The 57,671-nt window shown below is 39.7% G+C and carries 54 protein-coding genes, 1 tRNA gene, 4 pseudogenes, 1 riboswitch and 1 other annotated feature (1 of these 61 running past the window's edge); of the genes and pseudogenes, 50 read left to right on the top strand and 9 right to left on the bottom strand.

Annotation, left to right across the window (positions count from 1 at the left end; all coding sequences use genetic code 11):
• Both prsA and HT715_RS07120 read left to right on the top strand, forming a co-directional pair.
• On the top strand, positions 1–353 hold the end of the coding sequence (gene prsA / locus HT715_RS07125; protein ID WP_166731318.1) for a peptidylprolyl isomerase PrsA. 589 nt of this gene lie to the left of the window's left edge; 353 of the gene's 942 nt are visible here — the last part of the coding sequence; its start codon lies off the left edge, out of view; the stop codon is at positions 351–353.
• A gap of 306 nt (positions 354–659) precedes the next feature.
• A pseudogene (locus HT715_RS07120) lies at positions 660–755 on the top strand (IS630 family transposase); the annotation flags it as partial.
• A 357-nt stretch (positions 756–1,112) separates the two neighbouring features.
• Here the strand turns inward: HT715_RS07120 and HT715_RS07115 are convergent.
• From HT715_RS07115 to HT715_RS07100, 4 genes are all read right to left on the bottom strand, one after another.
• Entirely contained in the window at positions 1,113–1,733 is a 621-nt protein-coding gene (locus HT715_RS07115) for a histidine phosphatase family protein (protein WP_172922874.1), read from the bottom strand.
• A complete protein-coding gene (locus tag HT715_RS07110; protein WP_023938144.1) occupies positions 1,733–2,215 on the bottom strand; it encodes an aminoacyl-tRNA deacylase in 483 nt (160 codons plus the stop codon). Before HT715_RS07110 ends, HT715_RS07115 begins: the two co-directional genes overlap by 1 nt.
• Positions 2,215–3,057, bottom strand: coding sequence for a DUF368 domain-containing protein (locus HT715_RS07105; protein ID WP_023938142.1), 843 nt, complete (start codon positions 3,055–3,057; stop codon positions 2,215–2,217). Before HT715_RS07105 ends, HT715_RS07110 begins: the two co-directional genes overlap by 1 nt.
• Positions 3,058–3,151: 94 nt before the next feature.
• The gene (locus HT715_RS07100; protein WP_138707286.1) at positions 3,152–3,952 is read right to left on the bottom strand and encodes a glycoside hydrolase family 25 protein; all 801 of its coding nucleotides are present in this window, start codon (positions 3,950–3,952) and stop codon (positions 3,152–3,154) included.
• 144 nt (positions 3,953–4,096) lie between these two features.
• Here HT715_RS07100 and glmU point away from each other — a divergent pair, with 144 nt between their 5' ends.
• From glmU to HT715_RS11935, 18 genes and pseudogenes are all read left to right on the top strand, one after another.
• Positions 4,097–5,476 carry a bifunctional UDP-N-acetylglucosamine diphosphorylase/glucosamine-1-phosphate N-acetyltransferase GlmU gene (glmU, locus tag HT715_RS07095; protein ID WP_138705362.1) on the top strand — a complete coding sequence of 460 codons (1,380 nt, stop codon included), beginning with the start codon at positions 4,097–4,099 and terminating at the stop codon, positions 5,474–5,476.
• Positions 5,477–5,485: 9 nt separating this feature from the next.
• Positions 5,486–6,031, top strand: a complete 546-nt coding sequence (locus HT715_RS07090) for an NUDIX hydrolase (RefSeq protein WP_138707287.1) — start codon at positions 5,486–5,488, stop codon at positions 6,029–6,031.
• Positions 6,032–6,042: 11 nt separating this feature from the next.
• Positions 6,043–6,357, top strand: coding sequence for a cell wall synthase accessory phosphoprotein MacP (gene macP, locus HT715_RS07085; protein ID WP_000517865.1), 315 nt, complete (start codon positions 6,043–6,045; stop codon positions 6,355–6,357).
• Between the two features lie 16 nt (positions 6,358–6,373).
• Complete coding sequence (locus HT715_RS07080; protein WP_138707288.1) at positions 6,374–7,066, top strand: 5'-methylthioadenosine/adenosylhomocysteine nucleosidase; 693 nt, start codon at positions 6,374–6,376, stop codon at positions 7,064–7,066.
• A 76-nt stretch (positions 7,067–7,142) separates the two neighbouring features.
• Positions 7,143–7,634 carry a chromosome segregation protein RocS gene (gene rocS, locus HT715_RS07075; protein ID WP_000021242.1) on the top strand — a complete coding sequence of 164 codons (492 nt, stop codon included), beginning with the start codon at positions 7,143–7,145 and terminating at the stop codon, positions 7,632–7,634.
• An 84-nt stretch (positions 7,635–7,718) separates the two neighbouring features.
• A complete protein-coding gene (locus HT715_RS11945) occupies positions 7,719–7,922 on the top strand; it encodes a hypothetical protein (RefSeq protein ID WP_000693056.1) in 204 nt (67 codons plus the stop codon).
• Between the two features lie 12 nt (positions 7,923–7,934).
• Positions 7,935–8,525, top strand: coding sequence for a 3'-5' exonuclease (locus HT715_RS07065; RefSeq protein WP_000440243.1), 591 nt, complete (start codon positions 7,935–7,937; stop codon positions 8,523–8,525).
• 8 nt (positions 8,526–8,533) lie between these two features.
• The gene (locus HT715_RS07060; RefSeq protein WP_171043155.1) at positions 8,534–10,297 is read left to right on the top strand and encodes a glycerophosphodiester phosphodiesterase; all 1,764 of its coding nucleotides are present in this window, start codon (positions 8,534–8,536) and stop codon (positions 10,295–10,297) included.
• A 427-nt stretch (positions 10,298–10,724) separates the two neighbouring features.
• Entirely contained in the window at positions 10,725–11,015 is a 291-nt protein-coding gene (locus tag HT715_RS07055; protein WP_007284790.1) for a YSIRK-type signal peptide-containing protein, read from the top strand.
• 1,720 nt (positions 11,016–12,735) lie between these two features.
• Positions 12,736–12,933: pseudogene (locus HT715_RS07050) on the top strand (hypothetical protein); the annotation flags it as partial.
• 27 nt (positions 12,934–12,960) lie between these two features.
• Entirely contained in the window at positions 12,961–13,377 is a 417-nt protein-coding gene (locus HT715_RS07045; protein WP_025170644.1) for a transmembrane domain-containing protein, read from the top strand.
• A gap of 230 nt (positions 13,378–13,607) precedes the next feature.
• A complete protein-coding gene (gene ccdA2, locus HT715_RS07040; RefSeq protein ID WP_014017248.1) occupies positions 13,608–14,315 on the top strand; it encodes a thiol-disulfide oxidoreductase-associated membrane protein CcdA2 in 708 nt (235 codons plus the stop codon).
• An 11-nt stretch (positions 14,316–14,326) separates the two neighbouring features.
• Positions 14,327–14,884 (top strand): thiol-disulfide oxidoreductase-associated lipoprotein SdbB, encoded by a 558-nt coding sequence (gene sdbB, locus HT715_RS07035; RefSeq protein WP_000757366.1) that lies wholly within the window; start codon positions 14,327–14,329, stop codon positions 14,882–14,884.
• 124 nt (positions 14,885–15,008) lie between these two features.
• The gene (locus HT715_RS07030; RefSeq protein WP_001020307.1) at positions 15,009–16,400 is read left to right on the top strand and encodes an amino acid permease; all 1,392 of its coding nucleotides are present in this window, start codon (positions 15,009–15,011) and stop codon (positions 16,398–16,400) included.
• 142 nt (positions 16,401–16,542) lie between these two features.
• Positions 16,543–17,460 carry a zinc-binding lipoprotein AdcAII gene (gene adcAII, locus HT715_RS07025; protein ID WP_000744536.1) on the top strand — a complete coding sequence of 306 codons (918 nt, stop codon included), beginning with the start codon at positions 16,543–16,545 and terminating at the stop codon, positions 17,458–17,460.
• A gap of 7 nt (positions 17,461–17,467) precedes the next feature.
• Positions 17,468–20,557: a pneumococcal-type histidine triad protein gene (locus tag HT715_RS07020; protein ID WP_000700358.1), complete on the top strand. Its 3,090-nt coding sequence runs from the start codon at positions 17,468–17,470 to the stop codon at positions 20,555–20,557.
• Positions 20,558–20,876: 319 nt separating this feature from the next.
• A pseudogene (phtE, locus tag HT715_RS11940) lies at positions 20,877–22,264 on the top strand (pneumococcal histidine triad protein PhtE); the annotation flags it as partial.
• Between the two features lie 340 nt (positions 22,265–22,604).
• Entirely contained in the window at positions 22,605–23,756 is a 1,152-nt protein-coding gene (locus HT715_RS11935; RefSeq protein WP_007284789.1) for a hypothetical protein, read from the top strand.
• Positions 23,757–23,791: 35 nt separating this feature from the next.
• Here the strand turns inward: HT715_RS11935 and pepT are convergent, their stop codons facing one another.
• Entirely contained in the window at positions 23,792–25,015 is a 1,224-nt protein-coding gene (gene pepT, locus HT715_RS07010; RefSeq protein ID WP_000222060.1) for a peptidase T, read from the bottom strand.
• Positions 25,016–25,168: 153 nt separating this feature from the next.
• On the opposite strand from pepT, the gene hemH reads away from it, so the two are divergent.
• Positions 25,169–26,263, top strand: a complete 1,095-nt coding sequence (gene hemH / locus HT715_RS07005; protein ID WP_050222852.1) for a ferrochelatase — start codon at positions 25,169–25,171, stop codon at positions 26,261–26,263.
• Positions 26,264–26,303: 40 nt separating this feature from the next.
• Here hemH and mscL read toward each other — a convergent pair whose 3' ends face one another.
• Both mscL and HT715_RS06995 read right to left on the bottom strand, forming a co-directional pair.
• Positions 26,304–26,681 carry a large conductance mechanosensitive channel protein MscL gene (mscL, locus tag HT715_RS07000; protein ID WP_000916792.1) on the bottom strand — a complete coding sequence of 126 codons (378 nt, stop codon included), beginning with the start codon at positions 26,679–26,681 and terminating at the stop codon, positions 26,304–26,306.
• Between the two features lie 81 nt (positions 26,682–26,762).
• Entirely contained in the window at positions 26,763–27,194 is a 432-nt protein-coding gene (locus HT715_RS06995; RefSeq protein ID WP_000743002.1) for a GtrA family protein, read from the bottom strand.
• Positions 27,195–27,222: 28 nt separating this feature from the next.
• Positions 27,223–27,319: riboswitch (PreQ1 riboswitch) on the top strand.
• Here HT715_RS06995 and HT715_RS06990 point away from each other — a divergent pair.
• The 4 genes from HT715_RS06990 to dapA all read left to right on the top strand — a co-directional run bounded on the left by HT715_RS06990 (position 27,317) and on the right by dapA (position 30,409).
• On the top strand, positions 27,317–27,826 hold the full coding sequence (locus HT715_RS06990) for a QueT transporter family protein (RefSeq protein WP_000737071.1): 510 nt from the start codon (positions 27,317–27,319) through the stop codon (positions 27,824–27,826). Its footprint overlaps the riboswitch before it by 3 nt.
• A gap of 100 nt (positions 27,827–27,926) precedes the next feature.
• A tRNA-Thr gene (locus HT715_RS06985) sits at positions 27,927–27,999 on the top strand.
• A 342-nt stretch (positions 28,000–28,341) separates the two neighbouring features.
• Positions 28,342–29,418, top strand: a complete 1,077-nt coding sequence (locus HT715_RS06980) for an aspartate-semialdehyde dehydrogenase (RefSeq protein ID WP_000542464.1) — start codon at positions 28,342–28,344, stop codon at positions 29,416–29,418.
• Between the two features lie 55 nt (positions 29,419–29,473).
• Positions 29,474–30,409, top strand: a complete 936-nt coding sequence (gene dapA, locus HT715_RS06975) for a 4-hydroxy-tetrahydrodipicolinate synthase (protein ID WP_000121643.1) — start codon at positions 29,474–29,476, stop codon at positions 30,407–30,409.
• A gap of 45 nt (positions 30,410–30,454) precedes the next feature.
• Here the strand turns inward: dapA and mnmE are convergent, their stop codons facing one another.
• On the bottom strand, positions 30,455–31,828 hold the full coding sequence (gene mnmE, locus HT715_RS06970) for a tRNA uridine-5-carboxymethylaminomethyl(34) synthesis GTPase MnmE (RefSeq protein ID WP_000632769.1): 1,374 nt from the start codon (positions 31,826–31,828) through the stop codon (positions 30,455–30,457).
• A gap of 137 nt (positions 31,829–31,965) precedes the next feature.
• Complete coding sequence (locus HT715_RS06965) at positions 31,966–32,148, bottom strand: 4-oxalocrotonate tautomerase (RefSeq protein WP_001117401.1); 183 nt, start codon at positions 32,146–32,148, stop codon at positions 31,966–31,968.
• A gap of 122 nt (positions 32,149–32,270) precedes the next feature.
• Here HT715_RS06965 and HT715_RS06960 point away from each other — a divergent pair, with 122 nt between their 5' ends.
• The 25 genes and pseudogenes from HT715_RS06960 to HT715_RS06840 all read left to right on the top strand — a co-directional run bounded on the left by HT715_RS06960 (position 32,271) and on the right by HT715_RS06840 (position 56,852).
• Positions 32,271–32,861, top strand: a complete 591-nt coding sequence (locus HT715_RS06960) for a thymidine kinase (RefSeq protein WP_000068143.1) — start codon at positions 32,271–32,273, stop codon at positions 32,859–32,861.
• Positions 32,858–33,937, top strand: coding sequence for a peptide chain release factor 1 (gene prfA / locus HT715_RS06955; RefSeq protein ID WP_001028801.1), 1,080 nt, complete (start codon positions 32,858–32,860; stop codon positions 33,935–33,937). The genes HT715_RS06960 and prfA overlap by 4 nt, the downstream gene beginning before the upstream one ends.
• The gene (gene prmC, locus HT715_RS06950) at positions 33,937–34,773 is read left to right on the top strand and encodes a peptide chain release factor N(5)-glutamine methyltransferase (RefSeq protein ID WP_138701065.1); all 837 of its coding nucleotides are present in this window, start codon (positions 33,937–33,939) and stop codon (positions 34,771–34,773) included. The genes prfA and prmC overlap by 1 nt, the downstream gene beginning before the upstream one ends.
• Positions 34,757–35,359, top strand: coding sequence for an L-threonylcarbamoyladenylate synthase (locus tag HT715_RS06945; RefSeq protein ID WP_171039253.1), 603 nt, complete (start codon positions 34,757–34,759; stop codon positions 35,357–35,359). The genes prmC and HT715_RS06945 overlap by 17 nt, the downstream gene beginning before the upstream one ends.
• Before the next feature lies 1 nt (position 35,360).
• Positions 35,361–35,792 carry a GNAT family N-acetyltransferase gene (locus HT715_RS06940; protein ID WP_138701067.1) on the top strand — a complete coding sequence of 144 codons (432 nt, stop codon included), beginning with the start codon at positions 35,361–35,363 and terminating at the stop codon, positions 35,790–35,792.
• Between the two features lie 62 nt (positions 35,793–35,854).
• Positions 35,855–37,111, top strand: a complete 1,257-nt coding sequence (gene glyA, locus HT715_RS06935; protein WP_050261644.1) for a serine hydroxymethyltransferase — start codon at positions 35,855–35,857, stop codon at positions 37,109–37,111.
• Positions 37,112–37,118: 7 nt separating this feature from the next.
• On the top strand, positions 37,119–38,093 hold the full coding sequence (locus tag HT715_RS06930; RefSeq protein WP_171039252.1) for a nucleoid-associated protein: 975 nt from the start codon (positions 37,119–37,121) through the stop codon (positions 38,091–38,093).
• On the top strand, positions 38,093–38,707 hold the full coding sequence (gene pmp23 / locus HT715_RS06925) for a cell wall hydrolase Pmp23 (RefSeq protein WP_138704494.1): 615 nt from the start codon (positions 38,093–38,095) through the stop codon (positions 38,705–38,707). Before HT715_RS06930 ends, pmp23 begins: the two co-directional genes overlap by 1 nt.
• A gap of 73 nt (positions 38,708–38,780) precedes the next feature.
• Positions 38,781–39,755, top strand: a complete 975-nt coding sequence (locus tag HT715_RS06920; RefSeq protein WP_138704493.1) for a DUF1002 domain-containing protein — start codon at positions 38,781–38,783, stop codon at positions 39,753–39,755.
• A 73-nt stretch (positions 39,756–39,828) separates the two neighbouring features.
• Positions 39,829–41,187: a 23S rRNA (uracil(1939)-C(5))-methyltransferase RlmD gene (gene rlmD, locus HT715_RS06915; RefSeq protein WP_138707254.1), complete on the top strand. Its 1,359-nt coding sequence runs from the start codon at positions 39,829–39,831 to the stop codon at positions 41,185–41,187.
• A gap of 308 nt (positions 41,188–41,495) precedes the next feature.
• A pseudogene (locus tag HT715_RS06910) lies at positions 41,496–41,822 on the top strand (transposase family protein); the annotation flags it as partial.
• A gap of 153 nt (positions 41,823–41,975) precedes the next feature.
• Complete coding sequence (locus HT715_RS06905) at positions 41,976–43,199, top strand: FtsW/RodA/SpoVE family cell cycle protein (protein WP_054388329.1); 1,224 nt, start codon at positions 41,976–41,978, stop codon at positions 43,197–43,199.
• Between the two features lie 24 nt (positions 43,200–43,223).
• Positions 43,224–45,920 carry a phosphoenolpyruvate carboxylase gene (gene ppc / locus HT715_RS06900; protein WP_054388331.1) on the top strand — a complete coding sequence of 899 codons (2,697 nt, stop codon included), beginning with the start codon at positions 43,224–43,226 and terminating at the stop codon, positions 45,918–45,920.
• 69 nt (positions 45,921–45,989) lie between these two features.
• Positions 45,990–46,207: a binding site (T-box leader), on the top strand.
• 205 nt (positions 46,208–46,412) lie between these two features.
• Entirely contained in the window at positions 46,413–47,417 is a 1,005-nt protein-coding gene (gene trpX / locus HT715_RS06895) for a tryptophan ABC transporter substrate-binding protein (RefSeq protein WP_054388335.1), read from the top strand.
• A 68-nt stretch (positions 47,418–47,485) separates the two neighbouring features.
• Complete coding sequence (locus HT715_RS06890; protein ID WP_000637229.1) at positions 47,486–48,352, top strand: ABC transporter permease; 867 nt, start codon at positions 47,486–47,488, stop codon at positions 48,350–48,352.
• On the top strand, positions 48,349–49,107 hold the full coding sequence (locus tag HT715_RS06885) for an ABC transporter ATP-binding protein (RefSeq protein WP_138707255.1): 759 nt from the start codon (positions 48,349–48,351) through the stop codon (positions 49,105–49,107). Before HT715_RS06890 ends, HT715_RS06885 begins: the two co-directional genes overlap by 4 nt.
• Positions 49,108–49,196: 89 nt before the next feature.
• A complete protein-coding gene (gene dnaG, locus HT715_RS06880; protein WP_054388339.1) occupies positions 49,197–50,957 on the top strand; it encodes a DNA primase in 1,761 nt (586 codons plus the stop codon).
• Between the two features lie 2 nt (positions 50,958–50,959).
• Positions 50,960–52,069, top strand: coding sequence for an RNA polymerase sigma factor RpoD (gene rpoD / locus HT715_RS06875; RefSeq protein ID WP_000201906.1), 1,110 nt, complete (start codon positions 50,960–50,962; stop codon positions 52,067–52,069).
• A gap of 13 nt (positions 52,070–52,082) precedes the next feature.
• The gene (locus tag HT715_RS06870) at positions 52,083–52,412 is read left to right on the top strand and encodes a metal-sulfur cluster assembly factor (protein WP_000331925.1); all 330 of its coding nucleotides are present in this window, start codon (positions 52,083–52,085) and stop codon (positions 52,410–52,412) included.
• A gap of 115 nt (positions 52,413–52,527) precedes the next feature.
• Positions 52,528–53,571 (top strand): alpha-galactosylglucosyldiacylglycerol synthase, encoded by a 1,044-nt coding sequence (gene cpoA, locus HT715_RS06865; RefSeq protein ID WP_054388347.1) that lies wholly within the window; start codon positions 52,528–52,530, stop codon positions 53,569–53,571.
• A gap of 15 nt (positions 53,572–53,586) precedes the next feature.
• Positions 53,587–54,912 carry a glycosyltransferase family 4 protein gene (locus HT715_RS06860; RefSeq protein ID WP_172922872.1) on the top strand — a complete coding sequence of 442 codons (1,326 nt, stop codon included), beginning with the start codon at positions 53,587–53,589 and terminating at the stop codon, positions 54,910–54,912.
• 29 nt (positions 54,913–54,941) lie between these two features.
• Positions 54,942–55,118, top strand: a complete 177-nt coding sequence (locus tag HT715_RS06855) for a PspC domain-containing protein (RefSeq protein WP_031233512.1) — start codon at positions 54,942–54,944, stop codon at positions 55,116–55,118.
• Positions 55,119–55,176: 58 nt separating this feature from the next.
• On the top strand, positions 55,177–55,311 hold the full coding sequence (locus HT715_RS06850; protein ID WP_000863852.1) for a DUF4044 domain-containing protein: 135 nt from the start codon (positions 55,177–55,179) through the stop codon (positions 55,309–55,311).
• A gap of 62 nt (positions 55,312–55,373) precedes the next feature.
• Positions 55,374–56,684 carry a GTPase ObgE gene (gene obgE, locus HT715_RS06845; protein ID WP_054388343.1) on the top strand — a complete coding sequence of 437 codons (1,311 nt, stop codon included), beginning with the start codon at positions 55,374–55,376 and terminating at the stop codon, positions 56,682–56,684.
• Positions 56,685–56,693: 9 nt separating this feature from the next.
• Positions 56,694–56,852, top strand: coding sequence for a hypothetical protein (locus HT715_RS06840; RefSeq protein ID WP_007284777.1), 159 nt, complete (start codon positions 56,694–56,696; stop codon positions 56,850–56,852).
• Positions 56,853–57,671: the final 819 nt, after the last annotated feature.

The following is a 57,671-nucleotide window of genomic DNA, read 5'->3' as shown; positions in this document are numbered from 1 at the left end:
CTGCTTCAACGGAAGTACCTGAGCAAGTCAAGAAAGCCGCTTTCGCTTTAGATGTAAATGGCATTTCTGATGTGATTACAGCAACTGGCACACAAGCCTACAGTAGCCAATATTACATTGTAAAACTCATTAAGAAAACAGAAAAATCATCTAATATTGATGACTACAAAGAAAAATTAAAAACTGTTATCTTGACTCAAAAACAAAATGATTCAACATTTGTTCAAAGCATTATCGGAAAAGAATTGCAAGCAGCCAATATCAAGGTTAAGGACCAAGCCTTCCAAAATATCTTTACCCAATATATCGGTGGTGGAGATTCAAGCTCAAGCAGTAGTACATCAAACGAATAGTCCAAATCAATAAGTCAGGGAAAAAACTCGACTTCAGGAAAAAATGAAGTAAATCTTCCCACAATAAAACGCATAGTACAAGGTTTTCAATACCTGATATTATGCGTTTTTTGATTTTAAAGACTTTTTGACCAGCCTCATTTTTTAACTTGCTACTCAGTGAAAAGCAAAGATTAAACTAGAAAGCTAGCTGTAGGCTGCTCAAAGAACAGCTTTGAGGTTACAGATAAGACTTATGAGGTCACCAACATATATAATGTGACGCTGACATGGTTTGAATAGATTTTAGAAGAGTATTAGTTGGAAGTTTTAATGGATAATGCAAGATTCCATAGAATGGGTAAGCTAGAGTTCTTATGTGAAGAGTTTGGACATAAACTTTTACTTCTTCCTCCCTACTCATCTTATACTCAATGAAAATCAAAGAGCAAACTAGGAAACTAGCCGCAGGTTGTACTTGAGTACGGCAAGGTGACGTTGACGCGGTTTGAAGAGATTTTCGAATAGTATTAGTATAGAAAAGTGAATCTGAACTAGTACATCACTGCTTCTAAAACACTCTTATAAATTGATTTAAATTCTCAAATTACATTATTCAGTTCTTATTTCATTTTGCTCTACAATCCTGTTGAGAAGACACGTGTTCATATCAAAAAGGTATTGGCAAGTTGCAATACCTTTTTACGAGGCTCTTTTGTCTTATTTTTGTTTCAACTGACTATATCTCCTATGGTTCTAATTCAGAAGGCTAGGCTATAATTATGATTGATAAGAAGTATCATTCCAAGTATCAAGAGTGAATGTTTCAAAATCATGGGTTTCTAGAATGGTTAGGCTGGCATTTGCTAGACCGCCATCTTTACGAAGAAGTGGTTCTTTATATCCTAGAAGAGTACGAAGACTGGCAGTAAGATTAGCACCGTGACCGACAATTAGAATACGCTCAGCTGGACTATCTTTTAATGATTTGATAAATTGGATGGTCCGTTGCGTGGTGCTATAGAGGGATTCGGCTCCAAACATTTGAGTGTCAAATTGAGCAAGATTAGATCGGAAAGCTTTGATTTGTTGCGGGTAAATAGCTTCCAAGGTTGCAATTTTCAAACCTTCCAACTTCCCAAGTTTCCATTCACGGAGATTAGGGACACTTTCTAAAGAACAGGGCGTCTTGAGTTGACTTTGGATAATCTCGGCAGATCTGACCGCTCGAGGTAAATCACTTGAATAAATTTGATCAAAAGGAATTTCCTTGAGATATTGGCCAAGTCGTTTTAGGGTTTCAATGGATTCAGGAAGAAGAGGAGAATCACCGCTAGCACCTTGAAAACGACCTTCTTGGTTCCAGACCGTACGACCGTGGCGGACAAAGTAGAGTTTCATTACTTGCTGTCCTCCAAAATATCTACAAAGTCAGCCTTTACAAAGCTAGCCAAGTCTTGTGGCGCGACGATAATGCTATGACCAACTTCCCCAGCAGAAACAATCATTTGATTCAAGTCGAGAGCGATTTTATCGATAAAAATGGGGTAATTATGTTTTTGACGAATACCAACAGGATTATTGGCTCCATGAATATAACCTGTTGTTTTTTCCAAGTCCTTTTGTGGAATCATGTTCACTTTTTTATTGCCAGAAATTTTGGCTAGTTTCTTTTCCGACAGGTGTTGAGTGATAGGGACAATTCCAATAATCGGTCCTGTCTTGTCTCCTAAAAGAGCCAAGGTTTTGAAAATCTGATCTCGTTCATAACCTTGAGGCAGCTCTCCTTCCAGGGCATTGATTTGAATCCCCTGATGTGGGATGCCTGCTTTCGACAGGATTTGTTCCACCAATGTTTTTTTGATTTTTACTTTTTTTGCCATTATTTATACTTATCCTCCAATTGGCTCATCCAAATACCAAGCCAGATTCCCAGCGCAAAGAAGAAGGCGATGATGACATACCCAACAAGAGAAAGGCCAGTGTATTGGATACTTTCAGCGTTTCCTGCATTTGGAATTAAGATCAAAAGGGTACTTGATAGGACGATACCGATGATGAAATGATAGACGCGTGAGTGGTAGTTGTTTAAGGCATAATCCATCAATTTTGAAAAAACGATGAGAGTTGCACCTGCACCAATTCCAATCGGAAAGAAGGTTCCCAAGAGATCAAAAGTTTTAAAACCAGTCAACATAGGAGCATAGAGTCCCAAAATCAAAAGTAAATTTGATGGGCTGAGGCCAGGAACCAAGACGCCAAGGGCCAATAGTGCGCCTGCTAGGACGAAGTTAAGAAAGCTGGCGCTTAAGGTTCCAACGACAAAATTTAAGGCATAGAGTCCTAAACCAGAAATGATAAAGGTTGTCCAGAACCAAGCTAAATCAATCTTGTCTCGGTCAGATTCTCGAGTTGATTCCTTGAGTAGGCTAGGAACAGTACCAATGATAGCCCCCGCAAAGCTCCATAAGACAAAGACCTGATAATTTTCAAGCAGGTATTCAATCGGGTAGGAAAATAAGCCGATTCCCAGAAGCATACCGATTGCAACTGGAATAAAGTACAAAACATTTTCTTTAAAGTCTTTAAAGGGATGGGCCAGAAAACCAATCATTCGTTCATAGATTCCTAAGATTGCTGCTAGAACCCCTCCGGAAATTCCCGGTAAGATAAATCCAAGAGCAATCACAATCCCTTTAATAAGGCGTGCTAACCATGAGAGCATATAGTTCCTCCAACTATTTCTATTTCAAAAAATCCTTACTATATTGTATCACAATCAAACACAAAAAGAAAAAGCAAATGCTAAACAAATGCTTTTAAGGTTTTAAAAAGAGTTTTCTAAAGGTTTCTTCTTTGTTTTTTAAGGGAGAGATGACGTTGATATCCAAATTGTGGTCAAAGCCGGCAATTTTCCCTTTAGATGTGTATTGGTGGATGTCATAATCTAAATCAGTTTTAGGACTGCTCTCAAAAAATCCTGAGTCTGAGCCGTAGGACGGAATCCAAACAGAGGTAAACTTGCCTGTATCAATACTATGTTCTTCCATGAAGTAGACACCAACGTAGATTCCGATGTTTTTAGCACCTAGTGATGCTAGTTTTGCTCGAAAGGCTTCAACACCCTCGTTCATATTGGACATGGTTTTGTCTTCTACGTCTAGCCAATAGTAACTAGGGCTGTAAGGAGAGGCAGCATTGTAGAAAACTTCGGCAGCCTTTTCCATTTCTTGGACACTTTTTCCAGCGACATAAGCGTAGACAGCAACTGGGACATTCCGCTTTTGAAGTTCAGTGATATGACTCTTATAGGCCTTATCTATTCCATTGATAAAGGAAGCATCATTTTCTTTTGTCGTTTGAGCACCACTGTGAACACGAACAATAGTGCCTGAAATATTTTGTGAGAGGGCATCGTAGTTGATTTCCTCAGGACGCTGCCAGCCAGAGAGGTCAATAATCGGTTTGTCTAAGTGTTTCAAAGCCTGTGCTTCAATCTGTGCTATATTGGATTTTGTTTTAAACGATTGGTTGTCATTAAGTGGGCGATTGATGATTAAAATGAAAATTATAATCCCAAAAAAACCAAATAAAATAAGTGGATGAATTTGTTTTCTCATATCTCATAATTTTACCTTAAAAATGAAAAAAAATCAAAAAAAATGGGTTAAGGAAAGGACTTTGGAGCATTTTTTCATTCAAGGGCGCGGAATGATTTGAAATATGGTATAATAAAAGGGAATTTCTACAGAAAAGAGAAGATTATGTCAAATTTTGCCATTATTTTAGCAGCGGGTAAAGGGACTCGCATGAAATCTGATTTGCCAAAAGTGTTGCACAAGGTTGCGGGTATTTCTATGCTGGAACATGTTTTCCGTAGTGTGGGAGCTATCCAACCTGAAAAGACAGTAACAGTTGTAGGACACAAGGCAGAATTGGTTGAGGAGGTCTTGGCTGGACAGACAGAATTTGTGACTCAATCTGAACAGTTAGGGACAGGCCATGCAGTTATGATGACAGAGCCAATCTTAGAAGGTTTGTCCGGTCACACCTTGGTCATTGCAGGAGATACTCCTTTAATCACAGGTGAAAGCTTGAAAAACTTGATTGATTTCCACATCAATCATAAAAATGTGGCCACTATCTTGACTGCTGAAACGGATAATCCTTTTGGCTATGGACGAATCGTTCGTAATGATAATGCTGAAGTTCTTCGTATTGTTGAGCAGAAGGATGCTACAGATTTTGAAAAGCAAATCAAGGAAATTAATACTGGAACCTATGTTTTTGACAACGAGCGTTTGTTTGAAGCTTTGAAAAATATCAATACCAACAATGCTCAAGGAGAATACTATATCACAGATGTCATTGGCATTTTCCGTGAAGCCGGTGAAAAAGTTGGTGCTTATACTTTGAAAGATTTTGATGAAAGTCTTGGTGTAAATGACCGTGTGGCTCTTGCGACTGCTGAGTCAGTCATGCGTCGTCGTATCAATCATAAACACATGGTCAACGGTGTTAGCTTTGTCAATCCAGAGGCAACTTATATTGATATTGATGTTGAGATTGCGCCTGAAGTTCAAATCGAAGCCAATGTTACCTTGAAGGGGCAAACGAAAATTGGTGCTGAGACTGTTTTGACAAATGGTACTTATGTAGTGAATAGCACTATCGGAGCAAGAGCGATTATTACCAATTCTATGATTGAGGAAAGTAGTGTTGCTGATGGCGTAACTGTCGGGCCTTATGCCCACATTCGTCCAGGTTCAAGTCTGGGTGCCCAAGTCCATATTGGAAACTTTGTTGAGGTGAAAGGTTCTTCTATCGGCGAGAATACTAAGGCTGGTCATTTGACTTATATCGGAAACTGTGAAGTGGGAAGCAACGTTAATTTTGGTGCAGGAACCATTACAGTCAACTATGACGGCAAAAACAAATACAAGACAGTCATCGGTAACAATGTCTTTGTTGGTTCAAATTCAACCATTATTGCGCCAGTTGAGTTAGGTGACAATTCCCTCGTTGGAGCTGGTTCAACTATTACCAAAGACGTTCCAGCGGATGCGATTGCCATTGGCCGCGGACGTCAGGTCAACAAAGACGAATATGCAACACGTCTTCCTCATCATCCTAATAATCAGTAGGAGCCTATCATGGAATTTGAAGAAAAAACGCTTAGCCGAAAAGAAATCTATCAAGGACCAATATTTAAACTGGTTCAAGATCAGGTTGAATTACCAGAAGGTAAAGGAACTGCTCAACGGGATTTGATTTTCCACAATGGAGCTGTCTGTGTTTTAGCAGTAACGGATGAACAAAAACTTATCTTGGTCAAGCAGTATCGCAAAGCCATCGAGGCTGTGTCTTACGAGATTCCAGCTGGAAAACTGGAAGTAGGAGAAAACACAGACCCTATAGCAGCAGCCCTTCGTGAATTAGAGGAAGAAACAGCCTACACAGGGAAATTAGAACTTTTGTATGACTTTTACTCAGCCATTGGATTTTGTAATGAAAAGTTAAAATTATACCTAGCAAGCGATTTGACGAAAGTGGAAAATCCACGTCCGCAGGATGAGGATGAAACCTTGGAAGTCCTTGAAGCGAGCTTAGAGGAAGCCAAGGAATTGATCCAATTAGGTCATATCTGTGATGCCAAGACAATTATGGCTGTACAGTATTGGGAATTGCACAAAAAATAGAGGAGGTCAATATGGGTAAACCTTTATTAACGGATGAAATGATTGAAAGGGCTAATAGAGGCGAAAAAATTTCAGGTCCTCCTTTGCTAGATGATAATGAGGAGACAAAAATTTTACCAACCTCTTCTTCCCGTTTTGGTTATGCCAATCCTAAGGATCATGGTTTTAGCCAGGAAACCTTGAAGATTCAGGTCGAACCGTCTATTCATAAAAGCCGTCGCATTGAAAACACCAAGAGAAATGTCTTCAATTCTAAACTGAATAAAATCTTATTTGCAGTCATCTTTCTCTTGATTTTGCTTGTCTTAGCAATGAAACTGTTGTAATAGAAAAGGAATTGAAATGAAAATAGGAATTATTGCAGCTATGCCAGAAGAACTGGCTTATTTAGTCCAGCATTTAGACAATGCCCAAGAGCAAGTTGTTTTGGGGAATACCTATCATACAGGAAGCATTGCCTCGCATGAAGTCGTTCTTGTAGAAAGTGGAATTGGTAAGGTCATGTCTGCTATGAGTGTGGCGATTTTGGCTGATCATTTTCAAGTGGATGCTTTGATTAACACGGGATCTGCTGGAGCAGTAGCAGAGGGTATCGCTGTTGGGGATGTCGTGATTGCTGACAAATTAGCCTATCATGATGTGGATGTCACAGCTTTTGGCTATGCTTATGGACAAATGGCGCAACAACCGCTTTATTTCGAATCAGATAAAACCTTTGTTGCCAAAATCCAAGAGAGTTTATCTCAATTGGACCAAAACTGGCATCTTGGTTTGATTGCTACAGGAGATAGTTTTGTTGCAGGAAATGACAAGATAGAAGCGATTAAGTCCCATTTCCCAGAAGTTTTAGCTGTTGAGATGGAGGGGGCAGCGATTGCTCAGGCGGCGCATGCCCTTAATCTTCCAGTTTTAGTCATCCGAGCTATGAGTGACAATGCCAACCATGAAGCAAATATCTCTTTTGATGAGTTTATTATCGAAGCTGGACGTCGCTCTGCCCAAGTCTTATTAGCCTTTTTGAAGGCCTTAAATTAAGCGAAAATTTGACAGTTTTTCTAGCTTATGATAAGATTTAAGTAAAGAAAAGCTAGAAAACGTTTCAGAGGATATTATGAGTATTGAAATGACCGTCAGTGAGATTGCAGAGGTCTTAGGATTATCTCGTCAAGCAATCAATAACCGTGTCAAAGAATTACCAGAAGAAGACACAGATAAAAACGACAAAGGGGTAACAGTCGTTACCAGAAGTGGCTTGATTAAGCTAGAAGAAATCTATAAAAAAACGATTTTTGAAGATGAGCCTGTCAGTGAAGATGTCAAGCAACGTGAACTGATGGAGATTCTGGTTGATGAGAAGAATGCAGAAATTCTTCGTCTCTATGAACAATTAAAAGCCAAGGATCGTCAGTTATCAGAAAAAGACGAGCAGATGCGTATCAAAGACCGTCAGATTGCTGAGAAAGACAAACAACTCGATCAGCAGCAACAATTGACCCTTCAAGCCATGAAGGATCAAGAAAATCTTAAGCTAGAGCTGGACCAAGCAAAAGAAGAAGTCCAATCCACTAAGAAAGGATTTTTTGCTCGTTTATTTGGAGGATAATCAAGGAGCTGTTTAGGTTACATGCTAACCTGATGGCTTCTTTTATTTCTAATCTAAATAGTATAGTTGCTCAAGTAATACTCAATGAAAATCAAAGAGCAAACTAGGAAGCTAGCCGCAGGCTGCTCAAAGCACTGCTTTGAGGTTGTAGATAAGACTGACGAAGTCAGCTCAAAACATGTTTTTGAGGTTGCGGATAAAACTGACGAAGTCAGTAACTATATCTACGGCAAGGCGAAGCTGACGCGGTTTGAAGAGATTTTCGAAGAGTATAAAATAACAGTATAGGAGAGGTAGAAAATGGAACGATTAGAAGATTACATTGCTTTTGACTTAGAATTTAATCAGCACGAAGGACAAACACACTTGATTCAAGTATCGGCAGTGCGTTTTAGAGATGGTCAGGAAATCGATGCCTATGATTCCTATGTCCATACTAGTGTGCCTCTAAAGAGTTTTATCAATGGTTTGACTGGGATTACAGCTGAGACATTAAAAGATGCCCCTCCAGTGGAGGAAGTCATACAAGAATTCCAAGAGTTTGTGGGTGCTTTGCTGATGATAGGCTACAATGCTGCTAAAAGTGATTTACCTATTTTAGCAGAGCATGGTTTAGACTATAGCCAACAGTACAAGGTGGATTTGTATGATGAAGCTTTTGAACGTCGGAGTTCAGATTTACATGGTATTGCCAATCTCAAATTGCAAACTGTTGCCTCATTTCTTGGATTTCAAGGTCAGTCTCATAATAGTTTAGAGGATGCTCGGATGACGGCGCGTGTTTACGAATCCTTCTTAGAGTCGGATCAAGCTAGGGAATTGTTAGAGACAGAAAGTAGCTTATCAAACAATCCTTTTGGTGGCTTGGACTTGTCTCAATTATTTGACTAGGAGTGCCTATGAAACCTGAAAAACCTAAAAAATTAGGTCTTAAACAGATTTACCTCAATCTTGATAAAATCCTCTTTCTCTTTTTCTTGATTTTTATGATAGTGGAGTATTTGTGGGTACCATTCAATTCATGGTTGGCTAGCTTCTTATTAGATCAGACAGGTTATCTTTTTATTTCCTATAACAATGTCTTAGCCATCCTTACTCATTCTCCATTGATTAGTCTAGCTTTTTTAGCCTTGATTGTAATTAACCTTCTGGTTGCTTATTTTCAAATAGGACTCCTCTTTATTGGTGCTCGTCATCTCCTCTATAATGAAAAGCGAAGGCTAATTGAGTATATCCGCAAGGTTTTCCATGAAAGTTTTGGATTTATGAAAAAGCTAACTTGCGCTAAAGCCTTGTTTATCTTTTTCTATATAGCTATGCTTTTTCCTTTTATACGGAAAATGCTGAAGATTTATTATCTTAATAAAATCGTCATTCCAGAGTTTATCCAAGCTTATTTAGAAGATAAATATTGGATGTGGTGGCTGAGCATCCTACTTCTATCTCTTATCTTTCTCTATGTCTCTGTCAGATTGATGTTTGCCCTTCCGAAGATTGTATATGATCAGCTGACTGTTCGAGAATCAGTGATGTTTAGCTTGGAGAAAACCAAGAAGAGAGTTGCTTTTTATGCTTGGAATTTATTTTACATCTTGCTCAAAGCACATTTATTATTTTATCTTCCTTTGATTCCTTTATTATTGGCTCAAACTTTGGTAGATGATATCACTCAGAGAGAGTCTCTGATTCTTGGTATTTTGAATTTTGTCATGATTAAAAATCTCTATTATATGGCTCTGACTTATTTTTTGGTTAAATTTGTTTCATTTTTGACAGGAAAGGAGCTGGATATGCTTCCTAGGAGAGAAAAAGATCACATCGTGCGATGGGGTGTCATGACTTGTGCCAGTCTTTTCTTTGCCTTAGAAGGTTATATTTATCTGGAGGCTCCCATGGTTCATCTACCTCAACTTATTTCTCACCGAGGGGTTTCCAATGCAAATGGGATTCAAAATACAGTAGAGTCCTTGGAAACTACAGCACAACTCAAACCAGACTTGGTGGAGACGGACGTGCAGGAAACAAAAGATGGGCAGTTTGTCATGATGCATGATGCTAACTTGAAAAATCTAGCAGGTATCAATAAAAGTCCTCAAGACTTAAACTTGGAGGAGCTTAAAGGGATTGATATTTTTGAAAATGGCTACCAGACTAAAATTTCAAGCTTTGAAGATTATCTCAGTCGAGCCAACGAACTTGGTCAAAAATTACTAATTGAAATTAAAACCAGTAAAAAAGATAGTCCAGACATGATGAACCACTTTTTAGCCCGTTATGCTGCAAAGCTCAAGATTTATGGACATCAAATCCAGTCTTTAGACTACCATGTTGTCGAAAAAGTAAGACAGTATGATGCCGAACTGCCAGTTTATTTCATCATGCCCTACAATTCTGTCTTTCCTAAAACAAGAGCGACAGGATATACTATGGAGTACTCAACCTTGGATGAATATTTTGTAAGCAAACTATGGACAACGGATCAGAAACTTTATGTCTGGACTGTCAATGATTCAGAAGCTATCAGCAAATCTCTTCACTTAGGAGTAGATGGAGTGATTACAGATGATTTGGAAAAAGTTCAGCGGGAAATAGAAGTAGCCCAAGAAGATCCAGAATATACGGATTTGCTCTTGAAAAAAGCATTGGAATTCTTTGAATTTTAGTAATAAAAAAGAGGAACGGTTGTTCCTCCCATGATAGGTAAGTATTTTTCGGAGAGCCTGTTTTTTTATTTGCTGAGTCTAGGATAGTTCTTGCTGGCGATAGATAGCAAGACGAACAGCTTCTTTTGAATGTCATATAAATTTAAAATTTCTGAAAATAACGAAAAATATACTAAATTTACAAATAAGGAGCCTCTAAATCCTTTAAAATAAGCAATATATATATATATAATCATCGATTTTCTAAAACAAAGTGAGGTTGAAGGAAGGGAACTAAGTTGATATAATGAAGTATTAGTAGACAATGGGCCTTTTTGTCATTTGTTTAAGATGAAAAAAGGTCATGTTTTCCTGTTTTTATTGCGAGTTGATGCCTGCATGAACATGGCTAGAGGAGCAAAGACAGGGTAGAAAGAAAGGAAAAACTATGAAACAGTTTAAAATGAATGAGCGTCAACGCTTTTCTATACGCAAGTTTTCAATTGGAGCAGTCTCAGTCTTGCTAGGGTCTGTCTTTTTTATAGCTAATCCAGCGACAGAAGTCCAGGCGGCGGAAGTAAATACAGAAGTGGTCAGTCAGGATGGAAATGGCAACACTGGGAATCCATCTGTCTTACCGCCATCAGATACAAGCAATCAAAATCTTAACGTAGAACAAGAAGGAGCTAAACCAAACACTCAAGAGACAGAGAAAAAAAGAGCCAGGAACTTCATCTAAAGATAGTGAAGGAAAAGCTAAGTCAACAGTAGAGAATAAAGGTGATGAAAAAGTTGATGGTGTAGTTAAACCTGTATCTGGTGAATTATCTACTGTGTCCGAGGTAGAAAAAGATAAAAAAGAAGTACAACCAGAGTTGGAAGAAAAATCCTCAATTATCAAAGAAGAAGCTAATAGAGAAGATAAGATAGATCAATCTCAAGAAGAAGATGGGGATCAGTTATATGATAAATTGATAGATGCATCTAAAAGATTGAAAGAATCCAATCCTGAGTCGGCAGCAGCTTTTAAAAACTTAGCAGATACTATCAACGAAAAGTTAGGACTTTCAGACGACGGAAAGATTTCTGGAGAACTTGTCGAAAAAGCTCACAAGTTACTAGATGGTAATCAAGTGATGATGTCAAAAAATGATAGTGAGGAAAATTCTGAGGAAAGAGGAGTTCATGTAAGAAAAAGACGGAATATAGCAGGATTAACAATTGGGAGATGGAATGCAGTACGTAAACAAATAGAAGTTTCTAATATACTAGTAGTACCAGGTGGAGATAGAGTATTTGGTAATATTTTGAAAATTAGTGCTAAATCAAATCATGAGAAAATTACTAGCATATCTGTAACTGGTCATGAAAACATGGGGTTAAAGGTCGAATCTTCTGTCAATGGGAGTGAAGCATCTTTGACTTTCGACGGAATTACTCCGCGCAGGGGTCAGTATTTATTGAATGTAACAGTAACTACTTCAAGCGGTAGTCAGACGACACAATTTGGATACTATCTCCCTTTTCAGAAGCCGACTATTAATACACCAAATGATAGTACAGATGCAAGTGTCCCGAGCTTAGCAGGTAAAGCTAATGAAAAACCTAATATTGATGTGACAATTCCTTATGTTCCTAAATTACCTAATGGCGCAAAGATGAAAGTATATTTGGTAACCGGAGGTTCGGATATTTCTAATTATGGAGGGAGTACGGATGGATTAGCTTATCCGGAAGGTTATAATATACTTGCCTCTAAAGATATATCTCCTAATAATGATGGGGATGGTTCTGCACGCCAAATTACTATTACCCAGTCTGATTATAAGTCTGGAGTTAATAAGATAGGAACAGATAAATTTAGAGCACTCACTGTTATCGAAGTAAATAATAACGTAAACGATGGTAATCCACGAGAACGTGGTTCCTGGTTTAGTGATGAAAGAAGAGCGACAGCACCAGTAGCTAAAGAAGCAACACCTGAAAAACCAACAGTTGCCTCTAGCGAAGCGAATGCCAATGTAACGGTAACACCAAGTGCGAATGCAGACCATGTAGAAATTAGCATTGGAAGCGACAAAGTTGTAGCTACGAAATCAGGGTCAAGCTGGAGCCTAACACCAACAAAATCAGGTGTCAGCATTGATGGAGTAAGTGGTGTTGTTACAATTTCCCATAATGCGGCTAGTGCAGGAACTCAAGTAAGTGCGACAGCTAAACATGGTAATAGTGAAGTTAGTGCTTCTTCAACACCAGTCAGCTTGCCATCAAAACGATATTATCCAATTCCCGATTCGTATAACGTAACATCGCAACCATCTACTCCTACTCAGCCAGACCAAGGAGCTACTGAGACTCCAACAGCTCCATCTGAGCCAGCTCCACAACCGTCTCAACCAACTGCTTCGGGTCAACCTGCAAGTCCTGCTCCAGCTCCGACTCAAGCACCTAGAGCGGCAGCAAGTCCTTCAGTTAGCTCAACGAGCACGCAAGCTCCAGCTCAAGAGCAAGTTGACAAGTCTGAACTTCGTGCCTTGACTCAAGAGTTAGACCAACGCTTGAAAGCTTTGGCAACAGTATCTAATCCGAAAATCGATGCAGCCAAGGCGGTCCTCCTAGATGCTCAAAAAGCTCTGGAAGATAGTGCCTTGACAGAGCAAGGTCTACGTACTGCAGTAGAGTCTGTGAAGGCTGCCTTGGACTCTCTCAAAGATGTGAAAGCAAATGCTAGCGACAGCAAGCCTGCACAGGACAAGAAAGATGCCAAACAAGGAACGGAAGATAGTAAGGATTCAGATAAGATGACTGAAACAAACTCAGTTCCAGCAGGAGTGATTGTAGTCGGTCTACTCGCCCTTCTAGGTGTGATTGCCTTCTGGTTGGTTCGCCGTAAGAAAGAGTCAGAAATCCAGCAATTAAGCACGGAATTGACAAAAGTTCTTGGACAGCTAGATGCAGAAAAAGTAGATAAAAAAGTCCTTGCTAAAGCCCAAAACCTTCTCCAAGAAACCCTTGATTTCGTGAAAGAGGAAAATGGCTCAGCAGAGACAGAAGCTAAACTAGTAGAGGAGCTTAAAGTAATCCTTGCCAAACTCAAGTAAAACTTGATTTATGAAATGTCAGATCTAAAAGACATTTTCGTTCACAAAAGCAGCGACGAGTAACCCTTGTCGTTGCTTTTTGGCTATTTTGGGGGATAAGATCCGCCTTGACTAGCAAAAGAAAAGATTGGTCCAGTAGTGCCCGATACGATTTTGCGTAGCAGAAAGCATACAAATGAAATTGAATATAGTAAAATAGGATTAGAAATCTTAAGAAAGTTGGTTCTTTATTGGAAACGATAGTATTTTCAATTTCCGTTTTTTTAGCAGGGGTCTTGTCCTTCTTTTCTCCCTGTATTTTTCCTCTTCTGCCAGTCTATGCTGGGATTTTATTGGATGATCAGGAAAGCGCAAAAAGCTTTTCTTTATTTGGGAGAAAGGTTCTCTGGTCAGGCTTGATTCGAACACTTTGCTTTATCGCAGGTATTTCACTCATTTTCTTTATTCTAGGCTTTGGTGCTGGTTACTTTGGTCATATTCTCTATGCAAATTGGTTTCGATATGTTATGGGAACAATTATTATCATTTTGGGACTTCACCAGATGGAAATTTTTCATTTTAAGAAATTAGAGGTTCAAAAAAGCTTTACTTTTAAGAAATCAGAAGCCAATCGTTATTGGTCAGCCTTTTTACTCGGTATTACCTTTAGCTTTGGTTGGACGCCTTGTATTGGTCCAGTTTTAAGTTCTGTTTTAGCGCTTGCGGCTTCTGGAGGCAATGGAGCTTGGCAAGGTGCTATCTATACTCTTATTTACACTCTGGGGATGGCTCTTCCTTTCTTGGTCTTGGCTCTAGCTTCAGGTCTAGTCATGCCTTATTTTAGTAAAATCAAACGTCATATGATGCTAATGAAGAAAATTGGTGGTTTCCTCATTATTTTAATGGGAATTTTGTTACTATTAGGACAAGTAAATGTTCTAGCTGGAATTTTTGAATAAAGGAGAAAATGATGAAAAAAGTAATGTTTGCTGGCTTAAGTCTCTTGTCATTAGTTGTATTGATAGCCTGTGGTGAGGAAGAAACTAAAAAAACTCAAGCCCCACAACAGCCAAAACAAGAAACGCCTGTACAGCAAATTGCTGTTGGGAAAGATGCTCCAGACTTCACCTTGCAATCCATGGATGGTAAAGAAGTCAAGTTATCTGATTTTAAGGGTAAAAAGGTTTACTTGAAGTTTTGGGCTTCCTGGTGTGGTCCATGTAAGAAAAGTATGCCTGAGTTGATGGAATTAGCTGCAAAACCAGATCGCGATTTTGAAATTCTTACTGTCATTGCACCAGGAATTCAAGGTGAAAAAACTGTTAATCAATTCCCACAATGGTTCCAAGAACAAGGATATAAAGATATCCCAGTTCTTTATGATACTAAAGCAACAACCTTCCAAGCTTATCAAATTCGAAGCATTCCTACAGAATACCTAATTGATAGTCAAGGAAAGATTGGAAAGATTCAATTTGGTGCTATCAGTAATGCGGATGCAGAAGCAGCATTTAAAGAAATGAACTAGAATCGATAAAAATCTGATTACAAGATGTAGTCAGATTTTTTTTTTAGAAAAATATTTTATAAATAGTCACAAATCTCCTATATTTATGGTAAAATAGAATCATCATTTTATTTGGAGAAGAAATATGAATATATTTAGAACAAAGAATGTAAGTTTGGATAAAACGGAGATGCACAGGCATTTGAAGTTATGGGATTTGATTTTGCTGGGTATCGGAGCCATGGTAGGGACAGGCATCTTTACAATTACAGGTACTGCAGCTGCCACACTTGCTGGTCCAGCCCTAGTGATTTCAATCGTCATTTCTGCCTTGTGTGTGGGATTATCAGCCCTCTTTTTTGCAGAATTTGCTTCACGAGTACCTGCTACAGGTGGTGCCTACAGTTATCTCTATGCTATTTTAGGAGAATTCCCAGCCTGGTTGGCTGGTTGGTTAACCATGATGGAGTTCATGACAGCCATATCAGGCGTAGCTTCGGGTTGGGCAGCTTATTTTAAAGGCTTGCTCTCTCAATACGGGATAGCCCTTCCTCAGCCTTTAAATGGTACCTTTAATCCTCAAGCAGGGACATTTGTTGATTTATTGCCTATTCTTGTCTTGGTCTTGGTGACCTCGCTTGTTTTACTCAATGCTAAAGCAGCCTTACGCTTTAATTCTATTCTAGTTATTTTGAAATTCTCGGCTTTAGCTCTCTTTGTTTTAGTAGGAATTTGGCATATCAAACTTGATAATTGGAGTAATTTTGCTCCTTATGGTTTTGGACAAATCTATGGTGCTAGTACTGGTATTATGGCTGGTGCCTCCTTGATGTTCTTCGGTTTTTTGGGATTTGAATCCATCTCTATGGCTGTAGATGAGGTCAAGACTCCTCAAAAAAATATTCCTAGAGGGATTGTCTTATCGCTTTCTATCGTAACCATTCTCTATGCCTTGGTGACGCTTGTTTTGACTGGTGTGGTTCACTATAGTCATTTAAATGTCAATGATGCCGTTGCCTTTGCCCTTCGTAGCGTTGGGATCAGTTGGGCAGCCAACTATGTGTCATTAGTGGCTATCTTGACCTTGATTACAGTTTGTATCTCGATGACCTATGCCCTATCGCGTATGATTTACAGTTTAGCGCGCGATGGCTTAATGCCTGCCGCCTTTAAAGAACTAACGAAGACTAGCAAGGTACCAAAGAATGCTACTATTTTAACAGGTCTAGCTTCAGCAGTAGCAGCAGGAATCTTCCCGCTAGCTAGTATTGCAGCCTTCTTAAACATTTGTACCTTGGCCTACTTAATCATGCTGGCTTACGGCCTGATTCGCTTACGGAAAGAAAAAGGGATGCCAAAAGCTGGGGAATTTAAAACACCCTTGGTACCCCTGTTACCGATTTTATCAATCATCATTTGTTTATCCTTTATGTTACAGTATAATATGGAAACTTGGATTGCTTTCCTAGTTGCCTTGTTAGTAGGAAGTATTATTTACTTCACTTATGGCTATAAGCATTCTACCATAGAAGAATAAAGTAAAAGTCTGTTGAGTTGTTGAAACTCAGCAGATTTTTATATGTGAAAGAAATTTCAAATTTTTTCTAAAAATATCTTGACAGATTAAGTTTTTAGGAGTAGAATGTTTACTAGTTAATTAAACAGTTAAGGAGTTGTTCATGAAGAAACAAAATTTATTTTTAGTCTTGTTAAGTGTCTTTCTTTTATTGCTAGGAGCCTGTAGTCAAAAGGAAAGTCAGACAGGAAAGGGGATGAAAATTGTGACCAGTTTTTATCCTATCTATGCTATGGTTAAGGAAGTATCTGGTGACTTGAATGATGTTCGGATGATTCAGTCAAGTAGTGGGATTCACTCCTTTGAACCTTCGGCAAATGATATCGCAGCCATCTATGATGCAGATGTCTTTGTTTACCATTCACATACGCTCGAATCTTGGGCAGGAAGTTTAGATCCCAATCTAAAAAAATCCAAAGTGAAGGTTTTAGAGGCTTCAGAGGGAATGACTTTAGACCGCGTCCCAGGGCTAGAAGATGTAGAAGCAGGGGATGGAGTTGATGAAAAAACGCTCTATGACCCTCACACTTGGCTAGATCCTGAAAAAGCTGGCGAAGAAGCTCAGATTATCGCTGATAAGCTTTCGGAGGCGGATAGTGAGCATAAAGAAACTTACCAAAAAAATGCGCAAGCCTTTATCAAAAAAGCTCAAGAATTGACTAAGAAATTCCAGCCTAAATTTGAAAAAGCGACTCAGAAAACATTTGTAACACAACATACAGCCTTTTCTTATTTAGCTAAGCGATTTGGACTCAATCAACTTGGTATTGCAGGTATCTCTCCGGAACAAGAACCAAGTCCAAGACAACTAACAGAAATTCAGGAATTTGTTAAAACCTATAAGGTTAAAACGATTTTTACAGAAAGTAACGCTTCTTCAAAAGTAGCTGAAACTCTTGTCAAATCAACAGGTGTAGGTCTTAAAACTCTGAATCCTTTAGAGGCAGACCCACAAAATGACAAGACCTATTTAGAAAATCTTGAAGAAAATATAAGTGTTCTAGCAGAAGAATTAAAGTGAGGAAAAAATGAAAATCAATAAAAAATATCTAGCAGGTTCAGTGGCAGTTCTTGCCCTAAGTGTTTGTTCCTATGAACTTGGTCGTTACCAAGCTGGTCAGGCTAAGAAAGAGTCTAATCGAGTTGCTTATATAGATGGTAATCAGGCTGGTCAAAAGGCAGAGAACTTAACACCAGATGAAGTCAGTAAGAGAGAGGGAATCAATGCTGAACAAATTGTTATCAAGATTACGGATCAAGGTTATGTGACTTCTCATGGAGACCATTATCATTACTATAATGGCAAGGTTCCTTATGATGCCATCATCAGTGAAGAGCTCCTCATGAAAGATTCGAATTATCAGTTGAAGGATTCAGACATTGTCAATGAAATCAAGGGTGGTTATGTCATTAAGGTAAACGGTAAATACTATGTTTACCTTAAAGATGCGGCCCATGCGGATAATATTCGGACAAAAGAAGAGATTAAACGTCAGAAGCAGGAACATAGTAGTAATCACGGTGGCGGTTCAAACAATCAGGCGGTAGTTGCAGCCAGAGCCCAAGGACGTTATACAACGGATGATGGTTATATCTTTAATGCCTCTGATATCATTGAAGATACAGGCGATGCCTATATTGTTCCTCATGGCAATCACTTCCACTATATTCCTAAGAGTGATTTGTCTGCCAGTGAATTAGCTGCTGCCCAAGCCTTCTTATCTGGAAAAGGCGGTCAATTAAGTACGGTTGAATATCGTTCTAGCAGGGGAGAAACAAGATCTAGTGTGAGAACGAGTCCATCTGAAACTCCTCAAAATCTTACAACAACTCCTGAGAGTCAAAATGAGGATTTAGCTAGTCTCCTTCAAGAATTGTACGCTTTGCCACTTAGCCAACGTCATGTGGAGTCTGATGGATTAGTATTTGACCCAGCACAGATTACAAAACGTACTGCAAATGGTGTGGCAGTACCTCACGGAGATCATTTCCATTTCATTCCTTATTCGCAAATGTCTGCCTTGGAAGAAAAATTGGCTCGAAATCTACCAATTGGAGGTCAGCCAGTTCAAAAGCATTCTGATAATACGAAACCAAGCAGTCCTGCGAAACCAAGTTCAGCCATTAAAGCAAACTTTAATCTCAATACGCAGGCACCGAATAGAGCAACTGGAGGAGCCTATACAACGGATGATGGGTATGTCTTTAGTCCAACAGATGTGATTGAAGATACAGGTGACGCTTTTGTTGTACCGCATGGAAATCATTTTCACTATATTCCTAAGAGTGATTTGTCTGCAGGAGAATTGGCTGCAGCCCAAGCCTATTGGAATGGGAAGCAGGGGTCTCGTCCTTCTTCAAGTTCTAGTCATAATGCAAATCCAGCTCAACCAAGCTTGTCAGAGAACCACAATTTGACTGTCACTCCAACTTATCATCAAAATCAAGGGGAAGACATTCCAAGCCTTTTACGTGAATTGTATGCTAAACCCTTATCAGAACGCCATGTAGAATCGGATGGACTAGTATTTGACCCGGCACAAATAACAAATCGTACAGCTAATGGTGTTGCTGTACCGCACGGAGACCATTATCACTTTATCCCTTATTCACAAATGTCACCTTTGGAAGAAAAATTGGCTCGTATGATAGCTATTAAGGGACAAAATGGTGCAGTCTTGCCGGGAATGAATTATTTGAAACCAGCACCAAAACCGCAAGCTCAACCATCAACTGAGAAAAAACAAACTGATTTTACAGTAGAACAGGTTGTTAGAAAAGTTGGGGAAGGATATGTTGTGGAAATTGCTGGTGTCAGTCACTATGTTTTTGCTAAAGACTTGGCTAAGGATAAGATTGATGCTATTGAAAATCTCTTGTCTAAGAAAACTCAAGAGACACATGCTCTAGTTGCTAAAAAAGAAAATGTCGCTTCTCGTGACCAAGAATTTTATGATAAAGCCTACAATCTGTTAACCCAGGCTCATAAAGCCTTGTCTGAAAATAAAGGTCGCGTTTCTGATTTCCAAACTTTAGACAAATTAGCAGAGCGCTTGAATGATGAATCTTCTAATAAAGTAAAATTGGTAGATGATTTATTGGCATTCCTAGCACCAATTACCCATCCAGAGCGACTTGGCAAACCAAATGCTCAAATTGCCTATACAGACGATGAAATTAAATTAGCGAAATTAGCAGGTAAATATACAACAGAGGATGGCTATATCTTTGATGAGCATGATATTGAAAGTGATGAAGGAAATGCCTACGTCACTCCACACTTGAACCATAGCCACTGGATTAAAAAAGACAGCTTATCTGAAGCTGAAAGAGCAGCAGCTCAGGCTTATGCTAAAGAAAAAGGCTTACAAGCTCCAAATTCTACTGAAGCAACAGAAGCAAAACCAGAGGCAACAGGGACAGAAGCTATCTATAACCGCGTAAAAGCTGAGAAAAAGGTACCATTAGAAAAAATACCGAATCATTTACAGTATACTGTAGCTGTACAAAATGGTCACTTTATAATTCCTCACTTTGATCACTATCATAACCTTAAGTTTGCATGGTTTGATGAAGGACTTTACTCAGCTCCTGAAGGCTATACCTTAGAAGATTTATTTGCGACAGTGAAATACTACGTTGAACATCCTGACCAACGTCCTCATTCAGATAATGGTTGGGGTAATGCTAGCGACCATGTTCGTAAAAATAAGGCAGACCAAAACGGTAAACCTGATGAAGATAAGGAACATGATGAAGTAAGTGAGCCAACTCATTCTGAATCTGATGAAAAAGAGAATCACGCTGGTTTAAATCCTTCAGCAGATAATCTTTATAGACCAAGCACTGATGCGGAAGAGACAGAGGAAGAAGCTGAAGATACTACAGATGAGGATGAAGTTCCACAAGTAGAGCGTTCTGTTATTGACGTTAAGATAGCAGAGGCGGAGACCTTGCTAGAAAAAGTAACAGATTCTCGTACTCGCCAAAATGCTATGGAGACATTGTCTGGTCTAAACAGCAGTCTTCTTTTCGGAACGAAAGACAGTAACACTATTTCAGCAGAATTAGATAGGCTCTTGGCTTTGTTAAAAGAGAGTCAACCGACTCCTATATAGTAGTAAAAAGAATGAAGCATATTTTATGGAGAAGTAACCTTTCGTGTTGCTTCTCTTTTTTAGAAGAAAGTAACAGAAACTTGACAGAAGTATAATAGATTGAATCTAGAATAGTACACCTTGACTTCTAAAATATTGTTAGAAATTGATTTGACTGTCCTGATCAATTTGTCCTATTCTTATTTCATTTCTCTATAATTTTAAATAGTAAACTATTTACTGGTTAATTAAATGGTTAAATAAGCGGTTTAGAAAAATTGTTTAACCGAGAAAAAAGAAGTTAAGAAAAAGTTTCATCATTTATTGAAATGAGGGATTTATGAAATTCAGTAAAAAATATATAGCAGCTGGATCAGCTGTTATCGTATCCTTGAGTCTATGTGCCTATGGACAAAACCAGCATCGTTCGCAGGAAAATAAGGACAATAATCGTGTCTCTTATGTGGATGGCAGCCAGTCAAGTCAGAAAAGTGAAAACTTGACACCAGACCAGGTTAGCCAGAAAGAAGGAATTCAGGCTGAGCAAATTGTAATCAAAATTACAGGTCAGGGCTATGTAACGTCACACGGTGACCACTATCATTACTATAATGGGAAAGTTCCTTATGATGACCTCTTTAGTGAAGAACTCTTGATGAAGGATCCAAACTACCAACTTAAAGACGCTGATATTGTCAATGAAGTCAAGGGTGGTTGTATCATCAAGGTCGATGGAAAATATTATGTCTACCTGAAAGATGTAGCTCATGCTGATAATGTTCGAACCAAAGATGAAATCAATCGTCAAAAACAAGAACATGTCAAAGATAATGAGAAGGTTAACTCTAATGTTGCTGTAGCAAGGTCTCAGGGACGATATACGACAAATGATGGCTATGTCTTTAATCCAGCTGATATTATCGAAGATACGGGTAATGCTTATATCGTTCCTCATGGAGGTCACTATCACTACATTCCCAAAAGCGATTTATCTGCTAGTGAATTAGCAGCAGCTAAAGCACATCTGGCTGGAAAAAATATGAACCGAGTCAGTTAAGCTATTCTTCAACAGCTAGTGACAATAACACGCAATCTGTAGCAAAAGGATCAACTAGCAAGCCAGCAAATAAATCTGAAAATCTCCAGAGTCTTTTGAAGGAACTCTATGATTCACCTAGCGCCCAACGTTACAGTGAATCAGATGGCTTGGTCTTTGACCCTGCTAAGATTATCAGTCTTACACCAAATGGAGTTGCGATTCCGCATGGCGACCATTACCACTTTATTCCTTACAGCAAGCTTTCTGCCTTAGAAGAAAAGATTGCCAGAATGGTGTCTATCAGTGGAACTGGTTCTACAGTTTCTACAAATGAAGTAGTGTCTAGTCTAGGCAGTCTTTCAAGCAATCCTTCTTCTTTAACGACAAGTAAGGAGCTCTCTTCAGTATCTGATGGTTATATTTTTAATCCAAAAGATATCATTGAAGAAACGGCTATAGCTTATATTGTAAGACATGGTGATCATTTCCATTACATTCCAAAATCAAATCAAATTGGGCAACCGACTCTTCCAAACAATAGTCTAGCAACACCTTCTCCATCTCTTCCAATCAATCCAGGAACTTCACATGAGAAACATGAAGAAGATGGATACGGATTTGATGCTAATCGTATTATCGCTGAAGATGAATCAGGTTTTGTCATGAGTCATGGAGACCACAATCACTACATCAAGGTTCAAACTAAGGGCTATGAAGTAGCCTTGAAAAACAAAATTCCAGCCCTGAAATCCAACTATCAGCCTGGGGCCTTTGATGAGAAAACAGTTTTAGCAAAAGTAGATCAACTTCTTGCTGAAAGTCGAAACGTCTATAAAGACGATCCAATCAAACAAAGACAGATTGAGTTAGTTTTAGGTCAGTTTACTGAAAATATGAAGAAACTAGCAACTAACTAACTCTACAGCAGGTTATCTAAAAACACTTGACCTCTTTGATAAGCAATATATCCATATTGATGAAAGTGTCAAACCTGTTGAAACAAGTGCTTTAGATAAGAAATATCAGGCCTTGATTGATAAAATCAATACGCTAGATACAGATACTTATGGACTTCCTAAGAAAGACCTTCTCGTTCGACTCCAGGAAGCTAAGTTGGCTAAAGATGAGGCTGCTTTAGCAGCGGTTGAATCACAACTTCAAGCTCTTCAAGACTTTAATGACCGTACTGGTGATACAACAGTGGAATACATCAAGTACTTCTATGAGCATGTAAACGATGGTCGTTTAAGTGATGAGCTTCGTAATAAAGTAGCTAATTTGACTTTTACTTTATATCAATCTCAATCCTTCCGTAAGGCTGTGGACTTGAATAAACTGTTCCCAAGCATTTACCAAACAAAACAAGAAGTAGAAGAGGCTTTGAAAAATCAGCCAGCTACTGCAAAAGTAAATGAAACAGTTTTAGATAAAGAAAAAGTTGATAACCAATCTGCTAAGCAAGCGATTTATGAATTTTTGAAAGATCTTTATCCTGATCTTAAAAAAGAAGAATATGTCAATCATGTCAGCAAGGAAGAAGTAGAAAGTCTTTTGAACAAGGCAAATCAACTCTTGGAACAAATCCATGAAGAAGGAATCAGACAATCCTTGGCAGAAGAAGTAGAAAATCTAAAAGCTGCCACAAACAAGGCTGATGCAGACTTGGATGAAGTAAACAGTCAGGTAAAAGATGTTTTGACTCGTATCGCTAGCGCCCTTCAACAAGAAAAGGAAAATGCTGAGCAAGATTCTCAGACACTTGTACTCTATCAAAAACTCTACGATATTCTCATGTCGCTTCACTCTTATTTAGAAAGTAATAATGGTTCTGATGAGGACTTTGATAAAGTGGATGCATTACTAGATCAACTTTCTGCTAAGAGTAAAGACAAAGCAGCTTTACTTGAATTGACAAAAGCTATTCTAGTTTTGAATCACCAAATCCAGTCAAAAGCTAGCGCAAGTGAAGAAACAAGTCCAGCAAGAAATGCTGAAGCAAATGGTGATAACACCAGTGCTGAGAACCAACCAAACGCAACTACAGAATCTAACAGCGAAACTGCTAGCGACGAAAACAAAGCAAGCAACACAAGAGATTCTAAACCTGCTGAATTAACTTCAGAAAAGGGATCAACTGAATCTACAACAAGCACTGGTAATCAAGAAAAAGCAGTAGAATAAACAGAAAGGCGAAGTAGCTGAGCCACCTCGTCTTTTTAGCCTTTATAAGCTACGATGCCAATGATGGTATCAACTGCACGTTCCATAGTCTGAAGGCTAACGTATTCAAAACGTCCGTGCATATTTTCGCCACCTGCAAAGATATTCGGAGTTGGGATTCCCATAAAGGAAATCTTAGAGCCGTCTGTTCCACCCCGGATTGGTTCGATAATAGGCGTGATACCTAGATCTTCCATAACGGCTTTAGCAACGGTAATTGGAGTCATATCTTTTTCAATGACTTCTTTCATATTGTAGTACTGGTCTGTCAAGTTGAGAGTGACACGGTTGCTCCCAAGTTCTTGATTCATCTTATCAGCGATAGATTGCATGGATGCTTTACGCGCTTCAAAGGCATCTTTTTCAAAATCACGAATGATGTAGCTTGCACGCGCCTCCTCAACACTACCTGTCACATCCATTAGATGGTAAAAACCTTGGTAACCTTCAGTTAACTCAGGTCGGTCATTTTCTGGAAGTTGATTATGAAAATCAATTGCTAGCTGAAGGGCATTGACCATCTGCCCTTTGGCAGTACCAGGGTGGACATTACGGCCTTGGAAATGCAATTCAGCACCAGCGGCTGAGAAAGTCTCGTACTGAAGTTCACCTAGTGGACCACCATCAACAGTGTAGGCAAAATCCACATCAAAATCTTCTGCATCAAATTTATTAGCACCAACACCGATTTCCTCATCTGGACCAAAACCAACACGAATCTCACAGTGTTTGATTTCAGGATGAGCAGTCAGATATTCAATAGCTGTCATAATCTCAGCAATACCAGACTTGTCATCAGCACCTAGCAAGGTTGTTCCATCAGTTGTAATGAGCGTTTGGCCTGGATATTTCTCAAGACTCTTGAAGTCGGCTGGATCCAGTTTAAAACCAGAATTTCCAAGTTCAATCACACCACCATCGTAGTTTTCAATTACCTGTGGATTGACTCCTTCAGCATTAAAATCAGCAGTATCCATGTGGGAGATGAAGCCAATCTTACGTGTTAAAGATGGATCATTGGCTGGCAAGGTTCCAATAGCAAAACCATTCGGTAGATAGTAAACATTTTGCAGTCCAACACGTTTCATTTCAGGAATTAGGACATTTGTTGCGAAGTCAACCTGACTCTGTGTACTTGGAGTAGTAGTAGAGTGTTCATCAGAGCGCGTGTTGACCTTAACGTAGGTTAAGAAGCGGTCCAAGAGATTTGGATAAGTCATAAAAAACTCCTTTTGAATTTATTTTTTCCATTGTATCATAGAAAGAAGAGAAAAACAAAAGACAGAAGTTAGGGCAATCTGCTATGTTAGCGTTTACTTATCAGTGGATTCATGATAAAATAAACTTGATAAAAACATCACAAGGAAGCGATTATGAAAAAAGCAATTTTAATGATGACCTTCGGTTCGCCAGAAGAGATTACCTTTGAAGGTGTAGCTGATTTTTTCACAAATATTCGTCGTGGAGTGAGACCTCAAGACCACGAGATTCAGACTCTCTATGATAATTATGTACGAATTGGAGGCACGCCTCTGCAAAAAATTACCCGTCAAGAGGTTGCCTTGGTAGAAGCTAGGCTGGGGAATGAATACAGTGTCTACTTTGCTAATAAGTTTTCCAGTCCCTTTATTCCAGATGTGATCGGTCAAATGGAAGCAGACGGAATTGAACAGTGTATTTGTTTGATTTTGGAGCCTCATTATTCTTTCTACTCTGTCATGGGCTATGAAAAATTTTTAGAAAGCAAACAAATTCAATTTTTGGTCATTAAGGACTGGTATCAGGAAGAAGCACTTTTAAACTATTGGGCAGATGAAATTGCTAAAATTTTAAAAGAAGAAGTAAAGCAGGATAGCTTTAAAGTCATCTTTTCAGCCCATAGTGTGCCCATTTTTGCCTTGGATTTTGGAGATCCTTATATCGATCAAATTTTCGAAAATAGCAAGTTAGTTGCTGAAAAACTAGGTTTGAGTTCCGATCAATATACAAATACCTGGCAAAGTGAGAGTGATATTGGGATTCCATGGATTAAGCCAGATGTTTTGGAGTATCTCAGAGAACAGACAGAACATCCAGACCATTATATTTTTGTTCCAATCAGCTTTATCAGTGAGCACATTGAAGTCTTGTTTGATAATGATGTGGAATGTTATGACTTGTGTCAGGAATTTGGGGTAAACTACCATCGTCCACCAATGCCAAATACAGATTCTCGCTTGATTGATGCCTTGGTCAATACAGTTAGAGCCAATGAACATCAAGAGTTTAAGGAATTTCTCCCAGAAGAAGAGACCTTTGATGAGTTAGTTCCTTCAGACGAGACGAAAAACATTTTGGCTGAATCTCAAGATTTACAAATGCCGGAATTTGTGAAAAAACTGATTGAGAAAAAAGGGCGGGAGAATGTTAAGATGCCTTATCTTATCAAGAAGATGCTAGAAAAAGCAGGCAAGTTGCCCAAAGAGTAAAGAAAAAGGATTTAGCTTTGTGCTAGATCCTTTTAATCGATTATTTTTTCTCAAGAAGGGCTTTGATTTCTTGAAGGACTTCCAATTCGGTTGGTTTTTTTTCGTCAGTTTTTTCTTCCTTTATACCAGTCAGTTTCTGTGCTTTTTCAATACCCTTGATAATAAAGAAGAGGGCGGTACCCACAAAGATAAAATTGATAATAGCACTTAAAAAGTTACCATAGCCGACTCCATGCCAAGAAAGTTGAGCGATACGTTCGACTTTAGCAGCTTTCAAAGCGGGATTTAAAATAAGAGGAGTGATAATGTCGTTTACAAGTGAAGTAACGATAGCACCAAAAGCAGAGGCAATGACAACACCGACAGCAAGGTCAATAACATTTCCTCGAAGCAAGAACGATTTTAGATTTTTTAACATACTGTTTTCCTTTCAATGTTTCGTGTTTCATTGTATCCTAAATCATTATAGAAGGCAATTAAAAGGCTCATAAATGGAGCATTATTTTCTAAAAATATAGATCTTGCTCAAGATATAATTGATGATAATAATGAGTATTTGTGCAATTATTGTTTCAATTGCATTTACCTTATCAGGATTTTCGTTTACAAATTGCCCTATGATATGAGGGAATTGAGTTACAAAGAGAAAAGTTAAAAACAAGTCTAACAGAAAAGTAGAAAGGCGGGCAAGAAAAAATTTCACTAAACGGATAAGCCGATTCTTCCTTGCTTGCTTAAATACAAGCCTATCATTTGTGATAAAGGCAAATAGGATACCAAATATATTTGCCAAGGCCGTAGCAAGAAGTTCCTGATGAGTTAGTTGATAAATGACCAATCGCGAGAGAATCGAAACTAGAGTTGTTGCAAGGCCAAAAAAGAGATAGGCTAAGATTTCATTGTTAAAAAATTTTTGAATAGGTTTTTTCATGCTTTAAGTATAGCATAAAGCAGGCTATTGTGCTATACTAGTAAGGTTGAATAAAGCAACCCTTGGTGCTTAGCTTCTTTCACCAAGCATATTACACGCGGATAACCGCCAAAGGAGAAAAAATGAAAAAATTAACTATTCGTGATGTTGCAGATATTGCAATCGTTGCTGCTATTTATGTCGTTTTGACTGTCACACCGCCCCTAAATGCCATCAGCTATGGTGCTTATCAGTTTCGTATTTCAGAAATGATGAACTTTATGGCTTTTTACAATCCCAAGTACATCATCGGAGTTACTATCGGTTGTATGATTGCTAATTTCTTTAGCTTCGGACTACTAGATGTCTTTGTTGGTGGCGGATCAACCTTGGTATTCCTCAGTTTAGGTGTTTGGCTTTTTGCAAAATATAGCAAGGATTACCTCTTTAACGGATTGATTCGAAAAGATCATTTCTTCTTTTCAATCCTCTTTTCAATTTCCATGTTTACCATCGCTGCAGAGTTAAATATTGTAGCAGAATTACCATTTTTCCTTACTTGGTTTACAACAGGAATTGGTGAATTTGCCTCATTGATTATTGGAGCGATTATCATTGGTAAAATTGGTCGTCGAATCGATTTAAGCAAATAGAACAGGACAAGCTAGGTAGCCTTTACCTGGCTTTTTCTTATGGAAAATTTCTAAGAAAACTTGACAAGTTTTTCTGATTATAGTATACTTACTTAAGTAAGCTGATTTAGCTCAGTTGGCAGAGCGCATCCATGGTAAGGATGAGGTCGCCGGTTCAATCCCGGCAATTAGCATGATATGTATAGGGAAACTCTTGAATACGAGAGTTTTTTGTTATACTCGATCGAAAAAATTTCTTATTGACAAAATCAAGTATCTCTAGTAATATAGAATATGCGATGAGTCGATAGGTAGTCTTCGGACTACTATTGAGCATAAGGAGGTCATAACGCAGGAGCGGACCTTGATGAGTTGTGTGAACCTGCTCATCACATGAAGATGCCTCTTAGTCCCTAGTCTAACGACTGGGGATTTTTATTTTCCAAAAAATGATGAAAAAGCTTTGCAATTCATGGAAAAAGTAGTATAATACTTCTATTATAGAAATTTTTAGAAAATTCCGAAAGAGGTTATTTATGGGATATACAGTTGCTGTAGTCGGCGCGACAGGTGCTGTCGGTGCTCAGATGATAAAAATGTTGGAAGAATCAACACTTCCAATCGATAAAATTCGTTTACTTGCTTCTGCACGTTCAGCAGGCAAGACTTTGAAATTTAAAGATCAAGATATTACGATTGAAGAAACGACTGAAACAGCTTTTGAAGGAGTTGATATTGCTCTCTTTTCAGCAGGTGGTTCTACATCAGCTAAGTATGCACCATACGCAGTGAAAGCTGGAGCGGTAGTAGTAGATAATACATCTTACTTCCGTCAAAATCCAGACGTTCCTTTGGTTGTTCCAGAGGTCAATGCTCACGCACTTGATGCCCACAATGGGATCATTGCCTGCCCTAACTGTTCAACAATTCAAATGATGGTGGCTCTTGAGCCAGTTCGCCAAAAATGGGGCTTGGACCGTATCATTGTTTCAACTTACCAAGCAGTTTCAGGTGCTGGTATGGGAGCAATTCTTGAGACACAACGTGAACTTCGTGAAGTCTTGAATGATGGTGTAACCCCACGTGATTTGCATGCCGAAATCTTGCCTTCAGGTGGTGACAAGAAACATTATCCTATCGCCTTCAATGCTCTTCCACAAATTGATGTCTTCACTGACAATGATTACACTTATGAAGAGATGAAGATGACTAAGGAAACTAAGAAAATCATGGAAGATGATAGTATTGCCGTTTCAGCAACATGTGTTCGTATTCCAGTCTTATCAGCTCACTCTGAGTCTGTTTATATCGAAACAAAAGAAGTGGCTCCAATCGAAGAAGTCAAAGCAGCTATCGCAGCCTTCCCGGGTGCTGTTCTTGAAGATGATGTAGCTCATCAAATTTATCCTCAAGCTATCAATGCAGTTGGTTCGCGTGATACCTTTGTTGGTCGTATCCGTAAAGACTTGGATGCTGAAAAAGGAATCCACATGTGGGTTGTTTCAGACAACCTGCTCAAAGGTGCTGCTTGGAACTCAGTTCAGATTGCTGAAACTCTTCATGAACGTGGCTTGGTTCGTCCAACAGCTGAATTGAAATTTGAATTAAAATAGTCATATCGTTTAGGAGTTCAGATGAACTCCTTCTTTGAAATAGAGAGGTGTTTTCATGTCTTATCAAGATTTAAAAGAGTGTAAAATCATCACAGCCTTTATTACCCCCTTCCATCAGGATGGTTCCATCAACTTTGATGCTATTCCAGCCTTGATTGAGCATTTGTTGGCTCATCATACGGATGGAATTCTTCTCGCAGGGACCACTGCTGAGAGTCCAACCTTGACTCACGATGAAGAGTTGGAGTTGTTTGCGGCTGTACAAAAGATTGTCAATGGACGCGTTCCTTTGATTGCGGGTGTTGGTACCAATGATACGCGTGACTCTATCGAGTTTGTCAAAGAAGTCGCGGAATTCGGCGGTTTTGCTGCTGGACTTGCTATTGTGCCTTACTACAACAAACCTTCTCAAGAAGGAATGTATCAGCATTTTAAAGCCATTGCAGATGCTTCTGACCTACCAATTATTATCTATAACATTCCAGGGCGTGTAGTTGTCGAATTGACTCCAGAAACCATGCTTCGCTTAGCTGACCATCCAAATATTATTGGTGTCAAAGAATGTACCAGCTTGGCCAATATGGCTTACTTGATTGAGCACAAGCCAGAAGAGTTCTTGATTTATACAGGTGAGGATGGAGATGCTTTCCATGCCATGAACCTTGGTGCGGATGGGGTTATTTCTGTTGCCTCTCATACAAATGGGGATGAGATGCACGAAATGTTTACTGCCATTGCAAAAAGCGATATGAAGAAAGCCGCAGCTATTCAACGTAAATTCATTCCTAAGGTCAATGCCCTCTTCTCTTATCCAAGTCCTGCTCCTGTCAAGGCAGTTCTTAACTATATGGGATTTGCAGCTGGACCAACTCGTCTACCTCTTGTTCCAGCACCAGAAGAAGATGCCAAACGCATTATCAAGGTTGTTGTAGATGGCGACTACGAAGCGACTAAGGCAACTGTAACAGGTGTCTTAAGACCAGATTACTAATAAGACAATAAAATCCATGACCGCAATAACGAGCATGGATTTTTCTTATTTTCCTAAACAGAATTGGCTAAAGAGTTGGGTGATGAGTTCATCTGGAGCAGCATCTCCAGTGATTTCTCCGAGGATTTCCCAAGTACGAGTCAAGTCAACTTGAAGCAAGTCAACTGGCATCCCTAGTTCAAGACCTTGGTTAACAGCTTGTAGGCTTTCAACTGCTTTTTCAATCAGGGAAATGTGACGAGCATTTGACAGGTAGGTTGCGTCTTGCTCAACCAAACCAGCATTTTCAAAGAAGAGGTTGTTGATTCTCTCTTCAATCTTATCGATATTTTGATTTTTAAGGACTGAAATGCGAATGACATCTTCTGGAAGTTCAGAGGTTTCAATAACTTCTGGCAGGTCAGTTTTGTTAAGGAGAATAATTCGGTTGGTTTCTTGGCTGATTTCTAGGAGTTGGCGGTCTTGGGCGGTTAGTGGTTCACTAGCATTTAACACTAGTAGTACTAGGTCAGCTTCCTTGAGGGCTTTTTTTGAACGCTCGACACCGATTTGTTCAACGATATCATCCGTTTCACGAATACCAGCTGTGTCAATCAATTTTAGGGGAACACCGTTGATGTTGACGTATTCTTCAATGACATCACGTGTCGTACCAGCAATATCGGTTACGATTGCCTTATCTTCACGTAAGAGGTTGTTGAGAAGGCTTGATTTCCCAACGTTGGGGCGTCCGATGATGGCAGTGGAAATTCCTTCACGAAGGATTTTACCGCGACGGGCTGTTCTAAGGAGATTGGTTAGTAATTGTTCAAACTCCATTGTCTTTTCTCGGACCACAGCAGTAGTCGCTTCTTCAACATCGTCATACTCAGGATAGTCGATATTGACCTCGACTTGGGCAAGTGTGTTAAGGATTTCTTGACGGATATTGTTAATAAGGTCAGAAAGTGAGCCGTCTAATTGTTTAACTGCAATGTTCATAGCCTTGTCTGTCTTAGCACGGATGATGTCCATAACGGCTTCAGCCTGAGTCAAGTCAACACGTCCATTTAGGAAGGCACGTTTGGTAAATTCACCAGGTTCTGCCAACCGAGCTCCTTCACGGATAGCTAGCTGGAGAATCTCATTGGTCACCGCAATCCCACCGTGAGTGTTAATCTCGATAATATCTTCACGAGTGAAGGTTTTTGGAGACTTCATGGCTCCAACCATAACCTCGTCCATGACCTTACCATTTTGAGGGTCAACGATGTGACCGTAGTTAAGTGTATGGCTAGCAACCTGACTCAAGTATTTTCCTTTAAAAATCTTTTGCGCAATAGCAAAACTTTCTGTTCCGCTCAAGCGGACAATACCAATAGCCCCTTCACCTAGTGGAGTAGAGATAGCAGCGATGGTATCAAATTCTCGTGTAATCATAATGTTTCCTTTAATCAATAACTCTTTTCTTGGAAATTTTTCCAAGTCTCTTTTCAAATTGTAACAAATTTGAACTATTTCTTCAATGGATGCTACTTGGAGATTGAAAAAGCCTAAGCAATTCTGCTTAAGCTAGCTTATTTAGTACGCATTTCCCCTTGTGGGAAGTAAGTTCCTTCTGGCATGTCGTTGATGATGACATGGACAGCAGATTGAGGGGCTCCAGTGTTGCGGACAACTGCTTCCGTTACTTCCTTAGCAAGAGCTTTCTTTTGCTCGAGCGTGCGTCCTTCAAATAAATCGATGCGTACAAATGGCATAATAGCTTCCTCCACTAGTTTTGATTTCTTCCATTTTACCACATTTTGCCGTTTAAAGCTTCAGAAAATTATGATATACTAGAATGTAGCAAAAATTTAGAAATGGACGTGAAGCAAGAAACATGGCACAGTTGTATTATCGTTATGGGACCATGAACTCTGGTAAAACGATTGAGATTCTCAAAGTGGCCTATAACTACGAGGAGCAAGGAAAAGGTGTTGTCATTATGACCTCGGCTCTGGATACGCGTGACGGTGTTGGCTATGTGTCGAGTCGAATTGGCATGAAACGCCCTGCCCTTGCGATTGAGGAAACAACGGATATCTTTGGCTATATCCGAGACCTACCAGAAAAACCTTATTGTGTTTTGGTCGATGAAGCCCAGTTTCTTAAACGCCACCATGTTTACGACCTAGCTCGTGTTGTGGACGAGTTAGACATACCCGTCATGGCTTTTGGCTTGAAAAATGACTTTCGCAATGAATTGTTCGAAGGTTCCAAATATCTCTTGCTTTTAGCAGACAAGATTGACGAAATCAAGACCATCTGTCAGTATTGCAAGAAAAAGGCGACCATGGTGTTGCGAACACAGGATGGACTGCCCGTTTACGATGGAGAACAGATCCAGATTGGTGGTAATGAAACCTATATCTCGGTTTGCCGTAAACATTATTTTGCCCCTGAAATCAATAAGGAGAATGAAGAAAAATGAACATCTATGATCAACTACAAGCTGTAGAAGACCGTTATGAAGAACTAGGAGAATTGCTGAGTGACCCTGATGTCGTTTCAGACACCAAGCGTTTTATGGAGCTTTCAAAAGAAGAAGCTTCCAATCGTGACACCGTAATAGCCTACCGTGAGTATAAACAAGTCCTTCAAAATATCGTCGATGCCGAAGAGATGATTAAGGAATCAGGCGGAGATGCGGACTTGGAAGAAATGGCCAAGCAAGAACTCAAAGATGCCAAGGCTGAAAAAGAAGAATATGAAGAAAAACTGAAAATTTTGCTCCTTCCAAAGGATCCAAACGATGACAAGAATATCATCCTTGAAATCCGTGGAGCAGCTGGTGGAGACGAAGCGGCACTTTTCGCTGGAGATTTGCTAACTATGTACCAAAAGTATGCGGAAGCCCAAGGTTGGCGCTTTGAAGTCATGGAAGCCTCTATGAACGGTGTCGGTGGTTTTAAAGAAGTGGTTGCTATGGTTTCTGGTCAGTCGGTTTACTCTAAACTCAAGTACGAATCAGGTGCCCACCGTGTGCAACGTGTCCCTGTGACAGAAAGCCAAGGCCGTGTTCATACTTCGACAGCGACAGTTCTTGTTATGCCAGAAGTTGAAGAGGTTGAATACGACATTGATCCAAAAGACCTTCGTGTCGACATCTATCACGCCTCTGGTGCTGGTGGACAGAACGTCAACAAGGTTGCGACAGCCGTTCGTATCGTTCACTTGCCAACCAATATTAAAGTTGAGATGCAGGAAGAACGTACCCAGCAGAAGAACCGTGAGAAAGCCATGAAAATCATCCGTGCGCGTGTTGCTGACCACTTTGCACAAATTGCTCAGGATGAACAAGACGCTGAGCGTAAATCAACAATCGGTACTGGTGACCGTTCAGAACGTATTCGTACTTATAACTTCCCACAAAACCGTGTCACAGACCACCGTATCGGCTTGACTCTCCAAAAACTAGATACTATTTTGTCTGGTAAATTGGATGAGGTTGTGGATGCTTTGGTGCTCTATGACCAAACACAAAAATTAGAAGAATTAAATAAATAATGATATTAGCTCAATTATTTTCAGATTTTGAAGAAGAGTTGATAAGACAAGGAGAGGAAGCTGAAAGCCTCTCTTTTGTCTATCGTGGCCTGAAAAATCTTCCTTTCACAGATTTTGTTTTTGCCCTCCAGAAAGAGGTAACAGAGGAAGAAAAACAATTTGTAAAAGGAATTTTTCAACAGTTAGTAGATCATAAACCGGCACAGTACATCATTGGACAGGCAGATTTTTATGGAATGCAGTTAACAGTTGATGAGCGAGTATTGATCCCTCGTCCAGAAACAGAGGAGTTGGTGGAGCTTATCCTGGCTGAAAATCCTGAGACGAATCTTTCAGTTCTGGATATTGGAACAGGAAGTGGAGCTATTGCTCTCGCCCTAGCAAAAAATAGACCAGCTTGGTCAGTGACAGCAGCAGATATTTCCCGAGATGCCTTAGATTTAGCTAATGAAAATGCTAAAAATCAAAATCTTCAAATATTTTTAAAAAAATCTGACTGTTTTACAGAAATTTCTGAAAAATATGATATAATTGTTTCCAATCCACCCTATATCTCTCGTGAAGATGAGTCAGAGGTCGGCTTGAATGTCTTGCGTTCGGAGCCTCATCTAGCTCTCTTTGCAGACGAGGATGGCCTAGCTATTTACCGTAGAATTGCGGAAGATGCAAAAGACTATCTCAAAGATGGTGGTAAGATTTACCTTGAAATTGGATACAAGCAAGGTCAAAGTGTTCCTGAACTTTTTAGGAAACATCTTCCTGAAAAGCGAGTACGAATACTCAAGGACCAATTTGGTCAAGATAGGATGGTCGTGGTTGATGATGGACAGGATTAGACAAGAGTTGGAAAAGGGCGGAGCAGTCGTTCTGCCTACAGAGACGGTTTATGGTCTTTTTGCCAAGGCGCTAGACGAAAAAGCAGTTGACCATGTTTACCAGCTCAAACGTCGTCCTAGAGATAAGGCACTCAATCTCAATATCGCCTCTCTCGAGGACATCTTGCACTTTTCAAAGAATCAGCCAACTTATCTACAAAAACTTGTAGAGACCTTTTTGCCAGGTCCCTTGACCATTATCCTTGAAGCCAATGACCGAGTTCCCTATTGGGTCAATTCTGACCTTGCAACTGTTGGATTTCGGATGCCTAGTCACCCTATCACACTGGATTTAATTCGAGTGACAGGGCCCTTGATTGGACCGTCTGCCAATATTTCAGGTCAGTCAAGTGGTGTAACCTTTGAACAAATTCTGAAGGATTTTGACCAAGAGGTTCTGGGTCTGGAAGACGATGCTTTTCTAACTGGACAGGATTCAACTATTTTGGACTTGTCGGGAGACAAGGTGAAAATCTTACGCCAAGGGGCCATTAAGCGAGAAGATATTCTTGCTCGGTTGCCAGAGATTTCTTTTGAGGAGGAATAAAATGCTAAGAGATTTGCAAGAAACAGATGTGAAAGCTATATGTGAGATCAACCAAGAGGCTTTAGGCTATTCTTTTAGTTCAGAGGAAACGGCTAGCCAACTAGCTAGACTATCTCAGTATTCTCATCATTTCCTACTTGCTTATGAGGATGAAGTTAGTCATGCCTTGCTTGGATATGTCCACGCTGAGGTCTATGAATCACTTTATTCTAAAGCAGGATTTAATATCTTAGCCTTAGCAGTTTCACCTCAAGCACAAGGTCAAGGTATTGGTAAAAGTTTACTACAAGGGTTGGAAGAAGAAGCAAAAAGACGTGGTTATGGGTTTATCCGCTTAAACTCTGCCGATCATCGTCTGGGAGCTCATGCATTTTATGAAAAAGTTGGTTATACTTGTGATAAAATGCAGAAACGGTTTATTCGCATCTTTTAGTTTGATTTTCTAATAAGAAAATGAAACTAATGGACTAGTCACACAATAAAAGGAGAAGACCTATGATTTTTGACAAAGATGATTTTAAAGCATACGATGCTGATCTCTGGAATGCTATTGCCAAAGAAGAAGAACGACAACAAAACAACATTGAGTTGATTGCTTCGGAAAACGTAGTTTCCAAGGCTGTTATGGCAGCTCAAGGGTCTATCTTGACAAACAAATATGCCGAGGGTTACCCAGGCCGCCGTTATTATGGTGGAACGGATGTGGTAGACGTGGTAGAGACTCTTGCTATTGAACGCGCAAAAGAAATTTTCGGTGCAAAATTTGCTAATGTCCAACCTCACTCAGGAAGCCAAGCCAACTGTGCGGCTTACATGGCCTTGATTGAACCAGGTGATACCGTTATGGGGATGGATTTAGCAGCAGGTGGACACTTGACCCACGGAGCTCCAGTTAGCTTCTCAGGTCAAACCTACAACTTTGTTTCTTATAGTGTAGATCCTGAAACGGAATTATTGGACTTTGATGCTATATTGAAGCAAGCCCAAGAAGTAAAACCAAAACTGATTGTAGCTGGTGCTTCAGCCTATTCTCAAATTATCGACTTTTCAAAATTCCGTGAAATTGCGGACGCTGTTGGGGCTAAACTTATGGTAGATATGGCTCATATCGCTGGTTTGGTTGCTGCTGGTCTTCACCCAAGTCCAGTACCATATGCTCATATCACTACAACAACGACTCACAAAACCCTTCGTGGACCTCGTGGTGGTTTGATTTTGACTAATGACGAAGAACTTGCTAAGAAAATCAATTCAGCTATTTTCCCTGGTATTCAGGGTGGTCCTTTGGAGCACGTTGTGGCGGCTAAAGCTGTTTCCTTCAAAGAAGTTTTGGATCCAGCCTTCAAGGAATATGCTGCTAATGTTATCAAGAACAGCAAGACTATGGCAGCTGTCTTCTTACAAGACCCTGATTTTCGTATTATTTCTGGTGGGACTGAAAACCACCTCTTCCTAGTGGATGTGACTAAGGTTGTAGAAAACGGAAAAGTTGCTCAAAACTTGCTGGATGAAGTCAATATTACCCTAAATAAAAACTCAATCCCATATGAAACCTTGTCACCATTCAAGACAAGTGGTATTCGTATCGGATCTGCAGCCATTACTGCACGTGGATTTGGTGAAGAAGAAAGTCGCAAAGTGGCTGAACTCATCATTAAAACCCTTAAAAATGCAGAAAATAAAGCTGTCTTAGAAGAAGTGAGAAGTGCAGTTAAAGAATTGACAGATGCCTTCCCATTATACGAGGACTAAAACTTTTATGGATATTTATATTAAGAAAGCCATTATTCACCAGTTCAGTCCGGATGATACCGAGCTGTTCCTAGCGGATAAGCTTCTCAATATTACTCCAAAAATCGAAGAATACCTGCGTAAAAAAATTGAACGTGTGTATTCAGATGAAGCCAAGACTGGGATTTTCGAAGAAGAAAATCCCTTCTTCAATCATATCACAGACGATTTGTTGGAGACATCAGTAACACTGGCTAATCTCTGGAAAGAGGAGTTCAGCATTTCAGAAAATCTTAAGACCAATGACTTGATTTTTGTGCAATTTTCTAAAGAAGGTGTAGAACATTTTGCTTTCTTACGAATTGCTCTGCGTGAGACCTTGACTCACCTTGGAGGAGAAGTTGATAATCCAATCAAGCTGACTCAGAATAATCTGCCTGGATTTGGAACGGGTGCCGACGAAGCCTTGGTGGTCAATCTTCAGAGTCGCAAGTACCATCTGATTGAAAAACGCATCAAGTACAACGGGACTTTTTTGAACTATTTTTCAGATAATCTTCTTGCTGTCGTCCCTAAGATTTCACCCAAGAAATCTATCAAAGAACTGGAAAAAACGGCACAGCGCATTGCTGAAACCTTTAACACAGACGATTTTCAATTTCAATCCAAGGTCAAATCAGCGATTTTCAACAACTTAGAAGAAAGCAATGAATTGTCACCTGAAAAATTGGCCAATGACCTTTTTGACAACAATCTGACGGCTCGTTTGAGTTTTATTGACCAAGTCAAAGAATCAGTGCCAGAGCCAGTTCAATTTGATGAAATTGATGCCAGTCGTCAATTAAAGAAATTTGAAAATCAAAAACTCTCCTTGTCAAATGGAATTGAGCTCATCGTTCCCAATAACGTCTATCAAGATGCCGAGTCTGTTGAGTTTATCCAAAATGATAATGGAACCTACTCTATCTTAATCAAAAATATCGAGGATATCCAAAGTAAATAATGTTTAAACGAATTCGAAGAGTGCTTGTACTAGCAGTCTCCCTTTTTGCTGGATATAAAGCTTATCACGTTCACCAAGATGTCAAGCAAGTCATGACCTATCAACCCATGGTGCGAGAAATCTTGAGTGAAAAAGACACCCCAGCAAACGAAGAGCTTGTGCTCGCTATGATTTATACCGAAACAAAAGGAAAAGAAGGCGATGTTATGCAGTCTAGTGAGTCTGCAAGTGGTTCCACCAACACCATCAATGATAACGCCTCTAGCATTCGGCAAGGCGTTCAAACTCTGACAGATAATCTCTATCTGGCCCAGAAGCAGGGTGTTGATGTCTGGACGGCTGTTCAAGCCTATAATTTTGGACCTGCCTATATCGATTTTATCGCCCAAAATGGTAAGGAAAACACCTTGGCTCTGGCCAAACAGTACTCTCGTGAGACTGTTGCTCCCTTGCTTGGTAATACCACTGGAAAGACTTATAGTTATATTCACCCTATTTCCATTTTTCACGGTGCCGAACTCTATGTAAATGGAGGAAACTATTACTATTCTAGACAGGTTCAACTCAACCTATACATCATCAAATGTTTCACTCTCTTTTCAACATCTGGCTAGTTCAGGTGTTTTTGTTATAAGTTTTCTTTAAGATAGATATATTACTCTAGAAAGGTAAAGGAGGGAATTCCCTATGAGAAAGAAACTCTTTCTGACCAGTGCTGCGGTCTTGTGGGCAGTAACAGCTATGAATAGCGTCCATGCAGCAACAGATGTGCAAAAAGTTATCGATGAAACCTACGTCCAACCTGAATATGTCCTAGGTTCATCATTGTCTGAAGACCAAAAAAATCAAACTCTTAAGAAATTAGGCCACAATGCCTCAACAGACACCAAAGAACTCAAGACCATGACACCTGATGTCTATTCTAAAATCATGAATGTAGCAAATGACTCTAGTTTACAGTTGTATTCATCAGCCAAGATTCAAAAACTAGGTGACAAATCACCACTTGAGGTCAAGATTGAAACACCAGAAAACATCACTAAGGTGACTCAGGATATGTACCGAAATGCAGCCGTAACTTTGGGTGTGGAACACGCCAAAATCACTGTAGCAGCACCTATTCCCGTTACAGGTGAGAGTGCCTTAGCTGGGATTTACTATTCGCTGGAAGCTAATGGAGCCAAGGTGCCACAAGCCAACAAAGATTTGGCTCAAGAAGAGTTGAAGGCTTTGTCCGATATCAATGCTGAAAATAAGGACAAATCAGCTTATGATGCTAATAAATTAAACGTTGCCCTAGCTGATATCAAGTCAGGACTCGCCAAAGCGAAGGAAAGCAAGGGAAATCTGACAGAGGAAGATGTCCGCAAAATCGTTGAAGATACCTTGAAAAATTACAAACTTGATCAGGTTATAACAGGAAACCAGATTAATATCATCATCAATTTTGCTTTGAATCTCTCAAAGAGTGATATCCTCAGCAATGCAGACTTCACTAAAACCTTAAATGACCTTAAACAAAGTATCGTATCACAAGCTGGCGATAGTTTTAAAAATATCAACCTTAATTTTGATGCTGATAAGGCGCTAGAAGACGGGGGTAACTTCTTAAGTTCCCTCTGGCAAACCCTTGTCAACTTCTTTAAGAGTTTTGGTTCTTAAGAAATTTCATGGTATAATAGATGGTAACCGTAACGTTGCCGTCTTTTTTGTCGGCCAATAGAAAGAGAAGAGAATGTTAAAGAAAAACGATATTGTAGAAGTTGAAATTATTGATTTGACCCACGAAGGTGCAGGAGTTGCCAAGGTGGATGGTTTGGTCTTTTTTGTAGAGAATGCTTTACCGAGTGAAAAAATCCTCATGCGTGTCCTCAAAGTTAATAAAAAGATTGGTTTTGGGAAGGTTGAAGAATACCTTGTTCAATCACCACACCGTAATCAAGATTTAGATTTGGCTTACCTGCGTTCAGGAATAGCGGATCTAGGTCATCTTGCCTATCCAGAACAGCTCAAGTTTAAAACCAAGCAAGTCAAGGACAGTCTCTACAAGATTGCTGGGATTGCTGATGTAGAGGTTGCTGAGACCCTTGGTATGCAAAATCCAATCAAGTACCGCAACAAGGCACAGGTCCCTGTTCGTCGTGTTAATGGTGTCTTGGAAACAGGATTTTTCCGTAAGAATTCTCATGACCTCATGCCTTTGGAAGATTTCTTTATTCAGGATCCTGTGATTGACGAGCTAGTAGTAGCCCTACGCGACTTGCTCCGCCGTTATGATTTGAAACCTTATGATGAAAAGGAACAAGCTGGCTTGATTCGAAATCTTGTGGTGCGACGCGGACACTATTCAGGACAAATCATGGTCATTTTAGTAACAACTCGTCCTAAAATTTTTCGTGTCGACCAATTGATTGAACAACTAATCAAGCAATTTCCAGAGATTGTGTCTGTCATGCAGAATATCAACGACCAAAATACCAATGCGATTTTTGGTAAGGACTGGCGCACCCTTTATGGACAAGACTTTATCACTGACCAGATGTTGGGAAATGACTACCAAATAGCTGGACCCGCTTTTTACCAAGTCAATACTGAAATGGCGGAGAAGCTCTATCAAACAGCCATTGACTTTGCTGAATTAAAAGAAGATGATGTGGTCATTGATGCCTATTCTGGTATCGGGACGATTGGCCTCTCTGTTGCGAAACACGTCAAGGAAGTTTATGGTGTTGAAGTAATTCCAGAAGCGGTTGAGAATAGCAAGAAGAATGCTCAGCTGAATAATATTTCAAACGCCCACTATGTCTGTGATACAGCTGAAAATGCTATAAAAAATTGGCTTAAAGATGGAATTCAACCAAGCCTTATCCTAGTGGATCCACCAAGAAAAGGACTCACCGAGAGTTTTATCAAAGCTAGTACCCAAACAGGAGCTGAACGTATCGCCTATATCTCCTGCAATGTCGCAACCATGGCGCGTGATATTAAACTCTACCAAGAGTTAGGATATGAAGTGAAGAAAGTCCAGCCGGTTGACTTATTCCCTCAAACTCATCATGTTGAGTGTGTGAGTTTGTTAGTGAAACGCAGTTAATCCTCTAACTTTTTCATTTTAAGGCGAGAAGGCTTCAAAGCTCCACTGGAGCTTTGAACTCCCCAAACCTTTTGAGTCCCGCAAACGCATCATGTTGAGGCGGTATCACTGCTTGTACGAGCTGAGGAATCAGCGAAGTAGAAGTAGATTCTCCGCCCATGGGATAGGACTAATGAGGAGGGAAAACGAGGAAATGATATGGTAAGTCCGAAACGCTCAGTGTGTAAGCTTGTTGCTAAAAGCGTAAAAACCTTTGAACGAAAGGAATAATAGACTTCCTGCGAAACAAAATACAATACAATAAAACTATGGATGATGAAGCAAGTAAACAATTAAGCGATAGCCGTTTTAAGAGCCTTGTAGGTGTTCAGTTCAGCGCACGACATTTAAAGAGATGTTAGTTGTGTTAAAAACAGCTTATCAACGTAAACGCGCAAAAGTGGACGAAAACCCAAATTAAGCCTAGACGGTCTCCTGGTCTCCTCATGCTAACTATTCAATACATGCGAGAATAGAGCACTTATGAACAAATTGCGGCTGATTTTGGCATTCACGAAAGCAACTTAATCCGTCGGAGCCAATGGGTTGAAGCAACTCTTATTCAAAATAGTTTTACGATTTCAAATTCTGCCTTAATTCTGTAAAAATAGTAAAATTCGAAGGATTGTGAAGGATTGTAAGGTAAGAGTTTTTTTCTTTCTGAAAAAATGGTATAATAGCAATCAAAACTAGAAAATAAAACGGAATTTGGAACAGATTTGTCTGTATCCTAGTAGAGTGGTGATACTATGAAGATTAGTAAGAGGCACTTATTAAATTATTCCATCTTGATTCCCTACTTGCTTTTATCTATTTTGGGCTTGATTGTGGTCTATTCGACCACCAGTGCTATTTTAATCGAAGAAGGCAAGAGCGCCTTGCAATTGGTTCGAAATCAAGGAATCTTTTGGATTGTTAGTTTAATACTGATTGCCTTAATTTATAAATTAAGACTAGATTTTTTGAGAAATGAGCGACTAATCATTTTAGTTATCTTGATAGAAATGGTTTTATTGTTCTTGGCTCGTTTTATTGGTATTTCCGTAAACGGGGCATACGGTTGGATTTCGGTTGCAGGAGTAACTATTCAGCCAGCTGAGTACTTGAAAATCATTATTATTTGGTATTTGGCTCACCGATTCTCCAAACAGCAAGAAGAAATAGCTATTTATGATTTTCAAGTTTTGACTCAAAATCAATGGCTTCCCCGTGCTTTTAATGATTGGCGATTCGTTCTCCTAGTTCTGATTGGAAGTTTGGGAATTTTCCCTGATTTAGGGAATGCGACTATTTTAGTCTTGGTTTCCTTGATTATGTATACAGTTAGTGGAATCGCTTATCGCTGGTTTTCAACCATTCTGGCGCTCGTATCTGCCGCTTCTGTCTTTGTCTTGACCACTATCAGCCTAATCGGTGTTGAGACCTTTTCAAAAATTCCAGTATTTGGCTATGTGGCCAAGCGCTTTAGTGCCTTTTTTAATCCTTTTGCCGATCGTGCTGATGCGGGTCACCAGTTAGCTAATTCTTATTTTGCCATGGTCAATGGCGGTTGGTTTGGTCTAGGTCTTGGAAACTCGATTGAAAAACGAGGTTATTTACCAGAAGCTCATACAGACTTTGTCTTTTCTATCGTGATTGAAGAATTTGGCTTTGTTGGTGCTAGTCTTATTTTAGCTCTCTTGTTTTTCATGATTCTGCGAATTATCTTGGTCGGTATCCGAGCGGAGAATCCTTTTAATGCCATGGTTGCACTCGGTGTCGGAGGGATGATGTTGGTTCAGGTATTTGTCAATATCGGAGGGATTTCGGGCTTGATTCCATCTACAGGAGTGACTTTCCCCTTCTTATCCCAGGGTGGAAATAGTCTTCTAGTCTTATCAGTGGCAGTGGCCTTTGTCTTAAATATTGATGCCAGTGAAAAACGCGCTAAGTTGTACCGAGAATTGGAAAATCAACAAATGAACCTTCTGTGAAGTAGAATAAAGAAAGGATAGTCTATGTCTCTTCAAAAATTAGAAAATTATAGTAATAAAAGTGTTGTGCAAGAAGAAGTATTGATTCTAACAGAATTGCTGGAAGATATTACTAAAAATATGCTTGCCCCAGAGACCTTTGAAAAAATCATGCAGTTGAAAGAATTATCAACTCAAGAAGATTATCAAGGTCTAAACCGTCTAGTGACTAGCTTATCAAATGATGAAATGGTCTATATTTCACGCTATTTTTCAATCTTACCTCTTTTGATTAATATTTCAGAGGATGTGGATTTAGCTTATGAAATCAATCATCAAAATAATATTGATCAGGACTATTTAGGTAAATTATCTACAACGATCAAAATGGTTGCTGAAAAAGAAAATGCCGTTGAAATTCTTGAACACTTGAATGTTGTCCCTGTTTTGACAGCTCATCCAACACAAGTGCAACGAAAAAGTATGTTGGATTTAACAAATCATATTCATAGTCTTTTGCGTAAATACCGTGATGTTAAGTTGGGGTTGATCAATAAAGAAAAATGGCACAATGATTTGCGCCGTTATATCGAAATTATCATGCAGACAGACATGATTCGTGAGAAAAAATTAAAAGTGACTAACGAAATCACGAATGCTATGGAATATTACAACAGCTCCTTTTTGAAAGCTCTACCTCACTTGACGACGGAGTATAAGCGCTTAGCGCAAGCGCATGGTCTGGATTTAAAACAGGCTAAACCAATCACCATGGGTATGTGGATTGGTGGAGACCGTGATGGTAATCCCTTTGTTACAGCAGAGACCTTGAAACAGTCTGCACTCACTCAGTGTGAAGTCATCATGAACTACTATGATGAAAAGATTTACCAACTTTATCGTGAATTTTCTCTTTCAACTAGTATTGTCAACGTCAGCAAGCAAGTCAGAGAAATGGCTCGTCAATCCAAGGATAACTCGATTTACCGTGAAAAAGAGCTTTACCGTCGTGCCTTGTTTGATATTCAGTCAAAAATCCAAGCAACTAAAACCTATCTGATTGAGGATAAGGAAGTTGGGACTTGTTATGAAACCGCCAATGATTTCTACAAGGATTTGATTGCCATTCGAGATTCTCTACTGGAAAATAAGGGCGAGTCCTTGATTTCAGGTGATTTTGTGGAATTATTGCAGGCAGTAGAGATATTTGGTTTTTACCTAGCATCAATTGATATGCGACAAGACTCTAGCGTCTATGAAGCCTGTGTGGCAGAACTCTTGAAATCAGCAGGAATTCATTCTCGTTATAGCGAGTTAAGCGAAGAAGAAAAGTGTGACCTTCTCTTGAAAGAGTTAGAAGAAGATCCACGAATTCTTTCTGCGACTCACGCAGAAAAATCAGAACTATTAGCAAAAGAACTAGCTATTTTTAAGACGGCTCGTGTTTTGAAAGATAAGTTGGGAGATGATGTCATCCGTCAGACCATCATTTCACATGCAACCAGCCTTTCTGATATGCTAGAATTAGCTATTCTATTAAAAGAAGTAGGACTGGTGGATACGGAAAGGGCGCGTGTTCAGATTGTTCCCCTTTTTGAAACAATTGAAGACTTGGATCATTCAGAGGAAACAATGAGAAAATATCTTTCTCTTAGCCTTGCCAAAAAATGGATTGCCTCACGAAATAACTACCAAGAAATCATGCTTGGCTACTCTGACAGTAATAAAGATGGTGGTTACTTGTCATCATGTTGGACTCTCTACAAGGCTCAACAACAATTGACTGCTATTGGAGATGAATTTGGCGTTAAGGTTACCTTCTTCCATGGTCGTGGTGGTACTGTCGGTCGTGGTGGTGGGCCAACCTATGAAGCCATTACATCTCAACCGCTCAAGTCTATCAAGGATCGTATCCGCTTGACGGAGCAGGGTGAAGTAATTGGGAATAAATACGGTAACAAAGACGCCGCTTACTATAACCTTGAAATGCTAGTATCGGCAGCTATTAATCGTATGATTACTCAGAAAAAGAGCGATACCAATACCTCAAATCGTTATGAAGCCATTATGGATCAAGTAGTGGATCGTAGTTACGATATCTACCGTGATTTGGTCTTTGGTAATGAGCATTTCTATGATTATTTCTTCGAGTCAAGTCCAATCAAGGCTATTTCAAGTTTTAATATTGGTTCTCGTCCAGCCGCTCGTAAGACGATTACTGAAATCGGTGGTTTGCGTGCCATCCCTTGGGTATTCTCATGGTCACAGAGTCGTGTTATGTTCCCTGGATGGTACGGGGTTGGTTCAAGCTTCAAGGAATTTATCGATAAAAATCCAGAGAATATTGCTATCTTACGAGATATGTACCAAAATTGGCCTTTCTTCCAATCGCTTCTTTCAAATGTTGATATGGTCTTGTCAAAATCAAATATGAATATTGCTTTTGAATATGCTAAACTTTGTGAAGACGAGCAAGTTAAGGCCATCTATGAGACTATTTTAAATGAATGGCAAGTTACTAAGAACGTTATCTTGGCTATTGAAGGACATGACGAACTCTTAGCTGACAATCCATATCTAAAAGCTAGTCTGGATTACCGTATGCCTTACTTTAATATTCTCAACTATATTCAGTTAGAGTTGATTAAACGCCAACGTCGTGGAGAATTGTCCAGTGATCAAGAACGATTGATTCATATCACCATCAACGGAATTGCGACAGGATTGCGTAATTCAGGTTGATAATTTTCAAGAGTGAATATCAAAAAAATTCTAATAGACTATTGACAAGTAGTTTAAAAATGATATAATTTAACCATTCAGAAAAGTAATCGTACAAACTTTTTAGAGAGTCTGTGGTAGCTGAAAACAGATAAGTGGCGATGATGAAAATTGGGCTGAATGCTATTTAGAATTTGAAATCATAAAAATTCGGTGAGCACACCTTACAGTGCATCTCGTTATTGCGAGACAGAGCGATAGGGAAATTCCCTATAATTGAGGTGGTACCGCGCATCGACGTCCTCACACAAGTTTTTGTGTGAGGACTTTTTTGATGGAGGTTAGTATGGAAAGAAAACGATGGCGTCACTTGTTTATACTCAATGAAAATCAAAGTACAAACTAGGAAGCTAGCCGCANNCTACGGCAAGGTGAAGCTGACGTGGTTTGAAGAGATTTTCGAATAGTATTAGATAAGTGAAGTTTTTAAAGGAATTAAAAAGGAGAAATAGAATGAAAAATAAACGTTTAATTGGAATTATCGCTGCATTAGCAGTCTTAGTAGCAGGAAGCTTGATTTACTCTTCAATGAATAAATCAGAAGCTCAGAATAATAAGGATGAGAAGAAAATAGCCAAGATTGGTGTGCTTCAATTTGTGAGCCATCCATCCCTTGATTTGATTTATAAAGGGATTCAAGACGGACTTGCAGAAGAAGGATATAAAGATGATCAAGTTAAAATCGATTTTATGAACTCAGAAGGTGACCAAAGTAAGGTTGCGACAATGAGTAAACAATTGGTTGCAAATGGGAATGATCTTGTGGTTGGTATCGCAACACCAGCTGCTCAAGGTTTGGCTAGTGCCACAAAAGACCTACCGGTTATCATGGCTGCTATTACAGACCCAATTGGTGCTAACTTGGTTAAAGATTTGAAAAGACCAGGTGGCAACGTTACAGGGGTATCTGACCACAATCCAGCTCAACAACAAGTTGAACTCATCAAGACCCTGACACCGAATGTGAAAACAATCGGAGCTCTTTACTCAAGTAGCGAAGACAATTCAAAAACACAGGTCGAAGAATTTAAGGCTTATGCTGAAAAAGCAGGTCTGACAGTGGAAACATTTGCAGTTCCTTCAACAAATGAAATTGCCTCAACTGTCACTGTTATGACTAGCAAGGTAGATGCTATTTGGGTTCCAATTGATAACACCATTGCATCAGGATTTCCAACGGTTGTCTCTAGCAATCAAAGTTCTAAGAAACCAATTTATCCAAGTGCGGCAGCTATGGTAGAAGTAGGTGGTTTGGCATCCGTTGTAGTTGACCAACATGACCTTGGTGTGGCAACTGGAAAAATGATTGCGCAAGTTCTGAAAGGTGCAAAACCAGCTGATACCCCAGTCAATGTCTTTTCAACTGGTAAGTCAGTGATCAATAAAAAAATAGCTCAAGAACTAGGTATTACGATTCCTGAGTCTGTTCTCAAAGAAGCAGGACAAGTCATCGAATAAATAAGGTAGGGAGGAGGAGACTCTTCCCATTTTTTAAAAAGATGAATATAGAAAGGATTAAATAAAATATGATTGTTTCCATTATTTCTCAAGGATTTGTCTGGGCTATTCTAGGTCTGGGAATCTTTATGACATTTAGGATTTTGAACTTTCCAGATATGACAACAGAAGGTTCCTTCCCTCTTGGGGGAGCTGTTGCTGTCACTCTGATAACCAAAGGCGTGAACCCTTTTTTAGCGACACTGCTTGCTGTAGGAGCAGGTTGTTTGGCTGGTATGGCAGCAGGACTTCTTTATACAAAAGGGAAGATCCCAACTTTGCTCTCAGGGATTTTGGTGATGACTTCCTGTCACTCTATCATGCTCTTGATTATGGGACGTGCCAATTTAGGCTTACTTGGAACCAAGCAAATCCAGGATGTTTTGCCTTTTGATTCAGATTTGAACCAACTCTTGACAGGTCTTATCTTTGTCAGTTTTGTTATTGCTCTCATGCTCTTTTTCTTGGATACCAAACTCGGACAAGCCTATATTGCTACAGGTGACAATCCTGATATGGCTAGAAGTTTCGGGATTCATACTGGACGCATGGAGCTCATGGGCTTGGTCTTATCAAATGGTGTGATTGCCCTTGCAGGCGCTCTCATTGCCCAGCAAGAAGGGTATGCTGATGTATCTCGAGGAATCGGGGTTATCGTTGTGGGGCTTGCAAGTTTGATTATTGGAGAAGTTATTTTCAAGAGTTTGAGTTTGGCAGAACGTCTGGTTACCATCGTTGTAGGTTCTATCGCTTATCAATTCTTAGTGTGGGCGGTTATTGCGCTTGGCTTTAATACAAGTTACCTTCGTTTGTACAGCGCCGTGATTTTAGCAGTCTGCCTCATGATTCCAACATTTAAGCAAACCATCTTGAAAGGAGCCAAGTTAAGCAAATGACAGCAATTGTAGAATTAAAAAATGCAACCAAAATCGTTAAAAATGGCTTTGATGAAGAAAAGATTATTTTAAATGATGTTTCCTTAGAAATTTTTGAACGGGACTTTATCACGATTTTGGGCGGAAATGGTGCTGGGAAATCAACCCTTTTTAACACCATTGCAGGAACCTTGTCCTTAACCAGTGGAACCATCCGTATTTTAGGTGAGGATGTTACCAAGTTTTCACCAGAGAAGCGCGCTAAGTATCTGTCTCGAGTCTTCCAAGATCCAAAGATGGGAACAGCTCCTCGTATGACAGTGGCAGAGAATCTCTTGATTGCCAAGTTTCGTGGTGAAAAGCGTGGATTGTTACCAAGACGTCTGGCTAGCTATAAGGATGAGTTTCAGGCTACAATTGAAAAAGTAGGAAATGGTCTTGAGAAGCATTTGAATACACCGATTGAGTTTTTATCAGGTGGTCAAAGACAAGCCTTGAGTCTCTTGATGGCAACCTTGAAGCGTCCTGAATTACTCTTGTTAGACGAGCATACTGCAGCTCTTGATCCAAAGACCAGTGTTTCCCTTATGGAATTGACAGATGAATTTGTCAAGAAAAATCAGCTGACAGCGCTTATGATTACTCATCATATGGAAGATGCTCTTAAGTATGGCAATCGCTTGATTGTCATGAAAGAAGGACGGATTATCCAAGATTTGAATCAAGAAGAAAAAGCAAAAATGAAAATCTCTGATTATTATCAACTCTTTGAATAAAGTAGGGAAAATGAGTGAAATGGTTTACTTTTTTTCTGAAATAAAGTATACTATATAAAGTAAACTATGATAACATGGAGGTATTGTGTATGGTTGACAAACAAGTCATTGAAGAAATCAAAAACAATGCCAATATTGTGGAAGTCATAGGAGATGTGATTTCTTTACAAAAGGCAGGACGGAACTATCTAGGGCTCTGTCCTTTTCATGGTGAAAAAACACCTTCTTTCAACGTTGTAGAGGATAAGCAGTTTTACCACTGTTTTGGTTGTGGCCGATCTGGTGATGTCTTTAAGTTCATAGAGGAGTACCAAGGGGTTCCCTTTATAGAGGCTGTCCAAATCTTAGGTCAGCGTGTTGGAATTGAGGTTGAAAAACCGCTTTATAGTGAACAGAATCCAGCTTCACCCTACCAAGCTCTTTATGATATGCACGAAGATGCAGCCAAATTTTATCATGCTATTCTCATGACCACGACCATGGGGGAGGAAGCCAGAAATTACCTCTATCAGCGAGGTTTGACAGATGAAGTGCTCAAACATTTTCGGATTGGTTTAGCACCTCCAGAACGCAACTATCTCTATCAACGTTTGTCTGGTCAGTATCGTGATGAGGATTTTCTAGATTCAGGGCTATTTTACCTATCGGATGCAAATCAATTTGTAGACACCTTTCACAATCGGATTATGTTTCCCCTGACAAATGACCAGGGAAAGGTCATTGCCTTTTCAGGTCGTATCTGGCAGAAAACGGATTCACAAACTTCTAAGTATAAAAATAGCCGATCGACTGCAATTTTTAACAAAAGTTACGAATTATATCATATGGATAGGGCAAAAAAATCTTCTGGAAAAGCCAGTGAGATTTACCTCATGGAAGGGTTCATGGATGTCATTGCAGCCTATCGGGCTGGAATCGAAAATGCTGTCGCATCTATGGGAACAGCCTTGAGTCGTGAGCATGTTGAGCATCTGAAAAGGTTAACCAAGAAGTTAGTTCTGGTATACGATGGCGATAAGGCTGGGCAAGCTGCGACATTGAAAGCGCTGGACGAAATTGGTGATATACCTGTGCAAATCGTCAGCATGCCTGATAACTTGGATCCGGATGAGTATCTACAAAAAAATGGTCCAGAAGAATTGGCCTATCTATTAACGAAAACTCGTATTAGTCCGATTGAGTTCTACATTCACCAGTACAAGCCTGAAAATAGTGAAAATCTACAGGCTCAGATTGAGTTTATTGAAAAAATAGCTCCCTTGATTGTTCAAGAAAAGTCTATCACTGCTCAAAATAGCTACATTCATATTTTAGCTGACAGTCTGGCATCCTTTGATTATGCTCAGATTGAGCAGATTGTTAATGAGAGTCGTCAGGCGCAAAGGCAGAATCGCATGGAAGGAATTTCCAGACCGACGCCAATCACCATGCCTGTCACCAAGCAGTTATCCGCTATTATGAGGGCAGAAGCCCATCTACTTTATCGAATGATGGAATCCCCTCTTGTTTTGAACGATTACCGCTTGCGAGAAGATTTTGCATTTGATACACCTGGATTTCAGGTCTTATATGACTTGCTTGGACAGTATGGCAATCTTCCTCCAGAAGTTCTAGCAGAACAGACAGAGGAAGTTGAAAGAGCTTGGTACCAAGTCTTAGCTCAGGATTTACCATCTGAGATGTCACCTCAGGAACTTAGTGAAGTAGAAATGACTCGAAACAAGGCTCTCTTGAATCAGGATAATATGAGAATCAAAAAGAAGGTGCAGGAAGCTAGCCATGTAGGAGATACCGACACAGCCTTAGAAGAATTGGAACGTTTAATTTCACAAAAGAGAAGAATGGAGTAATAATGGCAACAAAACAAAAAGAAGTAACAACATTTGACGTACAAGTAGCAGAATTTATCCGTAATCATAAGCAAAAAGGGACAGCAACAGATGATGAAATCAATGCTAGTCTTGTCGTTCCTTTTACCTTGGACGCTGATGGGATTGAAGATCTCTTGCAACGGATTCAAGATGCAGGAATTTCTATCACAGATAATGAAGGAAATCCAAGTGCGCGTGTTCTTAGCAATGAAGAAGAACCAGAACTCAGCGATGAGGACTTGATTGGGTCAACTTCTGCTAAGGTTAATGACCCTGTCCGTATGTATTTGAAAGAAATCGGGGTCGTTCCTCTCTTGACCAATGAAGAGGAAAAAGAGTTAGCACTGGCTGTTGAAGCGGGTGACATCGAAGCTAAACAACGCCTTGCGGAAGCCAACCTTCGTTTGGTTGTTTCTATTGCCAAACGCTATGTCGGTCGTGGTATGCAGTTCCTTGACTTGATTCAAGAAGGAAATATGGGTTTGATGAAGGCGGTTGACAAGTTTGATTATTCTAAAGGATTCAAGTTCTCAACTTACGCAACTTGGTGGATTCGTCAGGCTATCACTCGTGCTATTGCGGACCAAGCTCGTACCATCCGTATCCCAGTTCACATGGTTGAAACCATCAATAAATTGGTTCGTGAACAGCGGAATCTCCTTCAAGAATTAGGTCAAGATCCAACACCTGAGCAAATCGCTGAACGTATGGATATGACTCCTGATAAGGTTCGTGAAATCTTGAAGATTGCTCAAGAACCAGTATCTCTTGAAACACCAATCGGTGAAGAGGATGATAGCCACCTTGGAGACTTTATCGAAGATGAAGTGATTGAAAATCCAGTGGACTATACAACTCGTATCGTCTTGCGTGAGCAGTTGGATGAGGTCTTGGATACTCTTACAGACCGTGAAGAAAATGTTCTGCGTCTACGTTTTGGACTAGATGATGGAAAAATGCGTACCCTTGAAGATGTGGGTAAAGTCTTTAACGTGACTCGTGAGCGTATCCGTCAGATTGAAGCCAAGGCTTTGAGAAAACTACGCCAACCAAGTCGTAGCAAACCGCTTCGTGATTTTATTGAAGACTAAGAGTGAGGAAAATATGGCTTATACAGAAGAGCAAATTGAAAATATCAAAACACGAATTTTATCAGCCTTGGAAGAAGTTATTGACCCTGAGTTGGGAATCGATATTGTCAATCTTGGTTTGATTTATGAGATTCGTTTTGACGGCGACACAGGGCAAACAGAGATTGATATGACGTTGACAACTATGGGTTGTCCCCTAGCAGACCTTTTGACGGACCAGATTTATGATGCCATGACCGAGGTTCCAGAAGTAACGGATACTGAGGTTAAATTAGTCTGGTATCCAGCCTGGACTGTTGAAAAAATGAGTCGCTATGCACGCATTGCCCTAGGCATTAAGTAAACAGATAAAAGCATGTAAGAGATTATTGGAAGAGCGAGGAAATTTCCCCCTCTTTTCCTCTAGTCTCTTCTTTCTTTTGCTGATTTTATTCAAAGAAAATGATATAATAGTAGTTATGGAAAAAAAGAAATTACGCATCAATATGTTGAGTTCAAGTGAGAAAGTAGCAGGACAAGGAGTTTCAGGTGCTTACCGTGAATTAGTTCGTCTTCTTCACCGTGATGCCAAGGACCAATTGATTGTTACAGAAAATCTTCCAATCAAGGCAGATGTGACTCACTTTCATACGATTGATTTCCCCTATTATTTATCAACATTTCAAAAGAAACGCTCAGGAAGAAAAATTGGCTATGTGCATTTCTTACCTGATACACTTGAGGGAAGTTTAAAAATTCCATTTTTCTTAAAGGGAATTGTGAAACGCTATGTATTTTCTTTTTACAACCGGATGGAGCACTTGGTTGTTGTTAATCCGATGTTTATCGAGGATTTGGTGGCAGCTGGTATTCCACGTGAAAAAGTGACATATATCCCTAACTTTGTCAACAAGGAAAAATGGCATCCTCTACCACAAGAAGAGATAGTGAGACTGCGAACAGAGCTAGGTCTTAGTGAAAATCAGTTTATCGTAGTAGGTGCTGGTCAAGTTCAGAAACGCAAAGGGATTGATGATTTTATCCGTCTGGCTGAGGAATTGCCTCAGATTACCTTTATCTGGGCTGGTGGTTTCTCTTTTGGTGGTATGACAGATGGTTATGAACGCTATAAGAAAATGATGGAAAATCCCCCTAAAAATTTGATTTTTCCAGGTATCGTGTCGCCAGAGCGGATGCGCGAATTGTATGCCCTAGCGAATCTTTTCTTGTTACCTAGTTATAATGAGCTCTTTCCGATGACGATTTTAGAGGCTGCCAGTTGTGAAGCTCCTATTATGTTGCGTGATTTGGATCTTTATAAGGTGATTTTGGAGGGAAATTATCGGGCGACAGCAGATAGAGAAGAGATGAAAGTGGCTATTCTGGAATATCAAGCAAATCCTGCTGCCTTAAAAGACCTCAAAGAAAAGGCTAAGAATATTTCTAGAGAGTATTCTGAAGAGCATCTGTTGCAAATCTGGTTGGACTTTTATGAAAAACAAGCCGCTTTAGGGAGAAAGTAAAAAGTGAGGTAATCTATGCGAATTGGTTTATTTACAGATACCTATTTTCCTCAGGTTTCAGGTGTTGCGACCAGTATTCGAACCTTGAAAACCGAACTTGAAAAGCAGGGACATGCTGTTTTTATCTTTACGACAACAGATAAGGATGTCAATCGTTATGAAGATTGGCAAATTATCCGCATTCCAAGTGTTCCTTTCTTTGCTTTTAAGGATCGCCGCTTTGCCTATCGAGGATTCAGCAAAGCACTGGAAATTGCTAAACAGTATCAGCTGGATATCATCCATACTCAGACAGAATTTTCTCTTGGCTTGTTGGGGATTTGGATTGCGCGTGAATTGAAGATTCCAGTCATCCATACCTATCACACCCAGTACGAAGACTATGTGCATTATATTGCCAAGGGGATGTTGATTCGTCCTAGCATGGTCAAGTATCTGGTTAGAGGTTTTTTGCATGATGTGGATGGGGTGATTTGCCCGAGTGAGATTGTCCATGATTTGCTATCTGACTATAAGGTTAAGGTTGAAAAACGTGTCATTCCAACTGGGATTGAATTAGCCAAGTTTGAGCGTCCGGAAATCAAGCAGGAAAATTTGAAAGAACTACGTAGTAAATTAGGGATTCAAGATGATGACCAGATGTTGCTGAGTCTTTCCAGAATTTCCTATGAAAAAAATATTCAAGCAGTACTAGTAGCCTTTGCAGAAGTTCTGAAAGAAGAAGACAAGGTTAAACTGGTAGTTGCTGGGGATGGCCCTTATCTGGATGACCTCAAAGAGCAAGCTCAGAACCTAGAGATTCAAGACTCAGTCATCTTTACAGGGATGATTGCTCCTAGTGAGACAGCGCTCTACTATAAGGCGGCGGATTTCTTCATCTCGGCATCGACAAGTGAGACCCAAGGTTTGACCTACTTGGAAAGCTTAGCTAGTGGGACGCCTGTCATTGCTCACGGAAATCCTTATCTGGACAATCTCATCAATGACAAAATGTTTGGTACCTTGTATTACGGTGAACATGATTTGGCTGGAGCTATTCTGGAGGCCCTGATTGCAACACCAGACATGAATGAGCATACCTTATCAACGAAATTATACGAGATTTCAGCTGAGAACTTTGGAAAACGAGTGCATGAATTTTATTTGGATGCCATTATTTCAAATAATTTCCAGAAAGATTTAGCTAAAGATGATACGGTCAGTCAGCGAATCTTTAAGACAGTTTTGTATCTTCCGCAACAGGTGGTTGCTGTACCGGTAAAAGGATCAAGACGAATGCTAAAGGCATCAAAAACACAGCTGATTAGCATGAGAGAGTATTGGAAAGACCGTGAAGAATAGAAAGAGGACAAGCTATGAATAAACGATTAATGAGAAGTGGTCGTGACAAAAAGATTGCTGGTGTTTGTGCCGGGGTGGCCCATTATCTAGATATGGATCCAACTATTGTTCGAATCATTTGGGGTGTCCTTGCTTGCTGTTACGGAGCGGGAATTGTAGCTTATATCATTTTATGGATTATTGCACCAGTAGCAACTGACTATTGAAAACTAGCTGAATTCATGCTAAGATAATAGAAAATAGAATGTAACGAAGGAGATAAAAATGGCATTTGGAGATAATGGAAAACGTAAAAAAACGATGTTTGAGAAATTAACCTTGCTTATCGTGCTTATCATGTTAGTAGCAAGTATTTTGGGTATTTTTGCAACTGCAATTGGTGCCCTCAGTAATCTATAAAAAGATTCAAGAAAATTTTGTGACTGGGATTTCCCAGCCCTTTTTTAAAGTGAGAAGAAAAAATGAGTATGTTTTTAGATACAGCCAAGATTAAGGTCAAGGCTGGTAATGGTGGTGATGGCATGGTTGCCTTTCGCCGTGAAAAATATGTCCCTAATGGCGGTCCTTGGGGTGGTGATGGTGGACGTGGAGGTAATGTGGTTTTCGTTGTAGACGAAGGACTACGTACCCTCATGGATTTCCGCTACAATCGTCATTTCAAGGCTGATTCTGGTGAAAAAGGAATGACCAAAGGAATGCATGGACGTGGTGCTGAGGACCTTATAGTTCGAGTACCACAAGGTACGACTGTTCGTGATGCAGAGACTGGCAAGGTCTTGACAGATTTGATTGAACATGGACAAGAATTTATCGTTGCCCACGGAGGTCGTGGTGGTCGTGGAAATATCCGCTTTGCAACACCAAAAAATCCTGCACCTGAAATCTCTGAAAATGGGGAACCAGGTCAGGAACGTGAGTTACAATTGGAACTAAAAATCTTGGCAGATGTTGGTTTAGTAGGATTCCCATCTGTAGGGAAATCAACACTTTTAAGTGTTATCACATCGGCTAAACCTAAAATTGGTGCCTACCACTTTACGACCATTGTGCCAAATCTAGGTATGGTTCGCACCCAATCAGGTGAATCCTTTGCAGTAGCCGATTTGCCAGGTTTGATTGAAGGGGCTAGTCAAGGTGTTGGTTTGGGAACTCAGTTCCTCCGTCACATTGAGCGTACCCGTGTCATCCTTCATATTATTGATATGTCAGCTAGCGAAGGACGTGATCCTTATGAGGATTATCTTGCCATTAACAAGGAGTTAGAGTCATACAATCTTCGTCTCATGGAGCGTCCACAGATTATTGTAGCTAACAAAATGGACATGCCTGAGAGTCAAGAAAATCTTAAAGAATTTAAGAAAAAATTGGCTGAAAACTACGATGAATTTGAAGAGTTACCAGCTATCTTCCCAATATCTGGTTTGACCAAGCAAGGTCTGGCTACGCTTTTGGATGCTACAGCTGAATTGTTAGACAAGACACCAGAATTCTTGCTTTACGACGAGTCCGATATGGAAGAAGAAGCTTACTATGGATTTGACGAGGAAGAGAAAGCCTTTGAAATTAGCCGTGATGACGATGCGACATGGGTACTTTCCGGTGAAAAACTGATGAAACTCTTTAATATGACCAACTTTGATCGTGACGAATCAGTCATGAAATTTGCCCGTCAATTACGTGGTATGGGGGTTGATGAAGCCCTTCGTGCGCGTGGTGCTAAGGATGGGGATTTGGTCCGCATTGGTAAATTTGAATTTGAATTTGTAGACTAGGAGACTAGTATGGGAGATAAACCGATATCTTTCCGAGATGCGGATGGCAATTTTGTTTCCGCCGCAGATGTTTGGAATGAAAAGAAATTGGAAGAACTATTTAATCGTCTCAATCCAAATCGTGCTCTGAGATTGGCACGAACTAAAAAAGACAATCCATCTCAGTAAAGAAGCTAAAAAATCCCGTGCCTCATCAGACACGGGATTTTGTGGTACAACGGGCATGTATAGCAAACTGAATCTGGAATAGCACAGGATATCTTCTAAAATATTGTTATCAATTGATTTGAATTTTAAAATTAAATTGTTTGATTCTTATTTCACTTTGTTATAGTATATCTGATGTCAAAGTTCTCGGCGAGTCAAATAGCGATTCCCAAGCCTGACTATCGTGAGGTAGCGGGTTAAAACGGTCTGGGGATAGACCGTTTTAAGTCTGTCGCTGGAAATAAGAATCGTCAGAGGAAGGGATAGCGAAATCGTGGCTCTACGAACAGGAACGTGATAGTAAGGTGTATATAGTGGATAAGGGGGCTCAGAACTCTAAATTCCAAAAAGGTAGTACATAAAGCACGAGAGTAATTGAATTCGTACTAAGATTTCCTATTTTCACTGTAACCTTTTAACGTCCTCATATCTTGTATAAACGAGGATAGATGTACGACTTATCCCGTGAGGTCTATCACTATAAAGAGAAAACGACAGATAGAAGTGATCCTGAGTCACGGTTATCTTTAAAATAGATTGTCTGATAGGATGCTAGCCTGAAAACGTCTTGTTCATGAAATATAGGACGGTATGTATAAAACGCTTCTGTGAACTGGGAGAAGGTGGAGAAGTTCTTGCTAAAATTTAGTTGAACAGCTGTATTCCGATACTTAGATAAGGGAGCTAGTCTTAGCTCCTACTTGGTTTCAGGGGACAAAAAAGGGGCAATAGCGCTTCGAGAAAGATTATACTCAAAATCTCTTCAAACCACGTCAGCGT

The sequence above is a fragment of the Streptococcus sp. 4155 genome (genome assembly GCF_013276695.1).
GTDB classification, from domain to species: domain Bacteria; phylum Bacillota; class Bacilli; order Lactobacillales; family Streptococcaceae; genus Streptococcus; species Streptococcus pseudopneumoniae.
This window is presented reverse-complemented; position numbering and strand designations above follow the sequence as displayed.

Bases quoted from the DNA above. Each gene is read 5' to 3' on its own strand.
- hemH (WP_050222852.1), top strand. From the start codon at position 25,169: ATGAAAAAAGCAATTTTAATGATGACCTTCGGTTCGCCAGAAGAGATT.
- ppc (WP_054388331.1), top strand. From the start codon at position 43,224: ATGTCTCTTCAAAAATTAGAAAATTATAGTAATAAAAGTGTTGTGCAA.
- HT715_RS07055 (WP_007284790.1), top strand. From the start codon at position 10,725: ATGAAACAGTTTAAAATGAATGAGCGTCAACGCTTTTCTATACGCAAG.
- HT715_RS06890 (WP_000637229.1), top strand. From the start codon at position 47,486: ATGATTGTTTCCATTATTTCTCAAGGATTTGTCTGGGCTATTCTAGGT.
- HT715_RS06860 (WP_172922872.1), top strand. From the start codon at position 53,587: ATGCGAATTGGTTTATTTACAGATACCTATTTTCCTCAGGTTTCAGGT.
- glyA (WP_050261644.1), top strand. From the start codon at position 35,855: ATGATTTTTGACAAAGATGATTTTAAAGCATACGATGCTGATCTCTGG.
- sdbB (WP_000757366.1), top strand. From the start codon at position 14,327: ATGAAAAAAGTAATGTTTGCTGGCTTAAGTCTCTTGTCATTAGTTGTA.
- glmU (WP_138705362.1), top strand. From the start codon at position 4,097: ATGTCAAATTTTGCCATTATTTTAGCAGCGGGTAAAGGGACTCGCATG.
- HT715_RS07090 (WP_138707287.1), top strand. From the start codon at position 5,486: ATGGAATTTGAAGAAAAAACGCTTAGCCGAAAAGAAATCTATCAAGGA.
- macP (WP_000517865.1), top strand. From the start codon at position 6,043: ATGGGTAAACCTTTATTAACGGATGAAATGATTGAAAGGGCTAATAGA.
- dnaG (WP_054388339.1), top strand. From the start codon at position 49,197: ATGGTTGACAAACAAGTCATTGAAGAAATCAAAAACAATGCCAATATT.
- HT715_RS07105 (WP_023938142.1), bottom strand. From the start codon at position 3,057: ATGCTCTCATGGTTAGCACGCCTTATTAAAGGGATTGTGATTGCTCTT.
- cpoA (WP_054388347.1), top strand. From the start codon at position 52,528: ATGGAAAAAAAGAAATTACGCATCAATATGTTGAGTTCAAGTGAGAAA.
- HT715_RS07030 (WP_001020307.1), top strand. From the start codon at position 15,009: ATGAATATATTTAGAACAAAGAATGTAAGTTTGGATAAAACGGAGATG.
- HT715_RS06840 (WP_007284777.1), top strand. From the start codon at position 56,694: ATGGGAGATAAACCGATATCTTTCCGAGATGCGGATGGCAATTTTGTT.
- HT715_RS06965 (WP_001117401.1), bottom strand. From the start codon at position 32,148: ATGCCATTTGTACGCATCGATTTATTTGAAGGACGCACGCTCGAGCAA.
- mscL (WP_000916792.1), bottom strand. From the start codon at position 26,681: ATGTTAAAAAATCTAAAATCGTTCTTGCTTCGAGGAAATGTTATTGAC.
- HT715_RS06990 (WP_000737071.1), top strand. From the start codon at position 27,317: ATGAAAAAATTAACTATTCGTGATGTTGCAGATATTGCAATCGTTGCT.
- HT715_RS07100 (WP_138707286.1), bottom strand. From the start codon at position 3,952: ATGAGAAAACAAATTCATCCACTTATTTTATTTGGTTTTTTTGGGATT.
- adcAII (WP_000744536.1), top strand. From the start codon at position 16,543: ATGAAGAAACAAAATTTATTTTTAGTCTTGTTAAGTGTCTTTCTTTTA.
- trpX (WP_054388335.1), top strand. From the start codon at position 46,413: ATGAAAAATAAACGTTTAATTGGAATTATCGCTGCATTAGCAGTCTTA.
- pmp23 (WP_138704494.1), top strand. From the start codon at position 38,093: ATGTTTAAACGAATTCGAAGAGTGCTTGTACTAGCAGTCTCCCTTTTT.
- HT715_RS07115 (WP_172922874.1), bottom strand. From the start codon at position 1,733: ATGAAACTCTACTTTGTCCGCCACGGTCGTACGGTCTGGAACCAAGAA.
- prmC (WP_138701065.1), top strand. From the start codon at position 33,937: ATGATATTAGCTCAATTATTTTCAGATTTTGAAGAAGAGTTGATAAGA.
- HT715_RS07060 (WP_171043155.1), top strand. From the start codon at position 8,534: ATGAAACCTGAAAAACCTAAAAAATTAGGTCTTAAACAGATTTACCTC.
- HT715_RS06930 (WP_171039252.1), top strand. From the start codon at position 37,119: ATGGATATTTATATTAAGAAAGCCATTATTCACCAGTTCAGTCCGGAT.
- HT715_RS07080 (WP_138707288.1), top strand. From the start codon at position 6,374: ATGAAAATAGGAATTATTGCAGCTATGCCAGAAGAACTGGCTTATTTA.
- HT715_RS07065 (WP_000440243.1), top strand. From the start codon at position 7,935: ATGGAACGATTAGAAGATTACATTGCTTTTGACTTAGAATTTAATCAG.
- HT715_RS06920 (WP_138704493.1), top strand. From the start codon at position 38,781: ATGAGAAAGAAACTCTTTCTGACCAGTGCTGCGGTCTTGTGGGCAGTA.
- dapA (WP_000121643.1), top strand. From the start codon at position 29,474: ATGTCTTATCAAGATTTAAAAGAGTGTAAAATCATCACAGCCTTTATT.
- prfA (WP_001028801.1), top strand. From the start codon at position 32,858: ATGAACATCTATGATCAACTACAAGCTGTAGAAGACCGTTATGAAGAA.
- rpoD (WP_000201906.1), top strand. From the start codon at position 50,960: ATGGCAACAAAACAAAAAGAAGTAACAACATTTGACGTACAAGTAGCA.
- rlmD (WP_138707254.1), top strand. From the start codon at position 39,829: ATGTTAAAGAAAAACGATATTGTAGAAGTTGAAATTATTGATTTGACC.
- HT715_RS06995 (WP_000743002.1), bottom strand. From the start codon at position 27,194: ATGAAAAAACCTATTCAAAAATTTTTTAACAATGAAATCTTAGCCTAT.
- HT715_RS06885 (WP_138707255.1), top strand. From the start codon at position 48,349: ATGACAGCAATTGTAGAATTAAAAAATGCAACCAAAATCGTTAAAAAT.
- mnmE (WP_000632769.1), bottom strand. From the start codon at position 31,828: ATGATTACACGAGAATTTGATACCATCGCTGCTATCTCTACTCCACTA.
- HT715_RS06980 (WP_000542464.1), top strand. From the start codon at position 28,342: ATGGGATATACAGTTGCTGTAGTCGGCGCGACAGGTGCTGTCGGTGCT.
- HT715_RS11945 (WP_000693056.1), top strand. From the start codon at position 7,719: ATGAAAATCAAAGAGCAAACTAGGAAGCTAGCCGCAGGCTGCTCAAAG.
- HT715_RS06850 (WP_000863852.1), top strand. From the start codon at position 55,177: ATGGCATTTGGAGATAATGGAAAACGTAAAAAAACGATGTTTGAGAAA.
- HT715_RS06905 (WP_054388329.1), top strand. From the start codon at position 41,976: ATGAAGATTAGTAAGAGGCACTTATTAAATTATTCCATCTTGATTCCC.
- pepT (WP_000222060.1), bottom strand. From the start codon at position 25,015: ATGACTTATCCAAATCTCTTGGACCGCTTCTTAACCTACGTTAAGGTC.
- obgE (WP_054388343.1), top strand. From the start codon at position 55,374: ATGAGTATGTTTTTAGATACAGCCAAGATTAAGGTCAAGGCTGGTAAT.
- rocS (WP_000021242.1), top strand. From the start codon at position 7,143: ATGAGTATTGAAATGACCGTCAGTGAGATTGCAGAGGTCTTAGGATTA.
- HT715_RS06940 (WP_138701067.1), top strand. From the start codon at position 35,361: ATGCTAAGAGATTTGCAAGAAACAGATGTGAAAGCTATATGTGAGATC.
- HT715_RS06960 (WP_000068143.1), top strand. From the start codon at position 32,271: ATGGCACAGTTGTATTATCGTTATGGGACCATGAACTCTGGTAAAACG.
- HT715_RS06855 (WP_031233512.1), top strand. From the start codon at position 54,942: ATGAGAAGTGGTCGTGACAAAAAGATTGCTGGTGTTTGTGCCGGGGTG.
- HT715_RS06945 (WP_171039253.1), top strand. From the start codon at position 34,757: ATGATGGACAGGATTAGACAAGAGTTGGAAAAGGGCGGAGCAGTCGTT.
- HT715_RS07020 (WP_000700358.1), top strand. From the start codon at position 17,468: ATGAAAATCAATAAAAAATATCTAGCAGGTTCAGTGGCAGTTCTTGCC.
- HT715_RS06870 (WP_000331925.1), top strand. From the start codon at position 52,083: ATGGCTTATACAGAAGAGCAAATTGAAAATATCAAAACACGAATTTTA.
- HT715_RS07110 (WP_023938144.1), bottom strand. From the start codon at position 2,215: ATGGCAAAAAAAGTAAAAATCAAAAAAACATTGGTGGAACAAATCCTG.